Source organism: Marinoscillum pacificum, assembly GCF_024714495.1.
Classification (GTDB): Bacteria; Bacteroidota; Bacteroidia; order Cytophagales; family Cyclobacteriaceae; genus Marinoscillum; species Marinoscillum pacificum.
Map to the genome: position 1 here is coordinate 1 of NZ_JAMZMJ010000020.1, position 57,671 is coordinate 57,671.

44 protein-coding genes (1 of these 44 running past the window's edge) are annotated in these 57,671 nt (G+C 40.6%); 28 read left to right on the top strand and 16 right to left on the bottom strand.

Features of this window, described 5'->3' with window-relative positions; translation table 11 throughout:
* The 3 genes from NXS00_RS25495 to NXS00_RS25505 all read left to right on the top strand — a co-directional run.
* The coding region (locus NXS00_RS25495) for a cadherin-like domain-containing protein (protein ID WP_258102127.1) at window positions 1-3,131 on the top strand (3,131 nt) is incomplete at its 5' end.
* A gap of 5 nt (window positions 3,132-3,136) precedes the next feature.
* The gene (locus tag NXS00_RS25500) at window positions 3,137-4,045 is read left to right on the top strand and encodes a PorP/SprF family type IX secretion system membrane protein (protein WP_258102128.1); all 909 of its coding nucleotides are present in this window, start codon (window positions 3,137-3,139) and stop codon (window positions 4,043-4,045) included.
* A 1-nt stretch (window position 4,046) separates the two neighbouring features.
* Window positions 4,047-6,068, top strand: coding sequence for an OmpA family protein (locus NXS00_RS25505; protein WP_258102129.1), 2,022 nt, complete (start codon window positions 4,047-4,049; stop codon window positions 6,066-6,068).
* Window positions 6,069-6,363: 295 nt separating this feature from the next.
* Here the strand turns inward: NXS00_RS25505 and NXS00_RS25510 are convergent, their stop codons facing one another.
* From NXS00_RS25510 to NXS00_RS25530, 5 genes are all read right to left on the bottom strand, one after another.
* Window positions 6,364-7,146, bottom strand: coding sequence for an SDR family NAD(P)-dependent oxidoreductase (locus tag NXS00_RS25510; protein ID WP_258102130.1), 783 nt, complete (start codon window positions 7,144-7,146; stop codon window positions 6,364-6,366).
* Window positions 7,147-7,394: 248 nt separating this feature from the next.
* A complete protein-coding gene (locus tag NXS00_RS25515) occupies window positions 7,395-8,297 on the bottom strand; it encodes a DUF4249 domain-containing protein (protein WP_258102131.1) in 903 nt (300 codons plus the stop codon).
* Between the two features lie 5 nt (window positions 8,298-8,302).
* Window positions 8,303-9,259 (bottom strand): DUF4249 domain-containing protein, encoded by a 957-nt coding sequence (locus NXS00_RS25520; RefSeq protein ID WP_258102132.1) that lies wholly within the window; start codon window positions 9,257-9,259, stop codon window positions 8,303-8,305.
* 3 nt (window positions 9,260-9,262) lie between these two features.
* Window positions 9,263-11,605 carry a TonB-dependent receptor gene (locus NXS00_RS25525; protein ID WP_308709888.1) on the bottom strand — a complete coding sequence of 781 codons (2,343 nt, stop codon included), beginning with the start codon at window positions 11,603-11,605 and terminating at the stop codon, window positions 9,263-9,265.
* A gap of 165 nt (window positions 11,606-11,770) precedes the next feature.
* The gene (locus NXS00_RS25530) at window positions 11,771-12,082 is read right to left on the bottom strand and encodes an MmcQ/YjbR family DNA-binding protein (protein ID WP_258102133.1); all 312 of its coding nucleotides are present in this window, start codon (window positions 12,080-12,082) and stop codon (window positions 11,771-11,773) included.
* Between the two features lie 124 nt (window positions 12,083-12,206).
* Here NXS00_RS25530 and NXS00_RS25535 point away from each other — a divergent pair, with 124 nt between their 5' ends.
* The 7 genes from NXS00_RS25535 (at window position 12,207) to NXS00_RS25565 (ending at window position 26,026) form a co-directional block, all read left to right on the top strand.
* Window positions 12,207-12,557 carry a PadR family transcriptional regulator gene (locus NXS00_RS25535; protein WP_258102134.1) on the top strand — a complete coding sequence of 117 codons (351 nt, stop codon included), beginning with the start codon at window positions 12,207-12,209 and terminating at the stop codon, window positions 12,555-12,557.
* Window positions 12,557-15,193, top strand: coding sequence for an ABC transporter permease (locus NXS00_RS25540; RefSeq protein ID WP_258102135.1), 2,637 nt, complete (start codon window positions 12,557-12,559; stop codon window positions 15,191-15,193). Before NXS00_RS25535 ends, NXS00_RS25540 begins: the two co-directional genes overlap by 1 nt.
* Complete coding sequence (locus NXS00_RS25545) at window positions 15,190-17,814, top strand: ABC transporter permease (RefSeq protein ID WP_258102136.1); 2,625 nt, start codon at window positions 15,190-15,192, stop codon at window positions 17,812-17,814. The genes NXS00_RS25540 and NXS00_RS25545 overlap by 4 nt, the downstream gene beginning before the upstream one ends.
* Window positions 17,811-20,396, top strand: coding sequence for an ABC transporter permease (locus NXS00_RS25550; protein WP_258102137.1), 2,586 nt, complete (start codon window positions 17,811-17,813; stop codon window positions 20,394-20,396). The genes NXS00_RS25545 and NXS00_RS25550 overlap by 4 nt, the downstream gene beginning before the upstream one ends.
* Complete coding sequence (locus tag NXS00_RS25555; RefSeq protein WP_258102138.1) at window positions 20,389-22,983, top strand: FtsX-like permease family protein; 2,595 nt, start codon at window positions 20,389-20,391, stop codon at window positions 22,981-22,983. The genes NXS00_RS25550 and NXS00_RS25555 overlap by 8 nt, the downstream gene beginning before the upstream one ends.
* 116 nt (window positions 22,984-23,099) lie before the next feature.
* Window positions 23,100-23,426, top strand: a complete 327-nt coding sequence (locus tag NXS00_RS25560; protein ID WP_258102139.1) for a PadR family transcriptional regulator — start codon at window positions 23,100-23,102, stop codon at window positions 23,424-23,426.
* Window positions 23,426-26,026, top strand: a complete 2,601-nt coding sequence (locus NXS00_RS25565; RefSeq protein ID WP_258102140.1) for an ABC transporter permease — start codon at window positions 23,426-23,428, stop codon at window positions 26,024-26,026. The genes NXS00_RS25560 and NXS00_RS25565 overlap by 1 nt, the downstream gene beginning before the upstream one ends.
* A gap of 4 nt (window positions 26,027-26,030) precedes the next feature.
* On the opposite strand, the gene NXS00_RS25570 is transcribed toward NXS00_RS25565, so the two are convergent.
* The gene (locus tag NXS00_RS25570; RefSeq protein WP_258102141.1) at window positions 26,031-27,155 is read right to left on the bottom strand and encodes a hypothetical protein; all 1,125 of its coding nucleotides are present in this window, start codon (window positions 27,153-27,155) and stop codon (window positions 26,031-26,033) included.
* An 80-nt stretch (window positions 27,156-27,235) separates the two neighbouring features.
* Entirely contained in the window at window positions 27,236-28,660 is a 1,425-nt protein-coding gene (locus NXS00_RS25575) for a bifunctional metallophosphatase/5'-nucleotidase (protein ID WP_258102142.1), read from the bottom strand.
* Between the two features lie 141 nt (window positions 28,661-28,801).
* Between NXS00_RS25575 and NXS00_RS25580 the strand changes: the two genes are divergently transcribed.
* A complete protein-coding gene (locus tag NXS00_RS25580) occupies window positions 28,802-29,224 on the top strand; it encodes a DUF6702 family protein (protein WP_258102143.1) in 423 nt (140 codons plus the stop codon).
* Here the strand turns inward: NXS00_RS25580 and NXS00_RS25585 are convergent.
* Window positions 29,221-30,474, bottom strand: a complete 1,254-nt coding sequence (locus tag NXS00_RS25585; RefSeq protein ID WP_258102144.1) for a M20 metallopeptidase family protein — start codon at window positions 30,472-30,474, stop codon at window positions 29,221-29,223. The genes NXS00_RS25580 and NXS00_RS25585 overlap by 4 nt on opposite strands.
* Window positions 30,475-30,776: 302 nt before the next feature.
* Between NXS00_RS25585 and NXS00_RS25590 the strand changes: the two genes are divergently transcribed.
* The 3 genes from NXS00_RS25590 (at window position 30,777) to NXS00_RS25600 (ending at window position 34,851) form a co-directional block, all read left to right on the top strand.
* Window positions 30,777-31,106: a PadR family transcriptional regulator gene (locus NXS00_RS25590; RefSeq protein ID WP_258102145.1), complete on the top strand. Its 330-nt coding sequence runs from the start codon at window positions 30,777-30,779 to the stop codon at window positions 31,104-31,106.
* On the top strand, window positions 31,103-33,730 hold the full coding sequence (locus NXS00_RS25595; protein ID WP_258102146.1) for an FtsX-like permease family protein: 2,628 nt from the start codon (window positions 31,103-31,105) through the stop codon (window positions 33,728-33,730). Before NXS00_RS25590 ends, NXS00_RS25595 begins: the two co-directional genes overlap by 4 nt.
* 248 nt (window positions 33,731-33,978) lie before the next feature.
* Window positions 33,979-34,851: a sigma-70 family RNA polymerase sigma factor gene (locus NXS00_RS25600; protein ID WP_258102147.1), complete on the top strand. Its 873-nt coding sequence runs from the start codon at window positions 33,979-33,981 to the stop codon at window positions 34,849-34,851.
* Window positions 34,852-34,915: 64 nt separating this feature from the next.
* Here NXS00_RS25600 and NXS00_RS25605 read toward each other — a convergent pair whose 3' ends face one another.
* Window positions 34,916-35,599: a hypothetical protein gene (locus NXS00_RS25605; protein WP_258102148.1), complete on the bottom strand. Its 684-nt coding sequence runs from the start codon at window positions 35,597-35,599 to the stop codon at window positions 34,916-34,918.
* 81 nt (window positions 35,600-35,680) lie between these two features.
* Complete coding sequence (locus NXS00_RS25610; protein WP_258102149.1) at window positions 35,681-36,655, bottom strand: outer membrane beta-barrel protein; 975 nt, start codon at window positions 36,653-36,655, stop codon at window positions 35,681-35,683.
* Window positions 36,656-36,780: 125 nt separating this feature from the next.
* On the opposite strand from NXS00_RS25610, the gene NXS00_RS25615 reads away from it, so the two are divergent.
* From NXS00_RS25615 to NXS00_RS25630, 4 genes are read left to right on the top strand one after another with little or no spacing between them, the layout of a single operon-like run.
* Window positions 36,781-37,980 (top strand): pyridoxal phosphate-dependent aminotransferase, encoded by a 1,200-nt coding sequence (locus NXS00_RS25615; RefSeq protein ID WP_258102171.1) that lies wholly within the window; start codon window positions 36,781-36,783, stop codon window positions 37,978-37,980.
* Entirely contained in the window at window positions 37,981-38,991 is a 1,011-nt protein-coding gene (locus NXS00_RS25620; RefSeq protein ID WP_258102150.1) for a bifunctional heptose 7-phosphate kinase/heptose 1-phosphate adenyltransferase, read from the top strand. It begins immediately after the preceding gene.
* A 15-nt stretch (window positions 38,992-39,006) separates the two neighbouring features.
* Window positions 39,007-41,340, top strand: a complete 2,334-nt coding sequence (locus NXS00_RS25625) for a response regulator (protein WP_258102151.1) — start codon at window positions 39,007-39,009, stop codon at window positions 41,338-41,340.
* Window positions 41,340-43,664, top strand: coding sequence for a hybrid sensor histidine kinase/response regulator (locus NXS00_RS25630; RefSeq protein ID WP_258102152.1), 2,325 nt, complete (start codon window positions 41,340-41,342; stop codon window positions 43,662-43,664). Before NXS00_RS25625 ends, NXS00_RS25630 begins: the two co-directional genes overlap by 1 nt.
* Here the strand turns inward: NXS00_RS25630 and hemE are convergent, their stop codons facing one another.
* Window positions 43,665-44,678 (bottom strand): uroporphyrinogen decarboxylase, encoded by a 1,014-nt coding sequence (hemE, locus tag NXS00_RS25635; protein ID WP_258102153.1) that lies wholly within the window; start codon window positions 44,676-44,678, stop codon window positions 43,665-43,667.
* 107 nt (window positions 44,679-44,785) lie between these two features.
* Between hemE and sdaAA the strand changes: the two genes are divergently transcribed.
* A complete protein-coding gene (gene sdaAA / locus NXS00_RS25640; protein ID WP_258102154.1) occupies window positions 44,786-45,694 on the top strand; it encodes an L-serine ammonia-lyase, iron-sulfur-dependent, subunit alpha in 909 nt (302 codons plus the stop codon).
* On the opposite strand, the gene NXS00_RS25645 is transcribed toward sdaAA, so the two are convergent.
* Entirely contained in the window at window positions 45,691-46,146 is a 456-nt protein-coding gene (locus tag NXS00_RS25645; protein ID WP_258102155.1) for a hypothetical protein, read from the bottom strand. The genes sdaAA and NXS00_RS25645 overlap by 4 nt on opposite strands.
* Before the next feature lie 87 nt (window positions 46,147-46,233).
* Between NXS00_RS25645 and NXS00_RS25650 the strand changes: the two genes are divergently transcribed.
* From NXS00_RS25650 to NXS00_RS25680, 7 genes are all read left to right on the top strand, one after another.
* Entirely contained in the window at window positions 46,234-47,148 is a 915-nt protein-coding gene (locus NXS00_RS25650) for a M20/M25/M40 family metallo-hydrolase (RefSeq protein ID WP_258102156.1), read from the top strand.
* Window positions 47,145-47,681 carry a hypoxanthine phosphoribosyltransferase gene (hpt, locus tag NXS00_RS25655; RefSeq protein ID WP_258102157.1) on the top strand — a complete coding sequence of 179 codons (537 nt, stop codon included), beginning with the start codon at window positions 47,145-47,147 and terminating at the stop codon, window positions 47,679-47,681. The genes NXS00_RS25650 and hpt overlap by 4 nt, the downstream gene beginning before the upstream one ends.
* Window positions 47,682-47,731: 50 nt before the next feature.
* Window positions 47,732-48,307, top strand: a complete 576-nt coding sequence (locus NXS00_RS25660) for an adenylate kinase (protein ID WP_258102158.1) — start codon at window positions 47,732-47,734, stop codon at window positions 48,305-48,307.
* The gene (obgE, locus tag NXS00_RS25665; RefSeq protein ID WP_258102159.1) at window positions 48,307-49,293 is read left to right on the top strand and encodes a GTPase ObgE; all 987 of its coding nucleotides are present in this window, start codon (window positions 48,307-48,309) and stop codon (window positions 49,291-49,293) included. The genes NXS00_RS25660 and obgE overlap by 1 nt, the downstream gene beginning before the upstream one ends.
* A 100-nt stretch (window positions 49,294-49,393) precedes the next feature.
* Window positions 49,394-49,975, top strand: a complete 582-nt coding sequence (locus tag NXS00_RS25670; protein WP_258102160.1) for a nucleotide exchange factor GrpE — start codon at window positions 49,394-49,396, stop codon at window positions 49,973-49,975.
* A 1-nt stretch (window position 49,976) separates the two neighbouring features.
* Window positions 49,977-51,107: a molecular chaperone DnaJ gene (gene dnaJ / locus NXS00_RS25675; RefSeq protein WP_258102161.1), complete on the top strand. Its 1,131-nt coding sequence runs from the start codon at window positions 49,977-49,979 to the stop codon at window positions 51,105-51,107.
* A 45-nt stretch (window positions 51,108-51,152) separates the two neighbouring features.
* Entirely contained in the window at window positions 51,153-52,037 is an 885-nt protein-coding gene (locus NXS00_RS25680; protein WP_258102162.1) for a toast rack family protein, read from the top strand.
* Here the strand turns inward: NXS00_RS25680 and NXS00_RS25685 are convergent.
* The 3 genes from NXS00_RS25685 to prfB all read right to left on the bottom strand — a co-directional run bounded on the left by NXS00_RS25685 (window position 52,034) and on the right by prfB (window position 54,946).
* A complete protein-coding gene (locus NXS00_RS25685) occupies window positions 52,034-52,690 on the bottom strand; it encodes a lysoplasmalogenase (RefSeq protein ID WP_258102163.1) in 657 nt (218 codons plus the stop codon). The genes NXS00_RS25680 and NXS00_RS25685 overlap by 4 nt on opposite strands.
* Before the next feature lie 3 nt (window positions 52,691-52,693).
* Window positions 52,694-53,854, bottom strand: a complete 1,161-nt coding sequence (locus NXS00_RS25690; RefSeq protein ID WP_258102164.1) for an MFS transporter — start codon at window positions 53,852-53,854, stop codon at window positions 52,694-52,696.
* Window positions 53,854-54,946 (bottom strand): peptide chain release factor 2 gene (prfB, locus tag NXS00_RS25695; RefSeq protein ID WP_258102165.1). Its coding sequence is split into 2 segments (ribosomal slippage): window positions 53,854-54,885 and window positions 54,887-54,946, totalling 1,092 coding nucleotides; the frame shifts between segments, so codons are not numbered across the junction. The genes NXS00_RS25690 and prfB overlap by 1 nt, the downstream gene beginning before the upstream one ends.
* Window positions 54,947-55,414: 468 nt before the next feature.
* Here prfB and NXS00_RS25700 point away from each other — a divergent pair.
* Complete coding sequence (locus tag NXS00_RS25700; protein ID WP_258102166.1) at window positions 55,415-55,921, top strand: YciE/YciF ferroxidase family protein; 507 nt, start codon at window positions 55,415-55,417, stop codon at window positions 55,919-55,921.
* A gap of 1 nt (window position 55,922) precedes the next feature.
* Here NXS00_RS25700 and NXS00_RS25705 read toward each other — a convergent pair whose 3' ends face one another.
* Window positions 55,923-56,381, bottom strand: coding sequence for a CBS domain-containing protein (locus NXS00_RS25705; RefSeq protein WP_258102167.1), 459 nt, complete (start codon window positions 56,379-56,381; stop codon window positions 55,923-55,925).
* A 230-nt stretch (window positions 56,382-56,611) separates the two neighbouring features.
* On the opposite strand from NXS00_RS25705, the gene NXS00_RS25710 reads away from it, so the two are divergent.
* Window positions 56,612-57,671, top strand: partial view of an amidohydrolase family protein gene (locus NXS00_RS25710; RefSeq protein WP_258102168.1) — the 5' portion only. Its footprint extends 2,333 nt past the window's final position; the window shows 1,060 of its 3,393 coding nt (coding positions 1-1,060); its start codon is at window positions 56,612-56,614; the stop codon falls past the right edge of the window.

Genomic DNA, 57,671 nt, shown 5'->3' on the forward strand with positions numbered 1-57,671 from the left:
CAGACATCAGCAAGTTGGTCTTTGTACCAGATGCAAATGAGAACGGCAGTCCATATGCAACATTCGGTTTTGAAGTAACCGACGGCACAGACTACAGCGCGAGCACTTACACGATGACCGTGAATGTTATTCCAGTAAATGATGCACCTATCGCTACAGACGATACGCAGACCACAGATGAGGATAATGCCTTGAGTACTAATGTACCTGCTGCTACCGATCTAGATGGAACTATTGCTTCATACACTTTGGTAACCGATGTTACAAACGGTACATTGACTTTCAACCCTGATGGAACTTATACATTTGATCCGAATGGTGATTTTGAAAGCCTGAAGAATGGTGAGTCTGAAAATGTTACTTTCACCTACTATGCAACGGATGATGATGGCGATGACAGTGGCATACAAACAGTAACGATAACTGTAAATGGGGTAAATGATAACCCAGTTGCGGTTGATGATTCTAATTCAATGAATGAAGATGAGACGTTAACTGTAGATGCTGCTAGTGGTTTATTATCTAATGATACCGATGTAGAAGGTGATGCTCTTGTAGTGTCAACTTTTGAAATCGGAGGGACTACTTACAATGCTGGTGAAACAGCTTCATTAACTGAAGGTGATTTGACTATCAATGCAGACGGTAGTTATGAGTTCATTCCAGCAACAGATTTCAATGGAGCAATTCCGGCCATTACCTATACGATATCTGATGGCAATGGAGGTACAGATACAGCAGGACTGACTTTGATTGTGAATGCTCAAAATGATGCACCGGTAGCCGTTGATGATTCCAATACTACAAATGAAGATGAAACATTGACTGTTGGTGTTGCAGATGGATTGTTAGATAATGATTCTGACCTAGATGGTGATGCATTAACAGTAAGTCAGTTTGAGGTAAATGGAACGGTTTACACTGCTGGAACTTCAGCGGATTTGACCGAAGGAACATTGACTATCAATACAGATGGAAGTTATGAATTCATCCCATCTGCGGACTATAATGGTATAGTTCCTACAGTTACTTACACAGTAAGTGATGGAAGCCTTACAGATACTGGAGATTTGGTTATTACGGTAGCTTCAGTGAATGACGCACCAGTTGCAACAGATGATTCTAATTCAATAGAAGAGGATGAAACTTTGACAGTTTCTGTGGTTGAAGGCTTATTGTCCAATGATTCAGATACTGAAGGTGACGACTTATCGATTACTCAGTTTGAAATAGATGGAACAGTTTATACTGCCGGAACAGCAGTTGAGTTGACGGAGGGCACATTGACAATTAATGCGGATGGCAGCTACACGTTCGTTCCATCTGAAGACTTCAACGGAGCCCTACCAACCGTGACTTATACTGTAAGTGATGGAAGTTTGACAGATACTGGAAGTTTGACAATCTCTGTAGACGCAGTAAATGATGCACCAGATGCAACGGATGATAATGGCAGCATAAATGAAGATGAGACATTGGTAGTATCTGAAACGGACGGTTTATTGTCCAATGATTCAGACCTTGATGGCGATGATTTAACAATAACTCAATTTGAAATAGATGGTACAGTTTATGCCGCTGGAACAACAGTTGAGTTATCGGAAGGAACATTGACAATCAATGCTGATGGAAGCTACACCTTCGTGCCTGCTTCAGACTTTAATGGGACTCTTCCAGCAATAACTTATACGGTGAGTGATGGAGATCTTACGGATACAGGTGATTTGGTTATCTCCATAACACCAATCAATGATGCTCCAGTTGCGTCAGGTGAAACTGTTACTGTAGAGAGTGGAGATACATTATCTGAAATCCTGGAAGATTTGGCTTCTGATGTGGATGGCGATGATTTGACATTCACTTTGATCTCAGATGTTTCAAGCGGAACATTGACTTTGAATCCTGATGGTACTTACAGTTATCTACCTTCAAGTGGGTTCTTTGGAGAGACTACTTTCACTTACTCAGTTTGTGATAATGGTACACCAGAGTTATGTGATCAGGCCACCATTACCATTGTGGTAACACCTACAGATACTGATGATGATGGCATCTCTGATGATGACGAAGATGTGGATGGCGATGGAGATCCTAACAATGATGATACGGATGGCGATGGTACTCCAGATTATCAGGATGATGACAGTGATAATGATGGTATCAGCGATGAAGAAGAAGGTGATACAGATTCTGATAGAGACGGTACTCCTGATTATAGAGACGAAGATTCAGATGATGATGGTATTTCAGATGCAGAGGAAGGAAACGAAGATCCTGATGGAGATGGCGTACCTAATTATCTAGATGACGATAGCGACGGTGATGGTATTCCAGACTCAGAAGAAGGAAATGAAGATCCTGATGGCGATGGCATTCCAAATTACCTCGACGAGGATAGCGATGGCGATGGTATACCTGATGCTGAAGAAGGCGATGTGGACTCGGATGGAGATGGTGATTCAGACTATGTTGATCTTGATAGTGACAATGACGGTATTCCGGATGCTGATGAAGGAAATGAAGATCCTGACGGTGACGGAGTTCCAAACTATCTGGATGATGACAGTGATGGTGACGGAATACCTGATTCGGAAGAAGGAGATTCTGATCCTGATGGAGATGGAAATCCAAACTACCTGGATGAGGATAGTGATGGCGATGGATTGCCTGACTCAGAAGAAGGTGATATCGATACAGACGGAGATGGTGATTCTGATTATGTGGATCTAGATAGTGATGGAGACGGTATTCCAGATGCTGAGGAAGATTCAAGCTCAGAAACAGATTGTGATGGCGACGGTATTCCAAATCACTTAGATCCGTATAGCTGTGAGCAGCTCCCAACCAATGACATCTTTACTCCAAACTTTGATGGATTCAATGATGAGATGATCATAGAAGGTATTGAAAACTTCCCGAATAACTCTGTGAAAATTTTCAACAGATGGGGTAACCTGGTTTGGGAAGCGGAGCGATATGATAACAGAAGCACCGTATTCTCAGGAATAGCCAATTCAGGGGTTGCTGTGAGAAATGGTAGTCAATTACCAGACGGAACATACTTCTTTATCATCGATTTCAAAGATGAAAGAAGAGCAATTCAAAAAGGATATATAACCATTAAACGATAAGCATCGTGAAAAGAATTTTATTAATAAGTGCTGCTCTAATGGTTTTCGGCTCGGTTTGGGCCCAGCAGCAAATCATGTTTACACAGTATATGTTTAATCAGTCTTTTCTGAATCCAGCATATACAGGGATTCACGATGGCATCAGCATTAGCGCCATCGCGAGAGAACAATGGGTGGGGTTCGAAGGAGCCCCTAACACCCAGCTTTTGAGCATTCATAGCCCAATTGGATTTAGTCCAGTATCATTGGGAGGAATGATTATCAGAGATCAGATTGGGTCTACTACTCAGCATGGTGCTTACTTTAGCTATGCCTATCGTATCAAAATGTTAAACGGGACGAAACTGTCTTTAGGTGTTCAGGCAAACATGACTCAGTATCGTCAAGAGTATAGCACAGACCCAGGTGCGGATCCAACTTTAGCTGGGATCAATCAGACGGTATTCAGACCAAACTTCGGAACAGGAATCATGTGGCATGCCGATCGTTTTTATGTGGGACTTGGAGTACCACATATCATGAACCAGGCAATGGATCCAAATAATTCCAATTCTGACTCGGAGTTAATAAGACACTATTTCTTGAGTGCAGGCTACGTCTTTGGTGTAAATGAAATGTTCCTGATCAAGCCAAACTTTTTGTTGAAAGCTGTAGATGGAGCGCCTTTGCAAGTAGACTTGAACGTCAACATGCTCTTGAGAAAAATTATCTGGGTAGGACTTTCTTACAGATCTCTAGATAGTTTTGATGCAGTCCTTCAGATTCAGGTAGGACCTAGGTTGCAGGTAGGTTATGGTTTTGATTTTTTAACAACAACTGACCTCAATCAGGTGAATTCAGGATCACACGAGATCATGCTTAATTACGTGATTCAACTTCCAAGAACGAAAATTAAGACGCCTAGATACTTCTAATATGAAAACGACTTATTTAAGAAACATACTTTTGATTGCGTTGGTTTTGGTTGTTTCAACCGCCGGCGCATCTGATTCAAAATACAAGAAACTGATCACCAAAGCAGATCGATATTTTGATGGGTTTGTCTATCCAAGAGCAGTAGATCTGTATACCAAAGCGTTTGAAGAAAAGGATGATTTTGATCCTTATGCAGCGCTTCAGATTGCAGATAGTTATCGTAGAATGAATAAACCAGTAAGTGCAGAAAAATGGTATGCAAAACTGGATGAACGTGATTTGTTGGAAGAGCAGGATTTGATCAATTATTCTGGAATTCTTCTTCAAAACGGCAAGGATGATTTGGCTGAAGAAGTGGTGTCTGAACTAAATGCAGAGTCAAAACTGAATCTACAGCGCTTGAAGGAAATTTCGAAAATACAGAATTTCTACTTGGATTCTGCTGGATATTCATTGACTCATATGGATATCAATTCCGATCAAAATGATTTCAGTCCTGCTTTTTACGAAGATGGCTTAGTTTTCTCTTCGAATAGAAAAACAAAGAAGTTGGGCCAGAATACGTATTACTGGGACAATACTTATTTCCTGGATCTTTTTTATGTGGACTTAGGTAGCAATGAGGCTCCAGAACCGATTACAGGTAAAATCAATACCATGTTTCATGAAGGTCCTGCGGTGTTTTTCAATGATGATCAGCAGGTGCTTTTCACTCGAAATAATTTCAATCTTGGTGAACGTGGGTTCAGTGATGAAGGTGTGAATCTTTTAAACCTTTATGAGGCCAAGCGCAAGAAGAATGGTAAATGGGGTAAGGCTTTACCGATGAAATTCAACGGGGATAATTACAGTACAGGTCACCCGACTCTAAGTGCAGATGGTAAGACTCTTTATTTTGCTTCTGACAGACCAGGCACCCATGGTAAAGCCGATATTTATAGATCAACATTAGTTGATGGAGAATGGTCAGAACCTGTCAATATGGGTGATGTGATCAATACCATAGAAGATGAGCTGTTCCCGTATATCGACAAGGACAATATTCTGTACTTCGCCTCTCAAGGGCATCCTGGAATAGGTGGATTGGACGTGTATAGAGTGGATCTCAATGCCGAAAATCCTGAGGTTGTAAACATGGGATATCCTGTGAATACCACGAGTGATGATTTTGGGTTGATAGTTAGTGGAGACTTGGGATATGTAGCTAGCAATAGAGCTGGAGGCCTCGGAAGTGATGACATCTATGAAGTGGAAATCTTGAGACCGGTTATTAAGACAAGGTTAGTGGATGAAGAGACTAAAGAGCTGGTAGCTGGAGACATTAAAGCAGTAAAAACACTCGACAATAGTGTGGTGTTGGATGATCATAATGTGGCGGAAGCAAAAATTACCGGAATTCTGAGGGGACGATCATTACAGATTGCCGCTACCGCTCCAGGTTATGATGCTAAAGAAGTTACGTTTAACTCGTCGATTATTCCAAAAGGACAATTGGAGTATACCTTGGATATATTATTAGCAGCACCATTTACTCCAGGAAGTTTACTGTTAGTTAAGAATCCTGGAAGTGAAAGTGTATTCACATTGCTGGAGGATGTCGGTTCTTATGATGGTTCGCTTGCTGATGCGAAGCATTACTATGAGGAGAACAGGATAACACTTGAGGATGTCTATGAAGTGAGAAGCATTTTGTATGATTTTGATAAGAGTAACATCCGCTTAGATGCTGCAGAGCAGCTGGATAAGCTTGTAGAAGTGATGAATAAATATCCTGATCTAACAGTGGAGCTGTCATCACACACAGATAGTCGTGGTTCTAATGGTTACAATGAGCGATTGGCGCAACGAAGAGCAACGTCGGCTCAGGCTTACCTGATTGAAAAAGGAATTGATAAAGATAGAATTGAGATACGTTCGTTTGGTGAAAATCAATTGTTAAACGATTGTCAAAACGGGGCATCCTGTGATGAGGACGCTCACCAACTAAACAGACGTACAGAGGTATCTGTTAAAGCAGATTAATGGTGACTTGAATGCGGGCAGTTTCATTTTGGGATTGCCCGTTATTCTATTTAAAGCCATTCCTGCTTAGGTATAAGAAAATCCATTTTGTTTCGACGAGAAATAACTGGAATTCAAGGAGATATATCCTGGTTTCAACAAGGAAATTGGGTCGAATTCAAAGATATAGCCCATTTTTAGGTACAACTAGAATGTGTTGAAAATTGGAACATAGGCAGACCGCAAACTGTCTCCAATAGATTTAGTATGTTTTAGCAAGAGAATGCCTTTCCGGCGAATTTGGCATTCTCTTTTTTTATTTGTCCTTCTCCTGAATTTTTCTAACCATCTTCAAGACCATTTTCTTTGGAGCAAACTTGGCACTCTTGGCCATGATAGAATTCATAGCGCCATGGATAGCCACCATTTCTCCTTTCATCATGGCTTTGTGCCCATATTCGGCCACCTCAGAAGCCGAAGGCAATTTTTTCCCTTTGAAAAGTTTAGAATCTTCCATATCGGCTACTTCAGAAAAACCTGTAGCTGTTGCTCCTGGACATAGCGCGGTTACTGAAACGCCAAACTCTTTCCATTCTTCATATAAAGCTTCAGAATAAGCCTGAACATAATGTTTGGATGCATAATAAACGGCCATGAGCGGTCCCGGCTGAAAAGCAGCTGTAGATGAAATATTCATAATTTTGCCATGCCCTCTTTTGACCATATCAGACCCAAACAGTTTGGTGAACTGTGACAATGCCAGGATGTTGAGATTGATCATCATTTCTTCTTTTTCCCAGCTAGTTTCATGATATAAACCAAAATCACCCATTCCTGCATTGTTGATAAGGTATTCAACCTCAATTCCTTTTTCAATAACAACCTCATAAACTTCCTGAGCAGCTTCTGGAATGGACAAGTCTTTCGGGATATTTAACACTTGAATGCCGTACTGGGATTCAAGTTCATTTTTCAGTTTTAGAAGTTTATTCGTGCTTCTAGCAACCAGTACTAAATCATTTTTTTGGGAGCCGTGAATTTTAGCAAGTTCTAGTCCTATTCCACTTGAAGCGCCTGTGATTAATGCTACATTTTTCATTCTGGTATTGTCCTTTCTAGTACCTACAAAGTAGCTGATTCCAACAAGAATTAAAACTAATCTTGTTGGGAAGAGAAGGGGATATATGAGTGTTTATATCGATGTTTCATAAAACATTGGCTGGAATGCCGGAGGTAGCGATCATAACTTGAGCACGAGAGTTAAGGCTATACCCCCTGACTCAGTTCTTCACAGATGTCAACCAATTGATAGTAAGTCATTAGTTTTTCTTCATATCGAAGTGTGCGTCATTTGACTCTCCATTTAGCGTAGGATTTTGAGTAACTGGCGAATAATCCTATGCCACCATTGATATTGGAGTAAACCTGAACAGGTTCAGTAAATCGATATTCATTAGAATTACTTTGTAGCTCAAGCGTACGATGGTATAAGTAGTACGACTCAGATACATGCATGAGCGTTAAGACAAAGTCTATATGGTCTGACTTGAAATTATCTTCATTGGCGTAGTTAAATTCAATAGTTCTTGCGTGATGGAGACCATCAAAATTTTCATCTGAAAATACACGTGTGGTATCTTTTTCTTCCAATGGGTCCAGGCTGGAACTCACTTCCCAAAATTTTACAGGAAAGCGAGTCTCCCCATTTTTTGTGGTATACACGATATTAAAATCTGCAACATAATAATTGGCGCCAGGTGGATCATCTATTTCGTAGGTGAGCCTATACTGGTATGGTTCTGTTAAACTGCCTACTGGTTTCGGACTAATCGTTCTGATTTCGACATTATTTAGGATTTTTGGGGTGGTATGCTCTGTACTTACAGGTGGATATCCAATGGCATTAACCATGATTTTGTAGGTTGCATTGGCTTTTATATTACTTCTAAAAGAATAACTACCAAGTATTGTTGATTCCTCGGCATATTCGATGAAAGAGTCATTTTCATATAAAGCAATTTGAGCACCGTTGACCCCTTTATAAGTCCTGGAAGAATCAAGAATGTCAAGAGTGTGTGTCAACTCAATAGATGTATGACTGATAGCCCAGGCAGGTTTTTCATCAACCGACATTAGGCAGTAGAGCACCAATTGCTCTGTAAACTCCTGCTCTTCCAATTCTATGAGTTTTTGACAACTTAGAAGAGCAGGGATGAGTATAAGAAAATAGCTTTTTCGTAAAGAGCTCATTTTAGTTAATCAGTCTCGACATCTAAAGCCAGTAGGTAGCTCCCGTATCCAGCAAATACACCATAACCATTTTCAATATTATTGTATACTGGAGCAGGTTCAGCAAATGGATTTTGATTGGCATTGATTTGATTTTGTCTTGATACGGAATAGTTGTAGTAGGGATCAGAAACGGTTCTTAACTCTAAATAAATTTTCCGGTCTTCATTAAAAACGGTGTCTTCATAATAATTGTAGTTGTTATAATGGAAGTTGATTTTTTTGGTCAATTTCTTTCCATTGAATAACTCATCAGATATAACTAGTGATTGCTCATTATCAGAAAACTCATCCAGATTAGCCCCTTCTTCATTGTAATAGATAGTGTTTCTCCTCATACCCAAATAGATATAATAGCTTGTATCCTCATCAGAAAAGTATTCATAGTAAGGCTCCTCTTCATAAACTTCGATCTGGTAATAGTTTTGAGCTATAGGGTCTTCAAAGCTGTATGTCAAATCTACTCTGTATAAATAGTCTCGTATTTCTTTGAAGCTTAATTCCTCAATGGTTAATGATTCATTGACTTCAGGAGTCAGGTCAAGTGAGGTGGCTGTAGTAAATCCATCTTTGGAAACACTTATAGAATATGTTTTTTCAGTTTTGGGCTCATATTTCAATATGTAATCTCTAGTATCATCCTGAATAGCAAAGCCGATTGAGCTTCCATCTTCAAAGAGCTCCACAATCGCACCATCAATGCGTTGCTCATCTTCATAATAACCAAAATCATTGTCCTCAAGTATTCCTATAGTTTCGTAGACGCCTATAACAAATGTGGTGTCGTTTGTGCCAAAAATTGAATTGATGACCAATGCTGGTTCGTGTTCTGGCAAGTCTACATCAATGATGGTTTCACATCCTACAGTCCATGCTGCCAGACTCACACCAAACAGGTTTATTAATAGTTTATTGATCTTCATGGCTTAGAATTTAAAACTGTATTTAACATAAGGAATGATAGGGAAGAGGCTGTATTGATAGAAGTGTTTGTTGCCCTGATTGTCATATCCATCTTCTATGTAGAAAGGATTCTTTCTGTTGTACACGTTGTAAGCACCCGTAGACCATGACCTTGTGCCATTTTTCTTTGGTTTGGTCCAGGTTAGCCCAATATCCAGTCGATGATATGCGGCCATTCGGAAGTCATTTCTTTCACCATAATAGGTGATGTCGCTATAGTAAAAGCCACTAGTTCTTTCGTCAGGATAAGTGAACTTTGGCAAGGTCATGGCATTGCCAGTACCGTAAACCCAGGTGGACGAAAGCGAGAATTTTTTGCTGAATTGATATGTCCCTACAATACTGAGATCATGCCGGCGGTCATACTTGTATGGGTATGTTTTACCAAAATTAAGTTCAGCAAATGTTCTGTTGGTCCAGGATAGGGTGTAGCCTATCCATCCTGATAGCTTACCTGTTTTTTTCTGGATTAAAAACTCAGCTCCGTAACTTGTGCCTTCACCACTGGTGACTTTGTCCTGCCAGTCGGTGCCCAGATTAAAGAATGATGCCCCTTCCTGATACTCGATCAGGTTGTTCATCTCTTTGTAATAGCCCTCAATACTAAATTCATATCCTTGAATGGTTTTGGCAGCCCCTATAGCGGCTTGCCAGCTTGTCTGTGGTCTTACTCTATCGGTAGCCGGGACCCAAAGATCAGTTGGTAACCCAATGCTGCTGTTCGTCAGCAAATGGATGTACTGGGCCATGGTAGCATAAGACGCCTTGATGGATAAGTCATCTGAAATGAGGTAGCGTAAAGAAATCCTTGGCTGGAGCGAATGATAGTATTTACTATTGACAAGAAAGCCAGAATAATGAGCTCCAAAATTTGCACGAAACTTTGAGTTGATACTATAGTCATCCTCTGCGTAGGCGTAGAATTCTCCGGCGGTAGTTTGAGTACTGTTAATTACCGTATCCTGCTCTCCTTCAGTGTTGGTGTCATATCCGAATATCCCCGGATTGAACTGATGATGCGTACCGGAGATACCAAACTTGATGCTATGTTCAGGAACCGGCAAATAATCAAAGTCTAGTTTCAATGCAAAGTCATTGACTCCAGAAAAGTATTCTATAAGTTCTTCATAGACTTCTTCGGTGTTGTCAGGGTAACTAATTACATCTTTGTATTCACTAAATATGCGGAATTTGTAATGACTAAACGTACCCGTCAAATTGCTAAATAATTTTGGGTTGTACACATGGTTCCATCGTATGGCTCCTATTGTGTTGCCCCATCCAAGTCCGAAACTTTCCTTTGAAACAACCTGCTGAGACCCATTGTCATAGTCATATTTAGATTTCCCAAACCCTTTGTCATACCCATTATAGAAACTAAGGTAAAGTCTGTCATTGTCAGAAAAACGATGATTGATTTTTCCATTAAGATCATAGAAATAATACCCTCCAGTGTCTGTACCATCGCTACTGGCTCTAATAATTGGTCGAGTGAGTAAGTCAATATAGGTTCTTCTGCCAGATACGATAAAGGAGGTCTTCTTTTGTTTACCAATTGGACCTTCTAGTGTGAGTTTTGACGAGATCAATCCTATAGACCCTTCTCCAGAGAATTTTTGATTGTTTCCTTCTTTCATGGAAATGTCAATTACTGAGGAAAGTCTTCCGCCATATCGTGCAGGAAAGCCACCTTTCACCACATTTACTCGATTGATTGCATCGGGATTGAAGACTGAAAAGAAGCCAAATAAATGTGAAACATTATAAACAGGTACTCCATCGAGCAAAATCAGGTTTTGATCTGGGCCACCACCTCGAACATAAACTCCACTGGTGCCCTCAGAACCGCTTTGAATCCCAGGAAGAAGCTGCAGGGTTTTTAAAATGTCCGATTCGCCCATGAGGACCGGAAGCGCTTTGATTTGCTCAATGGGGACATCAATTGTGCTCATTTGAGGCGATTGCTCTATTTGTTCTTCTGCTGTGATCACCACTTCTTCTAGTGTTTCGCCAGAAGGCAGATCAAAGTTCAGTTTGATGTCTTTGTTGAGTTGGATAGTCTCTGTTTGGATCTGGTAACCGACAAAAGAAACCTGTAAGGTGACTTCTCCAGCAGGTAGAGTTAATGAGTAGAATCCAAATGTATTCGTGATTGTCCCTCTGGCCGTTCCTTTTTCCAGGATTGTAGCTCCTATCAGGCTTTCACCATTATCAGCATCAGAGATATATCCACTTATAGTATAGGATTGAGCATAGGTAATAAGACAAACGGCCATTAAGCCGCCGAGTAGCGTGAGTTTTTTCAAGGCGTAGTTTAGTTAGGCTATAAAAACTAGTTAGGTCATTATGGTTTACAGACCCCTGAATAAACGCAAAGGATGGAATTTTTATTTTGCAAATACCTAGTTGATTGATGATTTTAATAAAATGCTAACTTAAAATGGATCGTAAATCATCTCAGGATTTAGTCGTTATTTTTGGAAAACTAATTGATAGCCAGAGTTTAATATTTCCAAGACGAGGTGTTTTTCCAAATGCGCTAGATCCAAAGTAGTCCAGCCTTGGTCTCCCCATTTATTAGGAATAGGGAAAATGGATGGACCATAATCACAAAATATTTTTTGTTCTTCTATGGACAATTTGACGTTTGCAGTTTGAGAGGATTCTTGTAAGGTGGTGAAGATCCTCTTTTTATCAACCTTGAACGCTCTTCTGTCAAAGTGAGCATGTTCTATCACACCTTCAAAGGATAGTGCCAACTCGGCAAATTGAGTATTTGTCATCCAATAAAGATATCTTAATCTGCTAATAATCAGTGTTTTGAAATATTACTTACTAAATAGTAGAACAAATAAATATTTTATTCCGTACATTAGTTCTACAATTTAGTAACATAACTAAATACTCATGAAAGAAACAAGATTAGGCGAGTTCGAAGAAGTGCTGCTTTTATTGGTTGGTATTTTAAATGAAGAAGCATATGCTTTCAAGATTGCTGAAGAATTCAAGAACCAATCTGGAAGAAATGTATCGATCGGCTCTGTTCATTCTACCTTGGACAGGTTAAAGGATAAAGGGTTTCTCACATCAGAAATGGGTGAACCTACAGCGGAGCGTGGAGGCAGAAGAAAAAGAATTTACTCCATTACTGCAATTGGAAAACGCGCATTAGAGCAGTCGCGTGATTTTAAAGTCAATCTCTGGAATCAGTATCCTGAGCTCGCACTCAATAAGTTGAAAATACTTGGCATCAAGTAGTGAATCAACAATCCAACATACCGCCCAAACTAGCCCAACGCTTACTCCAATGGTTCTTAAAGGACGAACTGCTGGAGGAGGTGCTTGGAGATTTGGATGAAAAGTTTGACCTGGAAAAGGAGACTTACTCACTCTCCAAAGCCAGAAGAAACTACTGGTATCAGGTCATAAAGTACATCCGTCCATTTGCCATGCGTGGCTCATTTAATCATCCTCTAAAAAACTTAATCATGATCAAAAACTATTTCAAAATTGGATTTAGAAGACTAAAAAGAAACAAAGTCTATTCTGCTTTGAATATTGGAGGCCTATCCGTTGGGCTTGCCGTAGTGATGCTGATCGGTTTGTGGCTTTTTCATGAACTGACTTTTGACGATTACCATGCTAACCACGATAAGCTCGCTCGGGTTATGCAGCACAAAACCAGAGATGGTATAAAGATCACTCGTAGACCACTTCCTTTTCCTGTAGGCAGGGAGTTGAGAGAAGTGTATGGTGATAATTTTGAAACGGTGGTCATGAGCTCCTGGACATGGGGACATGTTTTAGGAGATGAGGACAAAGGTGTTTTGAAAACAGGGGCTTTTATGGAGTCAGAGGCACCTCAGATGCTTTCGCTTCGAATGGTGGCAGGAGATATGAATGCCTTAACTCAGCAAAATAGCATTCTACTTTCCAGATCAAGTGCTCAGGCATTATTTGGAGGTGAAGATCCAATTGGAAAATCCATTAAAATAGACAATGATTGGAATGTAGTGATTAAGGGGGTTTATGAAGATATCCCTACCAGTTCCTCGTTTAATAGCCTTGAATTTATTGCACCTTGGGACTTGTATGTGAGCAATACAGAATGGGTAAAAGCTTCCCGCAACGAATGGGATAACAGTTCATTCACCGCATTTGCTCAAATCAAGGAAGGCCTAACCATGGAGGAAGTTAATGAGAGAATCCGTCCGGCCATTTCCGCTCATACAGATCAATATGAAGGCTGGTCAGATAAAAATGAGGTGTTCCTTCATGCCATGAATGATTGGCATCTGCGGAACAACTGGGAAAATGGCGTGCAAACAGGAGGTGCTATTCAGTACGTCTGGTTATTTGGTGGAATTGGAGTTTTCGTGCTCATACTCGCTTGCATCAATTTCATGAATTTGAGCACCGCCCAATCTTTGAAAAGGTTCAGAGAAGTTGGCATTCGAAAGGCAATTGGCTCTGTTAGAAAACAGTTAATCAATCAGTTTTTGACTGAATCATTTCTGCTGGTTTGTCTGTCGTTTCTGGTTTCCTTGGCTTTGGTCTTGTTAGTGCTTCCGCAATTCGGAGTTCTGGCCGGAAAGCAGTTCGAAATTCCTTACCAGGAGCCATTGCTATGGTTGATTTCTTTGGCAGTCATTGTATTGACTAGCTTACTCGCTGGGCTTTATCCAGCCTTTTATCTGTCCGGATTTCAGGTGGTTAAAGCACTGAAAGGTTCCATTTTTCATAGCAATTCATCTAAATACCTGCGAAGAGGTCTTGTGGTCGTTCAGTTTGTGATCTCTGTGGCATTGATCATAGGAACAATCGCCGTGAGGGACCAAATTCAGTTTACTCAAAGTCGGCCTATGGGATACAATGGTGATAACTTAATCTCAGTAAGCATGGTGTCGGATGACTATCGAGGCAAGAAGGAGTATCTGGAAACCCAGCTAAAAGATGCACGAATCATTGAGTCAATGGCTATGACTTCTAGTCCTATGACTACTCTCAATAGTACGGTGGGTGGTTTTGAGTGGGAAAGTAAAGATCCCAATTTTCACCCGCACATGGCTACTAATTGGGTAAGTGCGGAATTCGGTTCTACTGTAGGGTGGAATATTTTTGAAGGACGAGATTTTTCGAAGGAGCTGGTCACCGACAGTAGTTCAGTGGTCATCAATCAAGCGGCTGTCACCTATATGGGGCTTGAACATCCAGTTGGTCAGGAATTCACGCTTTGGGTGAGGAATAGCTATCGTACTTTCAAGATAATTGGGGTTACTAGAAATATCATCAGGGAGTCACCTTACAGTCAGGTAAGACCCATGGTGTATTTTCTCGACACGGAGGAGACGGAGTTGGAATATTACCTGTTGAAGTTGAATCCTGAACTTCCATCACAGGAGGCCATTGCCTCCACCACTCAAGTGTTTGAACAGTTAGCTCCTAATGTGCCTTTTGACTACCAGTTTGTAGATGATCGATATGCTCAGAAGTTTGAAGCAGAAGTTAAAGTAGGTAAGTTGTCGGGTGTATTTGCTGGATTGGCCATTATGATCAGCTGCCTTGGTCTATTCGGTTTAGCATCTTATATGGCAGAGCAGCGCACCAAAGAAATAGGCATACGTAAAGTGCTGGGAGCATCCATTTTGACCCTCTGGAAGTTGCTTTCTTCGGAATTTATCTTGTTGATTGTTTTGTCGTGTGCTTTGGCTATACCAATTGCCTACTATTTTATTAATGACTGGCTGGCTAATTATGAATACAGAATTGATATTCCGTGGTATTCTTTCCTTCTAGCTATTGTCGGTGCCTTGGTCATTACTTTGATTACTGTCAGTTTTCAGTCAGTAAAAGCAGCCTTGGTTAACCCTGTAAAATCCCTGCGTTCTGAATGAGCATTCAGGGGAACATACCACCCAAACTAGCTCAAAAACTGCTTCAGTGGTTTCTAAAGGACGAACTGTTGGAGGAGGTCACAGGAGATCTGGAAGAAAAATTTGAGTTAGACCAGGAGACCTACTCACTCTCCAAAGCTCGTAGAAATTACTGGTTCCAGGTCATTAATTACATCCGTCCGTTTGCCATTAAAAGATCAAAAAACTCCATAACCATGATGAAAATTGGTATAATCTCCAGCTTTTTCAAAGTCGGCTATCGCAACCTCCTAAGACATAAAAGTTTTTCGCTAATCAACGTTTCGGGGTTAGCCTTGGGCTTGATTTGCTTTCTATTCATATTTCTTTGGGTGAGAGAGGAAATGTCTGTTGATTCTTTCCATTCCAAGTCTGAGAATCTCTATGTCATTTACCGAAATCAAGATGCTGACGGATCGGTACAGTCTTCTTTTTCCACGCCTATGCGATGGAATAATGGGTATCACATAGTGGTTGACGATATGGAGGAGGCTATACCTGAGGTCAAAAACAAAGCTTATTATGCTACTGGCTATGAGTTGCCATGGGGTTATCCCAAGACCTTTAGATATGGTGATAAGAAGTTTAAGCTGGAAGGGTCTCGAGCAAGTGAAGACTTCTTTAAGGTCTTTGATTATCAGGTCATCGCTGGCGATCAGGAAACCCCGCTTAGTGACGTCAGCAGTATGGCGATTTCCAGAAAAATGGCAATCTTGTTTTTCAACTCACCAGAGGAAGCTATTGGTCAAACGTTGAATTATGAGGACAAATATGACTTTCAGGTAACTGCTGTTTTTGAAGATGTTACAGACCGAAGTTCTCTGCAATTCCAATACCTGATCAATTGGGAGTCGCAAATGAAACGTCTGGAATGGTCTTCAGATCAAGTGTTGACCACCATTGAACTGCAAGATGGAGCGGACCCTCAGATAGTGGCTGCTAAGCTTGACAATTATTTGCAGAGTAGGTTAGATGAAAATGAAGATTTTGAGGATCATATTGGTTTGTATCCATTTGATCAGAAGTACTTGCATTCCACTTTCGTGAATGGAATTCCTGCTGATGGGTTGATTAGCTATATGAAGATATTTAGTTGGGTAGGGGTGTTCATTTTATTGGTGGCAAGTATCAATTTCATGAACCTTACTACGGCCAGATCCATCAAGCGAGCCAAGGAAGTAGCCATGCGAAAAGTAGTTGGCTCTAACAAATTATACCTGATTGGACAGTTTTTGTGTGAGTCGATTCTGATTGCAGCGGTGGCTATGGTTTTAGCTTTAGGTGCGGTCGCCTTGTTGCTGCCAATATTCAATAGTTCACTCAATAAGAGTATCAGTTTCCCAATGCTGGATTATCAGTTTTGGACGATTTGTGTTGGGTTAATAGTGCTGGTTGGCTTTGTTGCGGGAAGCTATCCTGCGCTTTATTTGTCATCTCTTCGTCCCATCCAGAGTTTGAAAGGTTTGATTCGAATCAGTAAAAGCTCTATCTGGTTCCGAAAAGGGTTGGTTGTCTTTCAGTTTTCGGTCTCCATTGTGCTGTTGGTAGTGACCATTTTTATTACTCGGCAGACAGATTATTTGCGTTCGAAAAATCTGGGATACGACCGTGAAAACATCATCTCATTTCGGGTAGAAGGTACTATCAATTCCAGCTATGAAGTGTTCAAAAACAGGTTGCTGAGCATGCCGGGAATTGCGGCCTTGGATAGAGGTAGTGAGGAGCCGCAAGCAATGGGGTTTGAAGTGAGTAAACCCATCAACTGGCAAGGAAAAGATCATGAGGTTGGATTCAAACCAAGTTCTGTAGGTTATGATTATCTCGATCTCATGGGCTTAGAAGTAGTGGAGGGACGTGGTTTTTCAAAAGCCCATCCGAGTGATTCTGGAGCTTTTATGATCAATGAAGCGGCTGTGAAACAGATGGCCATTGACAATCCGGTAGGTAAATGGATCTCCGCCTGGGATAAGCGCGGTAAGATTATTGGGGTGTTAAAAGATTTTCATAGTAGTTCACTTCATGAGCCGATCAAGCCGGTGATTTTGGATGTGAAAGAAGATTTGTACTTCGGTGTGGTCATTGTGAAAACTAAATCTGGCCAGACTGAAGAAGCATTGGCAAGCCTAGAGAATATCTATAAGGAAATGAATCCCAATTTCCCTCTTGACTATAAGTTCATGGATGCTGCTTACAACAACATGTATCAGACAGAAATGGTCATGGGCAAGTTGTCTAATATTTCAGCCTTGCTTGCGATAGTGATATCATGTTTAGGATTGTTTGGGTTGGCCATGTTCACCGCTGAACAGCGAACCAAAGAAATTGGTATCAGAAAAGTACTCGGTGCGACGGTCAATCAATTGATAGGACTCTTTTCCAAAGATTTTTTGCTTTTGGTGATGGTCGCATTTTTAGTGGCGCTTCCACTCTCGTGGTATTTGATGAAGCAGTGGCTGGAGAGCTATGCTTATCATGTGGATTTGTCCTGGTGGGTATTTGCTGTGGCTGGACTTGCTTCCTTGCTGGTGGCATTTGGCACGATCAGTTTCCAATCAGTAAAAGTCGCTTTGAGCAATCCTGTAAAATCTCTACGAGCTGAATGAATAATAGACGATCTATACCACCCAAACTAGCTCAGCGACTACTTCAATGGTTTCTTAAGGATGAATTAATTGAAGAAGTGATGGGCGATCTGGAAGAGAAGTTTGAGCTGGATTTAAAGACTTACTCACTCTCCAAAGCTCGCAGAAACTACTGGTATCAAGTACTCAAATACATTCGACCTTTTGCTATTAAAACAAGATCAAAACACTCAAATCTCTTTGTTATGATTAGACATAGCTTACTTTTGGCCATTCGTGGTTATAGAAGGCGTAAATCTTCGTTTTTAATCAATCTAATAGGACTAAGTACTGCACTTGCAGCAGTGTTACTCATTGGTTTATGGGTTTCGAATGAAGTTCGAACGGACAAATTCCATGCAAATTCTGATAGATTATTTCTCGTCATGGAAAAACAGATCCGCCCTGACTATGTTGGAATTCAGGAAACTACGCCAAGTCCTCTTGCATCTGCTCTAAAAGAACAAATCCCTCAAGTTGAAGCGGCTTCTGCAATTGGTTTTTCTGATAAAGGAGAACAAGTCCTTTCAACTAATGAAAAAGACATAAGAGGGACGGGAATGTATGCTCAAGCCGACTTTTTCCAAATGTTTTCATTTGATCTCCTCCAAGTTGGAGTTAGCCCGTTAACAGAGCCAAATAGTATTGTTTTGACGAGTTCGATGGCCCAAAAGCTTTTTGGAAGAACTGACAATGTTGTAGGAGAGCAGGTAATTTACGCTCATGATCGAACCTTTAGAGTAGACGGAATATGTGCAGATCCTCCTTTGCATTCCTCAATGCAATTTGATTACGTGATTCCGTATGAAGTGCTTATGGAAGAGATTCCTTGGCTCAGTGATTGGCGGAATACTTATGGATCAACGTTTGTTCTTTTAACCGCTGATGCCTCCGCTGATGAAGTCATCCCTTTAATATATGAAATGCTGAATGAGAAGGTGGAGAGTCAATATGAGCGACATTTGGTCCTGAAGAATTACTCAGAAAACTATCTCTATGGAGGTTATGAAAATGGCGTGCAATCGGGAGGTCGTATAACATATGTTAAACTGTTATCAATAATTGCCGGATTCATTCTACTCATGGCTTGCGTTAACTTCATGAATTTGTCAACAGCCAATGCTACCAGACGATTGAAGGAGGTTGGGATGAAGAAAGTGGCAGGTGCCAGAAGGTCTATTATCGCGAGTCAATATTTCATCGAGTCTCTATTGATGTCAATGATGTCATTAGTTTTGGCACTTGGACTGGCGGGATTGTTCTGGAACGAATTTCAGAGAATCATTGGAAAGCAAATGGATTTTTTCATTGATGGTAATTTGATCCTTGTAATTCTTGTCATTACGATTATCACTGGATTGATCGCAGGTGCTTACCCAGCATTGTATGTGTCAGGTTTCAAACCCGTAAACGTCCTTAAGGGGAAAATATCTACCACTAAATCGGAGGTTTGGGTTCGAAAGGTTTTGGTTGTTTTTCAGTTTACGCTTTCTATTGTTATTTCCATTTTTGTGGGGATCATTTATCAGCAAATCCAGTATACACAAACGAAGGATCTTGGTTTTGATCGCGATCATATCATTCATTTTGATGCAGAAGGCAAAGTTTCAGAGGACATCAGTCTTTTTGTCAATCGTCTCAATTCAAATACAGAAATTCAGAAAGCGTCCAGTGCCTATTTTGGATTTATTGGTGCTACTACAGGAACTTCTGCGATCTCCTGGCCGGGAAAAGAACCAGGTTACAACAAGCATTTTGAGTATCGCGTAGTTAATTATGACTTTCTGGACTTGATGGGTATTGAAATGGTTTCAGGAAGGGACTTTTCTCAAAATAGAGCTACGGATGCTCAATCGATAATTATCAACGAGACCGCAGCTAGGATTATGGAGTATGAGAATCCAGTAGGCGAAAAAATTGAAATGTGGGGAAATCCATATCCCATCATAGGGGTTGTCAAAGACTTTAATTACCAATCCCTGTACAATGAGATTAAGCCAATCATTTTCATACTAGAACCATCAACCACCTCTACTGTTTTTGTGAAGCTGAAGTCAGATAAAATTGCAGAAGGACTGGAAGCCACTGAGAAAGTCTGGCAGGAGTTTGCTGCAGGATTCCCATTCAATTTCACCTTTTTGGATGTTGAATATCAGAAGTTTTATGAAGAGGATCGACGTGTTTCTGAAGTGTCTGGCCTCTTTGCTTTCCTGGCGATTCTGATCTCCTGTTTGGGTTTATTTGGATTGGCGGTGTTTAGTACAGAAAGAAGAATTAAGGAAATTGGAATTCGAAAAATACTTGGAGCCAGTTCTATGGCTATCATGAACTTGCTGTCAGCAGAGTTTCTGAAGCTGGTACTCATAGCACTGCTAATTTCCCTGCCTTTAGCATACTATCTGGCATCCGACTGGTTAAACCATTTTCAATACCATCTTGAGATTTCATGGTTGTTTATAGGTTTAGTGGCAATTGGCTCAATTATCACGGCGTGGTTGACCATTTCCATTCAAACGGTAAAAGTGTCTAATCAAGATCCAGTTGAAAACTTGAGAGATGAGTAAGCAGAACAAACCTCCGAAACTTGCTCAAGAACTACTTCACAGCTTTCTAAAGGATGAACTGTTGGAGGAGGTGCTTGGAGATTTGGAAGAGAAGTTGGAAGTAGAGAGTAAGAAGCGATCTTTATTCCGTGCTAAGCTCAATTATTGGTGGCAGGTATTGCATTACTTCAGACCTTTCGCTTTCCGCAAAACGCAAAAAACACATCAGCTTATGTTATTTAGGAATTACTTGAAAGTGGCATTTAGACTATTTGCCAGAGAAAAGTCCTTTTCATTGATCAATGTTTTTGGACTGGCTGTGGGCATTGCTTGCAGTTTGTTCATTTTGCTTTGGGTGCAGGACGAGTTACAATACAATGCTTTTCTTGATAGTGGAGATCGTGTTTGCAATGTGTTGAATCGTGAGTTCCAAACCAATGGAGAGGTGAACACCTATCGCTATTCCTCTTACAATTTGAAAGCTGTACTCGAAGAAGAGTATCCTATCGTAGAGCAAGCCACCATCATGTCCAATGGCAACTGGATGGCATTTGAGCTGGATCATAACCTGGTAGAATGGGCTGGTGTGGATGCAAGTCCCGAGTTTTTTGAGGTGTTTGAAGTGCCCATCATGAAGGGGCATACCAGTAAAATGTTTGATGACCCTTATACACTGGCTATTTCGTCCTCTTTTGCTGAAACGTACTTTGGATCAGATTGGCAGTCTAAAGACATTGTTGGAACGGTAATGGTCAATGATCGCGATGAAACGTATGAACTGGTTGCTGTATATGAAGATTTGCCACCAAAATCTACTTTGAGTGCCAGTTTTGTAGTGCCATTTGCCAATAGGATCATTCAGCGCCCCAATCTTACCAGCTGGCGCAATAGTTCAAGTCAGCTATATGTCAAACTAATAAAAGATGTGAGTCTGATTGATGCGAATGACTACATGGTAAACTCCATCATGGATCACCGATCAGGAGATTACGAAAACAGAAGAGAGGTATTTCTTCAACCGTTTGAGGATATGTACCTCTTCAATCGCTATGAAAATGGGACCATTACAGGAGGTCGAATCGAATATGTTCGATTACTTTCTTTTGCAGCCATTTTCGTGTTGATCCTTGCTTCTATCAATTTCATGAATCTTACCACAGCCAGAGCAACTCGCCGAGCGAAAGAAACGGGAGTACGGAAGGTTTTAGGAGCTTTAAAAGGTCATTTAAGGATTCAGTTTCTGACGGAATCGGTATTGCTGACAGCTTTTTCTGTTCTACTTGCAGTGCTTATTGTTTGGTTGATGGCGCCATATTTTGGAGAGCTGGTAAACAAAGAATTTGAATGGAGTTTTACATGGAAAATGCTTTTATTCATCCCTGTTTTCATATTGTCCCAAGGTATTTTATCTGGTGTATATCCAGCATTTTTTCTTTCTTCTCTCAAAGTCATATCATCCTTGAAGTCAGGAATGGCTACCCCGCAGAAACACAATGGATTGAGAAAAGCATTGGTCGTTTTTCAGTTTGTTATCACGTTGGTTTTGATTGTAGGAGCGCTGACGGTGTATCAGCAGGTAGAGTATATCCGAACGAAAAATATTGGATTGGATCGCTCCAATGTCATAAGAAGCTATATCTATGACATGACTCCAATGGATTGCGAGACCTACCGAACAGAGTTGTTAAAAAAGCCTGGAATTGAAAATGTGTCTATGGTTACTCAGTTGGCTATCGATGTGAAAAATGCGACCTCTGGTATTGGTTGGGAAGGAAAACAACCCGGTGACCGGCTCGAGTTTTATCACATGGATGTAGATCCCTGGTTTATCCCGACCATGAAAATCGAAATGGCTTTGGGGCGTAATTTCGACTCTAGAATCACTGCAGATACGCTCAATTATATCATCAACGAAACAGCTGCCAGACAAATGGGGTTGGTAGATCCGATTGGCAAGAGTATGAATATGTGGGGACAGAAAGGAAAAATCATTGGGATGGTTAAAGATTTTCATAACGCTTCCTTGCATAGTGCAATAGAGCCTTTGATCCTTCGGTATAACATGCACAATCTTTGGATGGTGCTGGCTCGATCTAAACCTGGTCAGGATCAGGATGCTCTTACTTCATTGGAAGCTGTATTTAAGGACTATAGCCCGGCCCGAACCTTTTGGTATCGTTATGTTGATGAATTGTACGACTCACAATACAAAAGCGAGTTGATGATTCGGGACTTGTCCTGGTGCTTTACGGTAGTTGCTATAGTAATATCCTTACTTGGTCTTTTAGCATTGGTTGCTTACAGTGCAGAGCGAAGGAGAAAAGAGGTTGGAATTCGAAAGGTATTAGGAGCTACAGTTAGTGATATTATGAAATTGCTTTCTTCAGAATACATGCTCCTATTGACCATTGCTATGGTCGTGGCTTTCCCGTTGGCATACTTTGCCATGTCCGATTGGCTCAATGGCTTTGTGTATCACATTGATCTAGGCTGGTGGTTGTTTGCTATGGCAGGATTGTTGACGCTTTTACTTGCTCTGGGCATCATCAGCCTAAAAATTTCCAAACTCGCCAATTCCAATCCTGTAGGTTATCTGAGGGATGAATAATATTTCTTTTGCTTTTAGGAATTAAATAATCTCTTATTTCTTTTGTTTTTAGGAAACTAATCAGAATATTTGTTTTGGTAATAGGAATGAAATAAGTAATCATAACCAATTCAAATATGAAATTAGGTGGGTTTGAAGAGCTAGTATTATTAGCCATTGGATCATTAGGGGATGATGCATACGGTGTGACCATCAAAGAAATACTCAAAGAAAAGACCGGTAAGAATCCAAGTGTTGGTGCCTTACACTCGGCTTTGTATCGATTGGAGGAAAAGGAATTTGTGAAGACTCGGGAGGGTGGAGCTACTGCTGAGCGAGGAGGAAGACGCAAAAAGTACTACCAACTCACAGCCTATGGCCTCAAAATGTTACAGGAGACGAATGAGCTTCGCATGTCTTTTGCGCAAAACATTCCTGGGTTAAGTATCAAGACACAAGAGTGATGGAAAAACCAACCTTGCCAAAGTGGATCTCTAATCTGCTAGAGAGCGTGCTGCCCGAAAGTATGGCAGAATTTGTCATAGGTGACTTGGAGGAGTATTATTCCACACATATTGCGCAGAAAGGCCGATTCATGGCAAGACTAATCATGATTTGGAGTGTTTTTACCGTTTTCTTGTCATTCGCTTTCAAGAAATCAAGATCAAACTCATATAGTATGTATTCACACTATTTAAAAGTTGCGCTAAGGAATCTAAGAAAGCAACGATTATACACCACGATCAATGTGTCAGGTATTGCGGTTGGAGTAGCCTCATTTATTCTCATTTCTTTGTACGTAGCTTATGAGATGTCTTATGACCAGTTCCATCCCAATAGTGATAATATATATCAGGTAATACAGCAGCAACCAGGCAACGAATACATTGGCTCTGACCTATACGCACTCACCCCAGCTGCTTTTGGTGATTTAATTAGGCAGGAGTTGCCACAAGTTGTCCGTGCAACATCAATGGCACGCAGGCCTTTTCTAATCGAAGGGGAAACTCGAAACTTTCGGGAATGGGGGTTCTGGATAGATGGGGAGTTTTTGGATATTTTTCAGACCGAATTCATTTCTGGAGATCCAAATCATGCATTGGATCTAAAAGAAGGTATCATCTTAACTGAGACAACAGCCCAAAAGCTCTTTGGAGAAGTTGATCCTATTGGTAAACGCTTGAGTGGAGACTTTTGGAATTCCAGATTTGATATGCAGGTAACTGCAGTAGTAGCAGACCCTCCAGCAAATTCATCTTTTGAGTATGCTTTCATTGCCAATTTGGAGATGGACAAATATTATGTAAAGGATAAGGCTCGTCCGACATTCCAAAACAATGCTTACAATACGTTTCTGGTGGTGCAAGATGATGTTGATTTGAGTTATCTCGAACAAGAAATAACGCAGATATTTTTGAGTCATCGGGATTTGAATGTCTATGATGAAAAAGCAGAAAATGAAAAGATTAGCTTGATTAGCCTGTTAGACATTCATCTCAATGGCGGGATCAATTTTAATTTGGGTTCTCAAAAAGCGAATACCCAATATCTTCTCTTTTTTAGTGTGATAGCAGTTATTGTCTTGGTATTGTCATGTATTAATTACATGAATATTGCCATTGCTAGTTCTATCAGTAGAGTAAGAGAAGTTGGAATGCGAAAAGCAATAGGAGCTTATAAGTCCCAGATTGTTGGTCAGTTTTGGGGAGAGTCTATTGTTGTGTCTTTTTTAGCTGTATTGATTGGTGTCGTCATTGCCTATTGGTTTGCTCCTGTTTTTGGAGAGGTGATTCAGCGGCCTATTCAGGTAGATGTTATAGATCAATTCTGGTTAATTCCTGGTCTTATTTTTCTTGTATTGCTTATCGGATTGATTGCAGGAAGTTACCCTGCTCTAGTTATTTCTAAACTCAAACCATCCAGTATTCTTAAAGGGATCCAGATTGGAAAAATGGGTAATGTCAAATTGCAAAAAGTACTCATTGTTTTTCAGTTTGCAGCATCTGTTCTCTTGATCACCGGAAGCTTGTTTACCTATAAGCAATTGCAATATATTAGTAACAAAGACCTTGGTTTTAATAAGGAGAATGTGGTGGCCATTAGCGCCAGCAATTTGTCTGATGTGACCAATGTATTTAGGGATCAGGTAGCCTCCAACCCAAATGTGCTCAATTTTAGCACTTCTACTTATGTACCGGTTGATATTGGCTCGAGTGCATTCATGGATCTGAATACTGAGGATAAGAATGATGATGTGCTGATGTATACTGCAGCTGTGGATGGACAGTTTTTGGAAACCTATGATGTCGAATTGGTGGCTGGCAGGACATTCAATAGCCCGGATGAAAACGCTTGTGTAGTTAACGAAACCGGATTAGCCAAGCTGGGATGGACTGCAGAGGAAGCGCTGGGTAAGGTACTGGATGGGAGATATGAATCTAAGATTGTAGGAGTTATAAAAGACTTTCATATGCATGCGCTGAGAGAGCCAATCGCTCCTTTGATGCTGCGAAACATTCAGGAGGGTTCTGTTTCCTATTGGTCTTTGAAAATAAAGGAAGACAAGGTGCAAGAGACATTTGCTCAGCTTGCAGATCAGTTGTCAGATCTTTCTCCAAACCCTTCTGATATTCGGTTTGTGGATGATCATTTCAATCAACTTTATCGTCAAGAATATCAACTGGCTGATGTGTTTGGTTTCTTTACAGTGATTGCAGTGTCTATCGCTTGTATGGGGCTTTTCGGTTTAGCTGCTTTAGCGATAAGTAAACGATCCAAAGAGGTTTCCATTCGGAAAGTGCTGGGAGCATCAGCCATGTCTATCGTGTCGTTACTTTCCAGGGATTTTCTGGTGTTAGTTGGACTGTCATTCGTAATAGCTGTTCCCGTGGCATGGTATTTTGTGTCCAGGTGGTTGGAAAACTACGCCTATCACATGGAAATGAATTGGGCTGTTTTTCTTCTTGCCGGATTTATCGCATTGTGTCTGGCCATGCTCGCCATTGTTATACAAACAGTAAAAGCTACCAGGAGGAATCCTGTAGATGGACTAAGGACAGAATAGTTGATCACAAAAATTGGTTAAACACATTGAAGGACAATAGCAGGAAAGCGATAGATACGAGTATTCTGTGATAATTGAGGTTGTCAATTTTCATACTGACGATGGATAGCGCTATCCCGGCTAACCTGAAATAGTTTTCATTTTGATGGTCTTCAATGAAGAAAAAAGATAGCAGGATTTGACTCAGAAAGAGTAAGCTGAAGGATAAGAATATGAGTTTCTTATTGCTTAGAAAAACAGTCAAATAGTTTCCTGCTTCTTTTTTGTGTGGAAACAGCAGCACACAGATGATGAAAATTAAGAATGGGGTAGAGATGGAGAGGAGAAAATGAAGCATGCTAGTTGCCACATGAGAATTACGGCTCCATGATCCCCACCAGATATCTATCAAAAACAAGAAGGAAAACAGGGTCCATAGAAATTGAATCAGTGACAAGTCCTTGATTCTTGCCCTCAGCATCATGGACCAACCTACAAAGTAAACCGTGATGACATACCCATAAATCATCGAAATGAAAATGGTCAGATGCTCCACTTTAGAGTAATTCTCCGAGCCATAAATAAACCGATGATCTATATTCAGTAGGTTTCTGACAATGATGATGAATACACTCGCAATACCAATCGTAATTAAAGCTTTGTGAAGTGTCTTGTTTTGACTTGCTATTCCCGCTACACAGATAAACATTCCAACTATCTGAAAGATGTGATTCTCAAGGCGAACAGTCATTGCAAAATCATACACAATGAACAATAGCAAACTTGCATACAGCTTGATCCGATGGGTAAAATACACAGTAGATAGATTGTTTGTATTGCTTGAATCAATCCTGGCAAATGCTACAGTGGCTATAAAATAAAATATGATGGAGTATGGAAGTACTTCTAGAAAATGGAAAAGGTTTTGAGAGATCAACGACGATCGATCATACAAATTCCACCAATGGATGAGCATTAGTGTAAATACCTCATAGGTGAAAAAGAGCAGATAGCGATCCAGTTTAAAGGATTTCCTACGCCTTAGTATGTAGCCCCAACCTTCCAGAAAAACAGAGGCCACATACCCAAATATGATGGAGTGAAAAGTAACGAGGTATTCTACTTTGCTAAATCCATAAATTTCATCCATCAGCTTAAAGCCAGAACACTTTTAGGTTGTGTTCTTGTTGGTTAGAGATAGATGAAAATACGAATTAATTCTATTATTTCTTAATTGTATCTGAAGTAGTGATTGCACTCGTCATATTCGATGGTAGAATCAATCGTTTTTAAGTATTGAATAATGCTTTCGGCGGTTGTAATGTCTTGAACAACAGCTTTTTCTATGGGGAAATGATCTTCATAAACCGCAGGGATATAGTCATTTATGGTAACTGTAATGACGTCATCTTCTTGATACTCTTTTCCAGCTTCATCCCGGATAATAAGTGATTGACCATCTACGGTCAATTGGAGGCCTGAGACGTGAAAACCAATGCCTGTTTGTCCCAGGAATTCTCTGATTTCACCAGCAGTCATGGAGAAGACAAGTACGCCATTTTCGAATGGATCCATATTGTATATTTCATGCAGGGTGATGTCTCCTTCGTCAATTTCTGATCGTATACCCCCACTGTTTTGGAATGAAGCATCTGTATGGTAATATTCCTTAAGAGCATTGGTATAAAAGCACCCTATTTCGTCTCGATTCAAATAATTCGTGGCAAACCCAATAACCTCATCATAAATAGGAGGAGTGTTGTAAGCCGTAATTTTGGATTGAAGATCAGTATCTACTTCTTGATAAGTGTTTAGATTGATTAATTCTGCACTCTGACTGATAATTGTGCCTTTGTCAATGATAAGCTGTAATCGTCCTAAATAATTCAAGTGTGATCCGGCTTGCAAAACTGGAGTGCCATTTACAAGTTGGCCAACTCTATCATGAGAGTGTCCTCCAATGACAGCATCAAATTCAGGATATCTCTGAGCAAGATCCAAATCAGCTGAAGTTCCCAAATGTGTTAATGCAATCAATACATCGGATTCTTCTTCAGACTTTAAGTCGGTGTAATCTTTTATGGATTCCAGATAATTGGTAAACGATATGCCCGTAACCTTCCATGGGTGGGTTAGTGGTATTGTTTTGGTTGGGCTGCCTTCTGTTTCTACCAATCCTAAAAATGTTACTTTCAGGTCACCTACCTCAATGGTTGTGAAAGGATCTGGTTGACTCAAGTCACTTGATTCTGTGTCGATGTTAGCGCAAACCCAGCTGAATTCAGCTTGTTTCATTCTTTTATCCAGAAACTTTTGTCCATAGTCAAATTCATGATTCCCTAGCACAGATACATCAAACCCTGTTTGGTTCATGATATCGATCATGGGAAACCCTTTTTCTTCATATTGATCTACTACTGGGTTTCCAGAAAACATATCTCCAGCACAAACAAGCAATACGTGTTGGTTAGTATCTCTTTCTCCATCTACAATGTGCTTGATTTTGGCAAAATTCTCCAGTTGGCCATGTTGGTCATTAATGAAGTATATGGCTAAAGTATCAGTGCCTGAATTAGGATTTTCAGGATTGGTGTTATCCTTTTCGCAAGAGAATAGAAATACAAATAGAACTAAAAGAGGGATTAGTTTTTTCATAATAGCTATGGTTCGTGACCAAAGATAATGTTTATTGAAGCGTTAATTGAGAAAAAATAAATTTCCTCTCCATAATTTCAATGTCTATCAATTGGACATTTTTTTAATAAAGTATCTACTCAATATTTACTTTATTAGCATATGCTTTCTTGGCTTCTGATACATCTCTGCTTGTTCATATCTCCAACTTCAAAAGTTGATCACGCGATATATGTATCTGTTTTGGAGATTGAAAGTCAGCAGTTAAAAGTGAAAGTTTTTAGCGATGACCTAAATGATGCCTTGCGAAATGATTCAAGTTCCATTGAAGAGTATTTTCAAAAGAAGATCAAGCTACGCATCAATGAACAATCAATAAATTTCAATCTGAAAGAAGTGTCTGAAGAAGGCGAAAGCCAATGGATTACTTTCGAGATGAAAACACCTGCAGAATGGCATTCTTTTTATCTACAGGCAGATTACCTGATGGAGTTATTTCCAGATCAAACCAATGTGGTCAAGGTGATGGACGAGTCAACACGCTACTTCAGGTTAAATCAATCGAACCCCAGTTGTAGTTTTTAGTCCTTTTGATTGAATAAGTCTAACATGGCTTGACTAACCACGGTAACTCCGGTTTCTAGAGATTTTGCTGGTTCTGGATAATAGAAAGGAGAGTGCAGTCCAGGTAAATCTCCTGATTGAATACGCTGATCAGGCACGGTGCCTAACCAAAACAGTGCAGTTGGAACTTGATGTTCAGTCTTGCCATAAAGTGAAAAGTCCTCAGCCACCATTTGAGGTTCTGCTTCCAGGATATTGTTAGCTTCTAATACTTTTGAAGCTGACTTTCGTAAGGACTGAATTAATACCGGGTTGTTGAAGTTTGCAGGCGTGAATTCCTCTCTAAATATCACTTCTGGCATTTTGTCATCTGGCAATCCTGCTGCTATAGCTACTCCGCGGGCTATTTCTTCAATTCTCTTGTGCACTAGCAGTCTTACTTCTTCGGTAAAGGTTCTCATGGTTATTTGGAGTGTCACTTCATCAGGAATGATGTTGTGTTTGGTTCCGCCTTTGATAGCGCCAACTGTTACCACCACATCATCAATAGGTTTTACACTTCTACTTGCTATGGTTTGTAGTTCCATCACAATCATAGACGCAGTAACCACCGGATCAATTGACATGTGTGGGGTTGCTCCATGAGCACCTATTCCAAATACTTTAATATCGGCAAATTCTGAATTGGCCATCGTGTAGCCGTCAGAAAGGCCAACTGTACCTGCTGGCAGACTTGGACTGCTATGAAGACCAATTCCATAATCAGGTACACCAAACTTCTCATACAGCCCTGCGGCTAACATGGCTCTGGCGCCTGCACCTATTTCTTCTGCGGGTTGACCAATAAACATCAATGTTCCTTTCCATTGATCCTTGATGCTGGCCATATATCGAGCTGTTCCTACCCAGTTGGTCATATGAATGTCATGTCCACACGAATGCATCGTCCCTACTTTGCCTCCATTGTACGGTACTTCTACTTCACTTTTATAAGTTAGTCCGGTCTTTTCATACATCGGTAGCGCATCCATGTCTGTCCTGTAGAGAATGGTTGGCCCCTTACCATTTTTGAGAATTCCCACGATTCCATAGCCACCAAAGTTCTCTGTTACTTCAAAGCCAACTTTTCTAAGTTCATTGGCAAGCTTTTTAGACGTCTCTTTTTCTTCCAATGATAACTCTGGCGATTGATGAAGCTCGGTATACAGCTTAACGAGGTAGTCTTTGTCTGCGGCAATCTTCGAGGTGTCAACATTAGGAGTCAAAAACATTAATCCCGTTGAAAAACAAAATACTAACAGAAAAAAGGAGAAGCGCATAGTGTATGGATAAATAAGGTTGATCATAGGAATCATCCATACAATAAATGATATGGATGTCTAACATAGCGAACTTACAGATCAAGGGTTAAGAATAAAAACGACTAGTTCATATTGGTCATTTTTTAGTTAAAAACGCGTAGTAAGTCATTTTTTAAGACCACTATTCAGGAAATGTGAAGGATTTTCATTTTACTTAACAATTGTGAAACTAATATATTACATTCACGTTTGTTAAGTAAATCAATTGAAAGATGAAGGAGCAGTCTCTAGGTGAGTTTGAAGAGTTGGTGTTGTTAATGGTAGCTGCATTGCATGATGAAGCTTATGGGGTGACGATTTTGGAAAACCTTGAGTCCAAACTCAACAAGAAGGTTAACATCAGTGCTATACATGTCGCCTTGAAGCGTCTTGAAAACAAAGGCTTTGTTACTTCCCGGTTTGGAGGAATCACGAGTGATAGAGGAGGACGTAGGAAGAAATTCTACGTGATTACTTCTATAGGTAAGCAAGCACTTGACGCACATTATCAAGTTCGTACTAGCATCTATCAGCAGATCCCAAACATTTCGTTCAACTCATGAATGCACTTCCGCCAAAATATCCGCTTCGGTTTCTCAGGTGGTTTTGTCGAGAAGAGTTTCTAGAGGAGATGGAAGGTGATCTGGTAGAGCTATTCGAAATGCGCTATATCAATTCTCCTAAAAAAGCTCAAAGACTTTTCTGGTGGGACGTGCTCAGATCCTTTCGATTGGTTAATATCAGATCACTCAAACTTAACAATTGGACTATGAATTCACTTCGAAATTACATTAAGATCTATTTCCGGAGATTTCGAAAAGAAACCACACATTATCTGGTGAACACACTTGGGTTGGCCATGGGCTTTGCTGTACTCTTTTTTATACTCATATACTCTTACGACGAGCATCATATTGATTCCATTCATGAAAAGTCGGATCGGATTTATCGAGTATTGGAAACCAGCGAATCCGAAGGAGAAATCAATACCTACACCATCACGGCCAATCCACTAGCAGGTGGATTAAAGGAAGAGTTTCCAGAAATTGAAGAGACTGCCAGAATGGTATACATGGGTTCTGGAGGTTTGCGATATGGTGAAAACGAGTTTCAAGATCGTAATTATGTTTTTGCAGGGGTTCAGCTATTCAATATTCTCGATTTTGAGATTACTAAAGGAAACCCATATCAGGACTTTGATGGAATGGTAGGAGTTACACTCAATGAGACGTGTGCTAAGAAACTATTTGGCGATGAAAACCCTATTGGGAAACTAGTGGACCTTCCAGGAAAAGTAGATGGCGCAGAGGTTATCGCTGTTTATAAAGATTTACCAGCCAATGTAACTTATCAGTTCAATATGGTTTTTGTGACCCACTTTGATCAGGTCCCAATGGGATATGCTCAATGGTTCGAGGACTGGAATTCACGAGGAGCTACCACCTGGGCATTATTTAAAGAAAACACGAGTCCTGAAAGTGTAATGGAAAAGCGACAGGCTTTCATGGATAAATATTACACTGAGGAGCAGCAAAAGGAACATGCCTTTAGTTTCCAGTTGATAACCGATATGCATTTAGAGTCCTCCAGTTTGGCGCAAACAGGAGGAGAGCCTCTGTTGAGCGTACAGTATGCCAACAAGGATTTTGTCCTAATCATTACCTTGATTGGTTTTCTGGTTATTACCATAGCATCCCTCAATTACATTAATTTATCCTCTGTTCAGGCACTGAAAAGAAACCTTGAAGCTGGTATCAGAAAGATCAACGGAGCTACCATGGCTCAATTAAGGTTCCAGCTATTTGTGGAGACTTTTATGACCTTACTGATTGCCTATATCATCGCTTTGGTGCTGTTAGTGCTATTGCATCAGCCTTTTTTAGACTTGACCCAGAAGCAGATTCCGGTTGCTGAATTTTTCAATTCAGAACTATTGAGTTTCCATCTGATGGCGTTTGTGGCTATTTGGATTCTTTCTTCACTTGTTCCTGCTTTATATTATTCCAAGCTCAACAAAACACTGGTCATTAAGAAGAATGCATTTTCTGGAAAAGGAGATGTGTTGAGAAAGAGCTTCATGGTCGTGCAATACGGAATATCACTTTGCTTGATCATCGGCTCCATCATGTTGTACAGACAGTTAAATTATGTGCAGTCAAAAGACTTGGGCTTCGTTAATGAGCATTTATTGACATTAGATATTAATAGCAGAGCTGCTCGAGATCATGCCAACAACATTATTCATGATCTTCAGATGGATGCCAATGTGATGAATGCTTCGGTTTCATCCAGAGTGCCAGGAGAGTGGAAATACATGCCTACTTTCAATATTTCGTTGAATAAAGCAGAGAACCTTATTCCTACAAAGCATTTTGTGGCGGATCAATATTGGTTGGACACATATGGAATGCAGTTAAAAGCGGGGAAAAATTTCTCTGGTGTGCCGAGTGCTGACACTTTGAAGATAGTTGTTAATGAAAAAGCTGTTCAGTCCATGGGTTTAGAAGATCCAATTGGTAAATCCATTTGGATTACGGCAGATTCTACTTACAAAATGCAGATTATTGGTGTGGTTAAGGATTTTCATTTTACATCACTTCGAGAACCTTTAATGCCAATGATACTCACAAGCCCCAATAACCCTCTTTTTCCAATAGATTATTTCACCATCAAGTCCAATGGGAATACGGCAGAGGTGCTTGACCTGATTGAAACCGTTCAAAAGCGATATGATCCCGAAACCCCAGCAGAGATTAACTTCCTGGATGAGCGCTGGGAGCGATATTACAAAGCAGATTTGAATAGAAGCTATTTGATTTTAGTAGCGACTATTATCTCCATTATCATCTCGGCATTTGGGCTATTTGGTCTGATCAATTTTACCGCCGAACGCAAAACCAAAGAGGTAGGAATACGAAAAGTTCTTGGAGCCAGTACGCAGAGTATTCTTCAGGTAGTTTTGAAAGAATATGCGATTTTGCTGCTGATTGCGTTAATACTTGCAGTACCGGTAGCTTATTTGATTTTGAACAATTGGCTGGCTGGTTATGCTTATCGTGTAGATTTATCGGTATGGGTATTTGGATTGGGATTTATTTTGGTGGTAGGAATATCGTTAATTACTGTGATTTCACGTGTTTACAGGCTTGCTAAGTCAAACCCTGTTAACTCCCTCCGATACGAATAAAATGCCCGTTTATCGATTTTTTACAACCGATCAGCAGGATTTTTAGTAAAATTATTACGGTACTTGAAACCTATTTACACTAAAATGGGTTTCTATTTAGTTGGAATTTAATATATTAGTAGATTGACTCGTATCAGATTTAGTCGTAACTTCGCGGTTTTCTCTGAGGGAAAAATGACAACATTCCAACTTGAAATTGATCAATAATTTTGTATCATAGGAATTAATTTAAAGAAACTGATTAGCATATGCGGCAACTCAAGATTACACAATCCATTACCAACAGACGTGAAAGCCACACTCTAGAGAAGTACTTCACAGAGGTGAGTAACGTTCCAATGATTACCCCTGACGAAGAGGTAACGCTAGCCAAAAGAATCCGTGAAGGAGACGAGTTGGCATTGGAGAAGTTGGTAAAGGCTAACTTGAGATTCGTGGTTTCTGTAGCGAAACAATATCAAAACAGAAGTTTACCATTGAACGACTTGATCAACGAGGGTAACCTTGGTTTGATTAAAGCAGCAAAGAAATTTGATGAAACGAAAGGTTTCAAATTCATCTCTTACGCTGTATGGTGGATTCGTCAGTCAATCATGCAAGCATTGGCTGAGCAGTCTAGAATTGTTCGTCTTCCAATGAACAAGTCTGGTGCAATCAACCAAATCAGAAGAGCATATGCAGAGCTAGAGCAGCAGTTTGAGCGTGAGCCAACTGAAGAAGAATTGGCTGATATCCTTGACATGAAACCAAGTGAAGTAAGAAACACTTTGGGTGCTGAAGTGAAGCAGATGTCAATGGATGCTCCATTCGGTGAAGATGAGTCTGGTTCATTGCTTGATGTATTGGAGAATGTAACTACTGGTCCTACGGATGGTGAGTTGGTGTTCAATGATTCATTGAAAGTAGAGACTTTAAGAGCATTGTCTACATTGACTGCTAGAGAAAGAGAAGTAATCATGATGAGCTTCGGTATCGGTCATGATAACCCATACACACTTGAGGAAATCGGTGATGCTATGGGTCTTACTCGTGAGCGTGTAAGACAAATTAGAGAGAAGGCACTTCAGAAATTGAGAGAGCCTGGTAAAAACAGACGTCTTAAAGAGTTTGTTGCCAACTAAGATTCAAAATTCCTATATAAATATAACCCTGACCGAAAAGTCGGGGTTTTTTGTTTTCCTGAATTTAATAGACGGCCGTTTTGATATAGAACTCAACATCTCGCAGTTCAGCTTTGTCAACGGGTTCAAATTCTTCTGAGTCAATGGTGGGATCACCGGTTTCAATGTAATATAAATTGCAGCTTAATTTACCATGTACAATTTTGTGAGTAGCTGAATATTCAGAATAGGGTTCTTCGTAATCGATTGATTCAATGATTTCAAAATAGGAGTCACTATTGTCTCCAAAATCACTTATCCATGATTGGGTCTTCGGAAAAGTATACCCAACCATTACACCCTCTGTAGTTTCTGCGTTTACATCTGCTAGTTGGTATTGGTAAATGTCCGGCTCGAACATTTCATTAATTGACTCAGTACTTGGAGGTATGTTGTCTACAAATTTTGAAAATTCAATTCTGAATGCTGTAAACTTTGAAAGTACAAATTCAACATTATTTGCAGAGTCAGGGGGAATAGCAATATTCAAACCAAAATTTTGTGAGTATCTGTGAGGTGGCTGTCCAGAAGTGTAGCTGCTGCTAACACGCATTTCATATAAATGGCTAGAGTCGGAAAAACAGAATGGCTTTCCATTGAAATATCCTTTAATATACTGGGGGCCAATAACAGGTGCTAATTTCTCCTCTTTGTCACATCCTAGTGACAAGATCAATATAGAAATAAGAGCAAAAAATTGTCTTTTCATTTACATACTTGCAGGTGTTATATGTAATATATTTGGAGGGTTTGGGAAAAGCAACCGATCAAATCGATGGTTTTTAATTCATCACTCAAACCTCACAGCAAATCCAACCTGATAGACAGAGCCTTGTTCAGAACTGGTGCTGTAGTCACTAGGTCCGAAATACCACTTGGGTTCAAATCGTATAGTGGCATTTTCAATTGGATTGAAATTCACAGATAGACTAGCAATATGCTGGTCAAATCCAGCTACAGGTGAAGCGATCAATATTTCATTTTGATCAATTACACGCTCATATCGTCCATTGATGCTCCATTTATTGGTGATTTGATAACTGTTAATGAAGGTGTAGAAGGAAGCTGATAGATTCTCATTCTCATTGGTTGTTGAGTTTTCTTGCAGCGTGAGATCTAATATCCCAGTCAATGAAAGTTTTTCTCCTGGTGTGAATTGAATGATGGCGTTATTGTGAAATCTCCATACGTCTTCTCCTGTGCCGTCTACATCCAGGCCATAGTAATTCCCATAGCTTACAAATAGCAGATCATTGAATCGATGATCGATCGCTACTCCTGCTGATTGCCTATTGTTGGTGTTTCTGATATTCTGCCACCCATTGACAATAACGGCTCTGAATTCAGTATTCTCAGTTATCTCCTGGGTAAAGCGTATTCCTGTTTGATAATATGGTGTATACTCTGTTGCCAATGCGGGAGAAAGTAATTCACGATCCAGTGAAAGAGCGCTTTCATAGCCAAAGTGGCCACCAAAGACTCCTACGTCTAGCCATCCTTTTTTTGTGATTTTATATCCGGCATATGCCTCGTAGATCATTTGGCCAAAGGCAGGCTCTGCTGCATAATTATACTGTGGGTAGGTTCCTGTTTGTAGAGCTAGACTGGCACGAATTTTTTCGGACTCATACTGACCTCTCAGCCAGGCGTGATTGATGTTGAATTCTCGACTTCTGGCATATTGCGTCACATAGGGACGCGAGTTGTCAGAGGGATTGGAGAAGTCATTAGCATAGAAGGAATCGATGTATGCGCCAAACTTCATTTGGCTTTCTTGAGCTTCGCTATTGAAATATTTTAAAAAAAGACCCAAAATAAATATAAAAACGATATAATTTCTTGTTTGCATGTCTTCGCTATTGCATTAATTTTGCCTGACTAAAAATAAAGATAATGGATTTAAGATCGGAGCGAATCAAAAGTATGGCCGAGTCGGCAACTTTGGCCATGGCAGCAAAAGCCAGAGAGCTAAAGCAGCAGGGAATTGATGTGATAAGTCTAAGCTTGGGAGAACCAGATTTCAAGACACCTAAGCATATTCAAGAAGGAGCCAAGGCAGCGATTGATGAAGGTAAATACTTTGCATATCCTCCGGTAAATGGTTACCTGGATCTAAGACAAGCTATCAGCGAGAAATTCAAAAAGGATAACGGATTGGATTACACTGCTGATCAGATTGTAGTAAGTAATGGAGCTAAGCAATCTATCGCCAACGTATTCCTTGCATTACTTGATCCAGGAGACGAAGTAATCGTGTTCTCTCCTTATTGGGTGAGTTACTCAGCATTAGTAGAGCTTGCAGAGGGTAAGTGTGTGTTTGTGAATGGAGGCATTGAAAATGACTTCAAAGCAACTGCCGCTCAACTTAAAGCAGCAATTACTGATAAGACAAAAGCATTGATCTTCTCGTCACCTTGTAATCCTACAGGGTCAGTATTCTCTGAGCAAGAGTTGTCAGAGATTGCTGAAGTATTGAAAGATCATCCAAATATTGTGGTAATCTCCGATGAGATCTATGAATTGATCAACTATGGTGAGAAGCACGTGAGTATCGGAGCTATGCCAGGCATGATCGAGCGAACCGTAACTATCAATGGTTTTGCAAAAGGTTTTGCAATGACTGGATGGAGAGTTGGATACATTGGAGCTCCGCTTTGGTTGGCGAAAGCTGCTAACAAAATTCAAGGACAAATTACATCAGCAAACTGTAGCATCGCTCAAAGAGCTGCATTGACTGCTTTGACTACTAGCTATGAACCATCTTATGAAATGGTGAAAGAGTATGCTAGAAGACGTGAGTTGGTTCATGGCTTGCTAAGTGAAATCCCAGGAGTAGAAGTAAACATGCCAGGTGGTGCGTTCTATTTCTTCCCTAACATTTCAAGCTTTTTTGGTAAAAGTGTAGAAGGCAAGAAAATAGAAAATGCGACTGATTTAAGTATGTTCTTATTAGAAGATGCAAAAGTATCAGTAGTTACAGGAGAGGCTTTTGGTGACCCGAATTGTATCAGGTTGTCTTATGCTGCGTCGGAAGAAGAGCTTAAAACAGCAGTTGCTTCTATCAAGGCATCTTTAGCAAAATTGTCATAAATGTCTTTTAGCCCGGTTAGACTTCCCACTCCGGAATCTGTCCAGGAATTATTTGACACTTTCAATAAAATAAAGGTATTGGTCATCGGTGATTCGATGATCGATACCTATTTAAATGGTTCTGTGGATCGCATGTCTCCTGAAGCCCCAGTTCCAGTTCTCAATGTTCAGGAGGAAACCCACCGTCTTGGTGGTGCTGCCAATGTTGCTCTTAATCTGCAATCTTTAGGGGCGCGAGTTACTTTGGCTTCCGTTGTTGGTACGGATCACAATGCGGCCCTTTTTACAAATCTTTTAGCTCAATCCGGATTAAGTTCTGAGCACATTTTTCAGCTAAATGATCGCCCGACAACTCAGAAAAAAAGAGTCATGTCAGGGCCTAAGCATCTTTTGCGGATGGATTATGAAGAGGATCATTTGATATCTCAGGAAGATTCAGATCATTTTTTTCTGTCCATTCAATCCTTATTTTCGGAAATCGATCTTGTTATCATTGAGGATTATGACAAGGGATTGTTGAATCAAAGATTGATTGACCAAATCAAAACAGCGGCCAAACAAAATAATATACCAGTCTGTGTAGATCCAAAATTTCGGAATTTTAAGAATTACCAAGGAGTGGATTTCCTTAAGCCAAATTTGATTGAGTTTAAAGCGGCGATTGGTAAGGATCGATTTCATGAAAGCCAGGTTGATTCTTTAATGAAGGAATTGCGAGAAGACATGAATATTTCCAATTTGATGCTGACATTGGGAAGTAGGGGTATTGTTTATGATTCTAAAAACCATCATCAACACTTTCCTGTACAGGAGAGAGGTGTTGCAGATGTGTCTGGAGCAGGCGATACGGTAATGGCTATTGCATCGCTGACATTAGTCATAGGCTCATCACCGAAAATTATTGCAGAGTTATCTAACTTAGGTGGTGGTATTGTCTGTGAATCTCCAGGAGTAGTCCCGATATCCAAAAGTAGATTACTTGAGGAGGCAGTCAAAGCCCTACTTTTGTAGACAACTAGCAACTTCATGATCCAAAGATTAACCCTAATACTATGTATTGTGCTTGCACAGTCTAGCCTGACTATGGCTCAGGTAGAAAATGGTTGGTTGGATCTCCGTGACATAACTGATTTTGATGAGCCAGTTTACTTATCAGGAGAATGGCGGTTTTATTGGGGAGATTTATTAAGTCCACTGGAAATGGATACCGTTAGAGAATCAGATTATTTCTATTTTCCGGAGACCTGGACTAATCAATATTCAAGAGATGGTATTGAATTAAATAGATTTGGATCAGCTACCTATCAGATGCAGGTTGTTTTACCTGATGATTACCCGGAGCTAGCTCTTTACATTAAGCATGTCTATTCAGCGGGTGATCTATATGTCAACGATGATTTAGTAGAGTTCGGTGGAGAGCCTGGAACTTCCAAAAGTACTACGAAACCTAAATGGGTTCCTAAGATTATTGAGCTTCCTAGAGGCATCGATACACTAAAGTTAACACTGCATATAGCAAATTATTCACATGATAAGGGAGGAGCCAGGGAGCCAATTGTGCTCCAGTCTGAGGAAATGCTGGATTCTAGATACAGCGAGTTGATGGCTTATGACTTGTTGCTGGCCGGCGCTTTGATCATGACAGGATTGTTCTTTGCGGGACTTTTCTTTTTTGGAAGTCGCGAAATTCCAGCACTTTCCTTTGCGCTGTTTTGTCTCACTTTTTCCTATCGAGTGATTGGTGCAGATGACTATACCTTGCAAATCATTTATCCAGAAATGCCATGGTGGTTGAGTTTGAAACTGGAGTATCTCTCCTTGTTTTTACCCCCAATGTTTTTGTCTTTCTACACACATCAGCTGTTTACTTTCAATTATAAGGTTAACCCTTTCTTTGTTTTTTCTGCGATATCGGGAGTTTTTGCCGTGATTACCATCTTCTTCCCTCCGATTATTTACACCCAATTTGTAGAATTCTATCTTGGATTGATTTTGGTTGGGATATTGGTAGCAGGGTTTACCTACTTCAAAGCATATCGTAGAAAATTGAATGGGTCCAAATGGGCCATGCTCAGTTCCTTTGTTGTGTTTGTGATTTTTGGATATGAGATTTTTGTGTATCTGGGAGCGCTGATTCAAATAGAGTTCATCACTTTTATAGGTTATACGGCTTTCTTTTTTTTCCAGTCGATCATATTATTCTTGCTGTTTGCTGATTCCCTTCGAAGGGCCAAAGAGGAGGCGGAGCGAGCAGCAAAGACCAAGTCTGAGTTTTTATCCATGATGTCACATGAGATCAGGACACCAATGAATGCGGTAATTGGCTTGACCAATTATCTACTAGATGATCAGCCAAAGGAATCACATAAGGAGACATTAAGTACCTTAAAATTCTCTGCTGAAAACCTATTGGTTATTATCAACGATATTCTTGATTTCAGTAAGATCGAGGCTCAGAAAATAGAGTTGGATTTTCAGGTAATGTCGATTCGTCAGTTGGTGAGAAAAATGCAACAGATATTTGAGCCAATCGCTAAGGCGAAATCGTTAGCAATGCGGATTAATGTTGAAGATTCTATTCCGGATCAATTGGAATGTGATCAAACTCGACTAAGTCAGGTGCTAACAAACCTCATCGGTAATGCGATCAAATTCACCGAAAAGGGAAGTGTAACGCTTGAGCTTAAAAAGGAGTGGCTTGGCAAGAATGCTGCATCTATTCGATTTAGTGTGAAGGATACTGGAATAGGAATTGATAAATCTCGGCAAAATGCCATTTTCGAAAGTTTCACTCAAGCCAATTCATCCATAACTAGAGAATTTGGGGGAACAGGACTCGGTTTGACCATAACTAAGCGATTATTGGCTCTACAGGGTTCAGAGTTGTATCTGGAAAGTGAGCAAGGTAAAGGTTCCAACTTTTGGTTTGTTTTGAATTTAAGAACTGGTGAGGAAAAGCCAGTATCTAATTCTGGTCTAAACAATACTGTCAATGAGTCACCAATCGCTGGAAAGATTCTGCTAGTAGAAGATAATGAGGTGAATGTGATGGTCGCTACCAAATTTTTAGTCAAGTGGGGAGCAGAGGTACAGGTGGCTAAAAATGGCCAGGAAGCTGTTGATCGATTGCGGACAGAAAAGTATGCGGTTATTTTGATGGATCTTCAAATGCCGGTGATGGATGGGTTTACCGCTGCTCGAAAAATCCGTGAAATGGGTGTAAATATTCCTATTATTGCACTAACAGCATCGGTTTTGTTAGAAGATCGAGATAAAATTTATGAAGCAGGGATGGATGATTTCGTGATGAAACCGTTTGATCCTATGCAGTTGCAAAACAAGATCTTGCATTATAGTTAATGAGTCACTGGTTACGATATTTTTTATTCATTGGAATGGTTGTGATGGCTGAAAGCCTGGTCGCAGGTTCTGATGATTTCGAAACCATTGATTTACGAACCTCTGACTGGTCAAAACCACAAAGTCTCGATGGGACTTACTCTTTTTACTGGAACCAGTTATTAAATCCAAATAAGTTAGAACCTTCAGCGTATGTATATGACTTTCCTGCATTATGGAAAGGTACGGTTGGAACGGATACTCTTAGCTCTCAAGGATGTGCTACCTATGCTAAACAGCTGGTCTTAGATCCGGAGTTGAAATATGTGATTTATGTGGAAGATGTATATACGGCATTTTCACTCTATTTCAATGGGCACCTAGTAGCAAAGAATGGTGATGTCAGCGAAACAATTCAGGGTTTTGTTCCTGAATGGAAGCCAATGTTTGTTCCCATACATCATGTGCGTGATACAGACCTGTTGGTATTACAGATTGCTAATTTTGCACATAGTAAAGGTGGTGCCTTAGAAGGTATAAAGATTGGCGAACAGGGTGTAATGAGAGATTATGAGCTATCTATAGTGTCTTATGATCTGTTGCTTACCGGTAGTTTGATCATGGGCGGTTTGTTTTTTCTGGGTCTTTATTTCTTTGGAAGGCATGATCGATCCATACTTTATTTCTCGCTTTTTTGTATCGTTTATAGCTACCGAATCATAGGGTTCGGGTATTATGTCCTTCATTCGTTAATAGAATTGCCTTGGGCATTAGCAGCTCGACTGGAATACATTTCCTTGTTTTTGGCCGTATTCCTTTTTGGGAGGTTTGTTCATAATCTCTATCCTGAAGAAGCTAAACGGATTATTTGGGATGTGATCAGTGGTATTTGCTTGTTGTTTATTGGCATTACCATCCTATTTCCGCCTACAGTATACAGTTATTTAATTGAGCCATTTTTTGTGATCCTGCTTGGTTATATCGCACTGACTATGGTGATCTACATTCGGGCGAAAATTCATCAGCGGCCAGGATCAGGTTTTGCGCTCTTCAGCACAGGTCTGGTATTTGTGGTATTTGCTTATAACATACTGGTATATTTTGGTTTGCTTTCTGAGTGGAATGCAGCATCATTTTGGGGGTATATTCTGTTTTTCTTTTCCCAATCCCTCATCCTATCTTATCGCTTTGCCTATTATTTAAAGAATGCTAAAGATGATGCCTTGAAAGCAGCTCAAGCTAAGTCGGATTTCTTGAGTACTATTTCGCATGAGATTCGAACGCCGCTCAATGCCGTAGTGGGACTATCGCATTATCTTCTGCAGGACAATCCTGGTGGTCACCAACTACAGAATCTGACATCACTTCGATATTCTGCACAGCATCTTACTGCGTTGATCAACGACATCCTGGATTATAACAAACTTGAATCTGGAACAGTCACTTTTGAAGAGCAAGTAACAGACTTGAAAGATACTGTTAATGGGATTTATTTGACTTACAGGCCTAAGGCTATCGAGAAAGAGCTCAGCTTTACGCTGGACGTTCAGAATGCACCAAAAGAATTGGTGTATGTAGATAAGACTCGATTGACCCAAATTCTGAATAACCTGATCGATAACGCAATCAAATTTACTCGGGAAGGAGGTATCACCTTGCGATTACAAAAACTAGATCAGAAGGAGGATCGAGTACAAGTAAAGTTCGAAGTAATAGATACGGGTATTGGTATTCCGAAAGAAAAGCAGAAGGTAGTTTTTGAGCGATTCATGCAGGCAAGTACTTCTACCACCAGAGAGTTTGGAGGAACAGGTCTTGGTCTGGCAATTATCAAGAAATTACTTGAGCTGCAAGGAGTGAAAATTGTTGTGGATAGTGAAGATGGGAAGGGAGCCAATTTTTACTTTGTTCAGTGGTTTAAGGTAGGGCAAGAAGATCGGCTAAAGATCAATCAAAAAGTTGCTGATGAAGATGTTGGTAAACTGAAAGATAAGAAGGTGCTTTTAGTGGAGGATAATTCAATCAATGTGATGGTGGCTACCAAATTTTTGAAGCATTGGCAAATGAATATTGATGTCGCTGAAAATGGGCAGTTGGGTGTTGAGAAAGCTATGGCTAATAATTATGACATTATCTTGATGGATCTCCAAATGCCTGTCATGGATGGTTATCAAGCCACCAGAGAAATTCGGTCGCAGAGAAATCCTGTGCCAATTGTAGCATTGACAGCATCAGCCTTAATCCGTGTGAAAGAACAGGTGTTGATGGCTGGGATGAATGATTACATCACCAAGCCATTTGATCCGGAAGAATTGAAAAGAAAACTAATTAAGAATATCCGCTAGTTAGTTGGCTTTTACCGTTTCTATAAAACACTTCACTTTTTCAGGATCTGTATCAGGATACACGCCATGTCCAAGATTCGCAATGTGAGCATGACCTTCAAATCGTGCAAGCATCTTCTTGGTTTCAGCTTCTACTTGATCAAAAGAGCCATAAAGTGCACATGGATCAAGGTTTCCTTGTAAGGTTTTGTTTGGAAGTAGTTGTCTTGCTTCCTCTACATTCATGTTCCAATCCAACCCAACTGTTCTGCAACTTACATTGTTCATGTCTTTCAGTGCAAAGTAGGCTCCTTTGGCAAACACAGTAACTGGTACTTCAGTGATAGCTGCAGCAATCTGTTCAATGTATTTCAAAGAGAATCTGTTGTAATGCTCAGGAGGTAAAACACCAGCCCATGAATCAAATATTTGAATCATGTTTGCTCCGGCTTCTACTTGTGCTTTTAGGTAAGAGATGGTGCTTTCAGTGATCATTTCCAGCAATTTGTCAGAAAGAGCCGGATCATTGTAAAGCATTTTTCGTGCTTTGGAGAATGTTTTGGATCCACCACCTTCTACCATGTAGGAGAATATTGTCCATGGAGCACCAGCAAATCCAATGACAGGAACACGCCCGTCAAGTTCTCTCTTGGTGATCTTTATTGCTTCGATGGTGTAGTTGAGATCTTCAGGAGTAGCGATTTTTAGATCGTTTAGGTCTGAAGCTTGATTGATTGTTTTTGGAAAATGAGGGCCTTTTTGCTCCACCATTTCGTATGTCAATCCCATTGCTTCAGGAATTACCAGGATGTCGGAGAAAATGATTGCAGCATCCACGCCTAGCAAGTCAACTGGCTGGATCGTTACTTCTGCTGCTAACTCTGGAGTTTCTACCAATTCTTTGAAACCACTAAGTTTAGCTCTTACCGCACGATATTCAGGAAGAATACGTCCAGCCTGACGCATTAACCATACCGGAGTTCTCTCTACTTTTTCGCCTTTAGCAGCTCTTACAATCAGATCATTTTTCAACATGGGCGCAAAGATAGAAACTCAGAGCCAATCAAACTCAAACTTTCTGGAATGCTCTTTGGATGGAAATCATATATACCTTTGTACTACCCAAAATTAACATCTTACCCATGAGTATACTTTTTGATAGTTTCCAGGAGTGGAAGCAGTATTGTGATAGTAACGATCTGAAGATCTACGAACCTGTTCTTCAGTACGAGGTTTCGCAAAAAGGCAGATCTGAGGAAGTCATTTGGGAAGGGCTTAGTAAGGCCTATCAGGTGATGAAGGATGCCGTTCAGACTGGTTTAACCAAAGAGATGAATAGTTACTCTGGAATGATCAAAGGAGGAGCTAAGAAAGTTGCGAATTTCCCCACATCTGTTTTGTCTCCAGAATTCCAAAAGCTCGTTTCAAGAGCACTTGCTGCTAAAGAAGTCAATTCCTGTATGGGAAAAGTGGTGGCAGCACCAACGGCTGGGGCTTCTGGAATTTTGCCTGGTACTTTAGTGACGCTTCAGGAGATCCATGACTTACCTGATCAAACGATCATGGAAGGTTTGTTGGTTGGAGCTGGTGTTGCTTTGATTTTAGAGAAACGAGCATCCTTGGCGGGTGCCGTTGGAGGCTGTCAGGCAGAGACAGGTTCTGCTGCTGCGATGGCCTCTGCTGCCATTGTTTATGCACTAGGAGGAAGTATCGATCAATCGTTTAATGCGGTGGCCATTACAATTCAGTGCATGTTGGGTTTGGTGTGTGATCCAGTTGCAGGTTTGGTGGAGATTCCTTGTGTAGTTCGTAATGCCAGTGCAGCTGCAATAGCTAATTCTTCTGCCCAAATAGCTTTGGCTGATGTCAGTCCTGTAATCCCGGTGGATGAGTGTGTAGACGCCATGGGTGAAATTGGAAATTCAATGGAAGCCAAATACAAGGAAACAGCACAAGGAGGACTAGCCGCTACGCCGACGGGTCAAGCCATTTCGAAAAGAGTATTGATTCAGGATATTGAAATCCTGGATGATGAATCCGAAGAAGGTTAAATTATACCATATTCAGCTAGCAGGTCTCCGGCATACTTTACAAGTAAGGTCAAAATGATTGACCAAAGTGTTCCGAAAATCCACATCCATTTGATGATTTCGCCACGTTTGCCGCCGAATGCATTGGCTAGAATGGCTCCACCTGGAGGTGAAAGTAAGATAGGTGTGAAAAAAGCAATGCCAGGCACTCCGTAGGCTCTCCAGATTTTAGCAAATCGACGTGTTTTCTTGGAGAAGCGTTTTTTCTTTCTCTTGCTGAATATTCGCTGGGTGAGTCTTCTCATTTGTGGACCGAAGTAGCTAAATAAATACACTGTGGTCATCATGCCTCCTAAAGAAAGCAGGGTTGTTTCGATGATCGAAAAGCCATATGCCAGTCCCAGTGTAGGACCAAAAATGATCTTCACAGCGCTTAGAGCGAATACAATCAGGTATTTAAGTATTAATGGCATCGAGTCAATCCTAAATGAGCGTGTGAATTTATACGAAAATTATGAGCGAGGGTGTTACAGCAATGGTATCTTTGTGCCCTTTTCGAGATGAAATTATTAGAAAAACTTATAGATATCCCCTCACCCTCAGGGAGTGAGCACCTGATGAGAGATTTCATTATTGACTATGTGAAAAAAAATAGTCCGGAGTGGAGTGTTAGGCCAAAACTCATCTATGGTGATCAATTTCAGGATAATTTGATTTTGGTTTTTGGTGAGCCAAGGACGGCAATCTTTGCTCATATGGATACGATCGGGTTTACCGTAAGGTACCAGGATCAGCTTGTGCCAATTGGAGGACCACATGCAGAATCAGGATTTGAATTGGTAGGTAAGGATGGTATGGGTTTCATTGATGCCAAGCTGAGAGTAGATGAAGAGCACCAGTTGTTTTATGATTTCCCAAGAGCCATAGAAACCGGGACAACTCTTACCTGGAAGCCCAATCTGAAAGTAACTGAAGAATACATTCAAGGTCCATACATGGACAATCGACTTGGGATTTACAATGCATTGAAAGTTGCCGAGACACTGGAGGATGGAGTTTTGGTTTTTAGCTGTTTTGAAGAACACGGTGGTGGATCCGTTCCCATGTTGATCAAATACATTCATGAAAACTATCCGAATGTTCGACAGGCATTGATTTCAGACATTACTTGGGTGACGGAGGGTGTGCAGCATGGAAAAGGTGTTGCGATATCACTACGAGACCGAAATATTCCCAGAAAGAAATTCATCAATAGAATTCTGGCCCTTGCCGATGAATCTGGTGTGAGTTATCAGCTTGAGGTAGAAGGTGGAGGATCTAGTGATGGACGTGAAGTGCATCATTCACCATTTCCGATAGATTGGTTGTTTATTGGCGCACCTGAGGACAATGTTCATACTCCCAATGAAAAAGTCCATATCAAAGACCTTGTGTCCATGATTTCATTATACAAATTTTTAATGGAGCACTTATGAGTACTGTAGTTCTACATGAAAAGGAATTTGAGTTGATGATTCCTAAAAGTGAGATCAAGGAAAGTATTAAGAAAATGGCCGAGCAAATCAATGCCGATTATGACGGTAAAGAGTTGGTTGTTGTAGGTGTATTGGATGGAGTGTTCATGGTTTTGGCTGCTCTGATGAAAAAGATCACCGTGAATGTTTCTTTGGAGTTAGTAAAGCTAAAGTCGTATGAAGGGCAGAGCAGCACAGGAAACGTAAAGAAGTTGTTAGGACTTACCAGTTCACTTGAAGGAAAAAACGTATTGGTAGTAGAAGATATTATTGATACAGGTCATACACTATCCTACATTTTAGATCTGGTTAACTCACATCAACCAGCTTCTGTAGAAACGGCTACATTGTTAATAAAACCTGATGTTTTCCAAGACAAATTTCCGGTTCGTTATCAAGGTATGGCCATTCCTAATAAATTTGTCGTAGGATTTGGGATGGATTATGATGGTCAAGGCCGTCAATTACCCGATATTTACGCTGCAAAAGAGTAAAATTCCTAAATTGAGGAATATCAATTAGTTTCAGATTACAAGAAAAAGGTATGTTAAATATTGTAATATTCGGCCCTCCAGGTGCTGGTAAGGGTACTCAAAGTGAAAAGATCATTGAAAAATACAATGTAGTCCATATCTCTACAGGAGATCTTTTCAGATGGCACACGAAGAATGATACGCCATTAGGGCTGAAGGTAAAAGAAATTATGAATAGCGGTGAGTTGGTGTCTGACGATATCACCATCGCTATGTTACGTGAGGAAGTTGAAAAGAATCCACAGGCTAGTGGTTTTCTTTTTGATGGATTCCCAAGAACTGTTCCTCAAGCAGAGGCTTTGGATGAATTGATGAAATCATTGGGAACAGAAATTCACGCTGTGGTTGAGCTTGATGTAACTGAAGCAGAGGTTAGGTCTAGAATAGCAAAGCGTAAAGAGCTAGAAGGTCGTGTGGATGATGCAGACGACAAACTAGAGAAAAGAATTCAAGAATACTTCAATAAAACCGTACATGTGTTGCCGTTCTATAAAGAGCAGAACAGATTAAGCACTGTAAATGGTATTGGAGATATTGATGGAATATTCAATTCAATTGCAGAAGTGCTAGATCAGCACGCATCTTAATGGATTCAAATTTTATAGATTATGTGAAGCTCTATGCCAAATCAGGCAATGGAGGAGCAGGATCAGTGCATTTCCGTCGGGAGAAGTTTGTCCCGAAGGGAGGCCCTGATGGTGGAGATGGTGGCCGTGGAGGGCACATAATATTACGGGGTAACAAACAGATGTGGACCCTGATACATTTGAAGTATCGAAAACACATCAAAGCAGATAATGGAGGCAACGGTGAAGGAGGTAATCGATTTGGCGTAAATGCTGAAGATATTATCCTGGAAGTGCCAATTGGTACGGTTGCTAAGAATGCTGAGACTGGGGAGCACATGGTGGAAATCATGGAGGATGGAGAAGAACAAATCCTTCTTCCTGGTGGTATGGGTGGTCAGGGTAACTCTCATTACAAGACATCAACAAATCAGGCGCCGCGATATGCGCAGCCTGGGATTCCTGGTGTAGAGGCTGAGGTTATTCTTGAGCTTAAGATCTTGGCAGATGTAGGGTTGGTAGGTTTCCCGAATGCAGGAAAGTCAACTCTCTTGTCAACAGTTTCTGCTGCTAAGCCAGAAATTGCGGACTATCCATTTACTACATTGGTCCCTAACCTTGGAGTGGTTTCCTATCGTGAAGAGCGTTCTTTCGTGATGGCGGATATTCCTGGAATCATAGAAGGTGCTGCGGATGGTAGAGGGTTGGGTATTCGATTTTTACGTCACATCGAGCGTAACTCCATGTTGTTGTTCATGATTCCTACAGATGCTAAAAGCATCAAAGAGGAATATGATATTTTGCTCGGGGAGCTACAAAAATACAATCCGGAGCTGTTGGATAAACAACGTTTGTTGGCGATCACCAAGTCTGATATGTTGGATGAGGAGCTAATTGAGGAGATGAAAGCAGAAGTGCCAGATGTTCCTTATTTGTTTATTTCCAGTGTGACAAATGTGGGTATTCAGGCCTTGAAAGATAAGATCTGGGCCATGCTCAACGACTAATTTTCCATTTTATATACGGTTCACTGACAAGTTGTCAGCAGATGGTCCTTTGGCAAAGTAATTGTCAAAACCATTCTGACTTTAAATCTGAATTAAGAAAATGCAGAAAGAGAAAGATCAAGTAGAAGAAAAGGAGCAACAAGATATAAATGCAGCAGCTGAAGAGTCTGCTACGGAACAAGCTCAAGAGGAGACTGCAGAGTCTGCAGGATCGGAGGAAGAGGTAGATGAGGTAGCAAAGCTGCAAGTTGAAGTGTCAGAGGCGAAAGACAAATACCTTAGACTGTACTCGGAGTTTGAAAACTTCAGAAGAAGAACAGCTAAAGAGAAAATTGAGCTGATAGGCACTGCCAATAAAGATTTAGTAGAAAACTTGGTTCCTGTCCTTGACGATTTTGAGCGTGCGCTTAAGTCAATGGAAGAGAACGAAGAGTTGAAGCCAGCCAAAGAAGGTACTGATTTGATTTACAATAAATTCAAAAGAGTACTGGAAGGTAAAGGCTTGAAGAAGATGGAAGTAAATAAAGGTGACGACTTCAATGACGATTTCCACGAAGCAATTACTCAAATCCCAGCTGGTGATGAGATGGCAGGAAAGATCGTTGATGTGGTAGAGAATGGTTACTTCCTGAGTGAAAAGGTAGTTCGATTTGCGAAAGTGGTAACAGGAGCAAAATCATAATATGGCTAAGCGAGATTTTTACGAAATATTAGGAGTAGATAAAGGAGCCTCTAAAGACGAGATTAAGAAGGCATATCGTAAGATTGCCATCAAATATCACCCTGACAAAAATCCTGACAACAAGGAAGCAGAGGAGATGTTTAAAGAGGCTGCGGAAGCGTATGAAGTACTTTCCAATGATGAGAAACGTCAGCGATATGATCGTTTCGGACATCAGGGAGTAGGCGGCGCCGGTGGATACGGTGGTGGCGGAGGTATGAATATGGATGATATCTTCTCTCAGTTTGGTGATATTTTCGGTGGCGGTGGCGGTAGTCCGTTCGACAGCTTCTTCGGAGGCGGTGGAGGCGGAAGAGGCCGACGTACTCGAAAAGGAACGAACCTTCGTATCAAGCTTAAATTGACCCTGCAAGAGATTGCCAATGGGGTTGAAAAGAAAATAAAGGTTAACAGATTAATCGTTGACCCAGAGACCAAGTTTACGAACTGTAGTACGTGTAATGGTACTGGTCAGGTACGTAAGGTGATGAACACTATGCTTGGTCAGATGATGTCAACTTCTACTTGCCCTACATGTGGTGGTACCGGCCAGACGGTCGATAGCAGAGCTCCAGGAACAGATAGTTCTGGAATGAAGCGTCAGGAAGAGGTGATCAGCATCAAAATACCTGCAGGTGTGTCTGAAGGGATGCAGCTTAGCATGAGCGGAAAAGGTAACGAAGTAGCAGGCGGAATCCCGGGTGATCTTTTGATCGTAGTGGAAGAGACTGCTGATGATACCTTGAAGCGTGATGGAAACAATGTGATCTTTGACTTACACGTCAGTTTTCTAGATGCAGCTCTTGGTACAGATGTCGAGGTACCTACCATCAACGGTAAGGTGCGAATCAAAATAGATGCTGGTACTCAAAGTGGAAAAATTCTTCGTTTGAGAGGTAAGGGAATAAAGGATATTGAAGGCTACGGAACAGGAGATCAGTTGATCCATGTTAACGTTTGGACGCCTAAAACCCTTAGTAAAGAAGAAAAAGCAACGCTTGAAACTTTGAGAGGATCTAAAAACTTTGAACCTAACCCAGGTAAGGGAGATAAGAGCTTCTTCGAGAATATGAAAGAATTTTTCGGAGCATAAGTCTAAAAACCGCAACTCTATCAATACTTATACGTATTTTTAGGCATGTTGCGGTTGGTTTTTACAGGAGCGTTAGGGCTAGTTTTTACATTCAGTTACGGGCAATTAAAGAAATTTTATACCCTCAAGGAGACGGCAAAGTTTGATACCGTCAACTTTTCTTTAGAAGCAACGTCTGGAAATTGTTATATCAAATCCACTAAGGAAGAGGGCCCTTTGACCATTTATGGTAATCCTGACCTCAACAAAATCAACCCTTCATTTAAGAGTAAAATTCAAGATGGTAAGTGCGATGTAGCGCTTGACCTTCAGGAATATCGTTCTTCAAACTTTGCAGATGGCTTATTGATGGCCATGGTCCGAGAGAAGACTGAAGAAAACAACTACTGGAAAATTCTTTTTGATCAGCAAAAAGTCTATCGTCTCAACTTGAGCTATGGATTTGGGAATGCGGATGTGGATCTTTCAGGAACTTCCATTCAAAACTTTAAGGTAAGATCTGGTAGCGCAGATATCATTGTGGACTACAATGATCGTAAGCCCAACAAAATTGCCATGGATACTTTCTGGGTGAAAGCGGATATGGGCTCTGTCATTGCCAGACATCTGGAACTGGCAAGAGCCAGATATGTCATGGCTAACATTGGTTTTGGAAGAGCCTTGTTAGATTTTAGTCAGTCTACTGGTGATAAATGCCTGGTGGAAGCTTCTGTAGGTGCTGGTAGTCTGGATGTTTATTTGCCCAATGAAGACATTCCGATGATCATTTATCTAAGTGACAGCCCTCTGTGTGGTCGCAGAATGGTAGAAGGTTTCGAAGAAGTGGAGCGAAACGTCTTCGTCAATATGAATTATTCTGCGGACGCAGAGAACTTAATGACCTTCCGAATTGATGTTTCTCTAGGAAACGTCGCTTTTCACTACAACTAGTTCTTTTCGTGAATCATGACTCCTTGCATAATTAGGTATTGTGCAGGTATATAAGTCAGCATAATCAGAAAAGGTGCATACGGCACATCAGCCATAAATTTATCAATACCAATAAGAGAGTCAGAGATAACAAAGAGGCCAGCTCCTAATGTGGTCATCAAATAGCTTTTGCTGTTCGTTTCTCCATTTCTGTTTAACGCAAAAACCAACATCGTTAGAATGCATCCTGCGTAAATGGTTACGGGAAGCCACATTTCTCCTGCATATATGTAAGAGGCATAAGCAATTGCCACAAATCCAATAATCGCTGGGATAATAATATTGTTTTTTGGAATAGATGGATTGTCCATGCTCTTATGAAATACTACGGTATACAATAGTTGCATCACCAGAAAAGAGCCAAGGCCACCAAGAAAAAAGAGCTCATCTCCTTTTACTAATAGGAGCATATCGCCAACCCAGGCAAAAATGAGTGCTAATGATAATAAGAGCCTTGCAAGGTTCACAAAACCATCTGCTTTAACAAATACCAAATAAATCAAAATTGGCATCAAAACGGGTTTGGTGAATTGGTTGATCATGGCGTCATCTACAAACTGAGCGTATACATTGATGACACCTACAATCAGGTATAGAGCTGTTGCTAGCCTCATTTCTTATTGGGGTTGTTTATTTTGCTTATAGGTAATGATGTATAAGAAGGCAATTAAAGAAAAAAGTCCAGCTACACCAAATATCCATGCAAATCGCTCATTAAATCCTTGATATACAGTGCCTGAGATGAGTGCGCCAAGCCCTATTCCTACTTCCAGGAAAATGTATAATGTGGCTATTCCTTTACCTCTGTTATGATCCTGACACAGGTCAATGGTCCAGGCAAAGAGGGTAGGAGAATTAAATCCATAGCCCAGACCGAAAAGAAATGCTCCTACAAAGAACTGGGTAGGTGTGTCCGAAAGGCCAATGATGACCATGCTGATAAACATGATGAAGGTGCTGATTCGTAAGGTGAATAGCCGTCCATGTCGATCAGATATTTGGCCACCAACAATTCTTACCAGTAGTGAGGAACCAGTGAAGACATTGAAAAAAAGTCCCCGATTGCCAATTTCCAGGAAATCACTAAAGTTAGGAGTAAGTGTAAGAATGGTTCCAAAGGAGAGAGTCGTCAATATCATGACGATGGATGGGGCCAATACATTCTTTTCAAAAATGTCTTTAAGCCCAATCTTTAACATGCCGGGATGAAAAGAGCTTCTGGGGTAAAGTGTTTCCTTCATTCCAAACAGGATACCTACTGATGCAAACGCAAAGATGGAGCTCGTGTAAAACAAACTACTGATGCCAAACTCATTGTAGATCCATGAGCCAATTGCTGGGCCGCTAGCCATACCTATCGTTCCGAAGAAACTGCTTATGCCAAGTGCTTCACCACGTCGATTAGCCGGTACTATGTCTGCGATGTAAGCTGAAGTTCCTGTTGGTTTGAAACCAGTTGAGAAACCGTGAAATAAACGAATGAATAAAAATCCCCAAACGGTGGTGAATGCCGGATATAGCAGTGCCGCAACGCCAGATACGATAGCTCCAACAAGCATGACAGGAATTCGTCCCCACTTGTCGGTGAGCTTGCCACTAAATGGGCGTGATACTCCTGCGGTAACAGTGAATAGGAAGATGATCAGCCCCAAATATTCTTCTCCTCCCATTCTGCTTAGATAACCTGGTAATTCAGGAATCAGCATGTTGAAAGAGGAGAAGAACAAATAGGAGCTAAAAGATAGTAGCCAAAACTGGCCAGAGTATCTTTTTAGCATCAGTTACCTTCTTCCTGCCCGTGCAGCAAGAAGGTTTTAATGTAATCATTAATGTCACCATCCAGTACATTCTGAACATCCGTTCTTTCGTGTCCTGTACGTGCATCTTTAATCAATTTGTAAGGATGAAGTACGTAATTTCTGATCTGCGATCCGAAATCGATCTTCATTTTTCCAGCTTCTACCTTATCACGCTCTGCATTTCGCTTTTCGATCTCAGCTTGATATAGCTGTGATTTAAGCATCTGCATCGCACGCTCGCGGTTGGCAAGCTGAGAACGTTCTACCTGACACACTACCACAATACCTGTAGGCTTGTGAGTCAGCTGCACTTTTGTTTCTACTTTGTTTACGTTCTGTCCACCAGCTCCACCTGATCGAGATGTTTGCATCTCAATGTCATTTGGATGGATGTCTATTTCAATAGAGTCATCTACAACAGGATACACATAAACAGAGGCAAAAGACGTGTGTCTACGTCCTCCACTATCAAAAGGAGAGATACGTACCAATCGGTGAACGCCATTTTCTGATTTAAGGAAACCATAAGCAAGTGGACCTTCAAACTCAAGAGTAACCGATTTCACACCAGCCACATCACCTGCTTGATAGTCTACTTCTTTTACTTTATAACCATTGGATTCGCCCCACATGATGTACATTCTCATGAGGATACCGGCCCAGTCGTTACTTTCCGTTCCACCAGCACCTGGAGTGATCTGAAGCATTGCCGAAAGCTGATCTTCTTCACCAGAAAGCATTTTTTTGAACTCAAGCTCTTCCACCTCTTTCAAGGCTTTTTCATATGCTTGGTTTACTTCTGCTTCGGAACCTTCTCCTTCATCAAGAAATTCTTGTAAGGTTTCGGCTTCCTCAACGGCTGCTTCCACTTGTTCGTAATGCTCTGTCCAGGATTTTTTTGCCCTAATTCCTTTCATGGTCTGCTCTGCTTTTTCCGGATCATTCCAGAAGTCAGGCTGGGCTGTGACCAATTCTTCTTCTTCTATTTCTTTTTTCTTGGTATCATAGTCAAAGATACCTCCTCAAGGCCGTGATACGCGCCTTCAAGTCTTTCAACTGATCTGATGTCATCTAAGAATCTTGATTTTTGTGATGAAAAATTTTCGTTTGCGAAGATACACAAACGTTCATCCATCATCTCTGTGATTCTGACACATTATTTACAGCTCGAGAATTGAATGCTATTTTTTTGATTTTGAGACCTTCTTTTTGTCTTCGTAGATATCGTGAAATTTAGAATGATCCAGAGGGTCTATCCCCATGAAATGGTTGTTGTCAAAATAACGCGCTGCTCCATCTTTGATTCTGTGATGAAAGCTTTTAAATACTGAACCGGGTTTATTGGAAGTTGTCATCTTTCTTGGGCTTTTTGTTTGATATGAAGTTCATTCATTCATCTGACATTGACCATGATAACAGTCAATTTCCAAGCTGATTTTCTAACAGATCATATAAGGCTATGACAACCATCATTCCAAACCGATATCATGTCACCTAACTTAAAAGGTATCAATAAATAACAACAGAAATGACATAACGATGAAAACGATTTTGGACCTTCATGACTTGCTGGTAGAGCAATTGCGTGAGCTTTATGACGCTGAGGTTTTCCTTAGAGAGGTATTGCCGGACATCAAAGAAAATGTTTGGCATTCAGGTTTGAGTCGAGTGATCGACGAATATGAACATCAGGCTACTGAAAATCATATGACATTGCTTCAGGTATTCAACGATTTATTTACGCTAGAATACGGCGAAAGAAGTTATGCTATTAGGTCCATGATTAAATACAATATGTCGGTTGTAGAGGCATGTCAGACTCCAGAAATAACTGATGCAGCTATTGTATTAATGCTTCAACAGATCATGCATTTTAAAATGGCATCTTATGGCGCAGTTTGTACTTATGCCAAAATTCTGGGAGTATATAATGATGGGGAAATGCTCCATGAAATTTTGAATGCCGAGAAAAGGTTGGATCGTAAGTTGGTAGCACTTGCAGATCTAGACATAGACCGCAAGGCTTTCAACTACGACAAGGGCTAGCTTACCAGGTTTGGCTTTGCATATTGTGAACGGCACGCATGATATCTTTTTGAGATATCTGGCCTACTAGTTTGCCATGATTGACCACAGGGAAACGCCTTATGCGTTTGTCGAGGAACATTTTGGCAGCGTCAAAAATATTGGTCTCAGGAGGGATGCTGATGACATTGGATGTCATGTGCTCTGCAACTACGCCATTCAGGTTGGGCATGTTGTTGTATTTTCCACGCACTACTTCTTTCATGCAGTCTCCTTCTGAGATTACTCCTACCAGTTCATTTTCTGAATTGACTACTGGTCCACCCGAAATTTTGTATTTCAGCAAAGTGTTGATGACCTCATCCATATGTTGTTCTGGACGAAAGGTGATCAGTTTTGTAGACATGTAGTCAGAAACAGTAACTTTTTGAGCTGTGGCAGCTGGCTTGGCCACAGGAACTCCACGATAGCTTTTTACCATAATCGATCAATTTTAAGGTTCAGTGTGTCATATAAGTTACTAAAAGTCAGTGACTTTTCCTAGGGGATTCGGTGATCGTTAGGTTTGATGTTAGCGGAATGTGGTATTGTAAATTCTAATTTCAAATAGTAGATAAGTGCTTTAAAGTCACTGTATTCCATTCGTGTAAGTTTTTATTACTAGCATCTTTTTTTCTGGTAAATTGATTGGAGAATAATCAATGAAATCAAATGAGGAAACACTTAACCTTGCTTTTTCTTGCTCTTAGCTTACTGAGCTTTGCACAGGAGGAAGAAACTGCTAAAAAGGACACCACCGAAGAAAAAAAGGCGACAAAAGAATTACCGCTTGAGCCTGAAAGAAAATTGCGACTTAAAACCACTGAGGGAACCTGGATATCACTGGATGTAAGTCCTGATGGTAAAACGATAGCTTTTGATATGATGGGTGACATTTATACCATGCCTATCACTGGAGGAAAAGCTACACCAATCACTACGGGAATGGCTTTTGATACTCATCCTCGATATAGCCCTGATGGAAAATCCATCACATTTACCTCGGACAAAAGTGGATCAGAGAATATCTGGACGCTTGATCTAACCGATTCGGAAGCTGAGCCTAATCAGATTACCAAGGATACAGATAAATACTATCAGGCAGCTGAGTGGACGCCAGATGGTAATTATCTGATTGCTGCGAAAGGCGGAAGGGTCCTGCAGCTCCATATGTATCACAAAGATGGAGGGAGTGGTATTCAGCTGGTGAAAAAGCCAGAATCTTTGCAAACTATAGAACCAGCGTTTGGCAGTAATGATCAGATTATCTGGTTTGCGCAGCGTAGAGGAAGCTGGAATTACAACGCTCAGATGCCACAGTATCAACTGGCAACTTATGATCGTGAGACTGGAGATATCACCACTCAGACGAATAATTACGGTTCTGCATTCAGCCCAACATTGTCATCGGACGGAAAATGGTTGGTTTATGGAACCAGATACAATACAGAGACAGGTTTAATGAAGCGCAATTTGCTGACTGGTGAAGAGAGCTGGTTGGCATATCCTGTAAGAAGAGATGATCAGGAATCCAGAGCTCGACTAGGAGTATATCCAGCTATGTCATTTACGCCTGATAATCAAAAGGTGATTGCTTCCTATGGCGGCAAAATTTGGAGTATTCCAATCAATGGCGGTGATGCAACAGAAATACCATTTGAAGTGGATGAAGAATTGGATTTCGGACCTATGGTACATTTCGATTACCCTATTTCTGATGCAAAGGAAATGA

What these genes read in the sequence shown, in the direction of transcription:
- NXS00_RS25505 (WP_258102129.1), top strand. Translation starts at nt 4,047, where the DNA reads ATGAAAACGACTTATTTAAGAAACATACTTTTGATTGCGTTGGTTTTG.
- NXS00_RS25510 (WP_258102130.1), bottom strand. Translation starts at nt 7,146, where the DNA reads ATGAAAAATGTAGCATTAATCACAGGCGCTTCAAGTGGAATAGGACTA.
- NXS00_RS25515 (WP_258102131.1), bottom strand. Translation starts at nt 8,297, where the DNA reads ATGAGCTCTTTACGAAAAAGCTATTTTCTTATACTCATCCCTGCTCTT.
- NXS00_RS25520 (WP_258102132.1), bottom strand. Translation starts at nt 9,259, where the DNA reads ATGAAGATCAATAAACTATTAATAAACCTGTTTGGTGTGAGTCTGGCA.
- NXS00_RS25530 (WP_258102133.1), bottom strand. Translation starts at nt 12,082, where the DNA reads ATGACAAATACTCAATTTGCCGAGTTGGCACTATCCTTTGAAGGTGTG.
- NXS00_RS25535 (WP_258102134.1), top strand. Translation starts at nt 12,207, where the DNA reads ATGAAAGAAACAAGATTAGGCGAGTTCGAAGAAGTGCTGCTTTTATTG.
- NXS00_RS25545 (WP_258102136.1), top strand. Translation starts at nt 15,190, where the DNA reads ATGAGCATTCAGGGGAACATACCACCCAAACTAGCTCAAAAACTGCTT.
- NXS00_RS25550 (WP_258102137.1), top strand. Translation starts at nt 17,811, where the DNA reads ATGAATAATAGACGATCTATACCACCCAAACTAGCTCAGCGACTACTT.
- NXS00_RS25555 (WP_258102138.1), top strand. Translation starts at nt 20,389, where the DNA reads ATGAGTAAGCAGAACAAACCTCCGAAACTTGCTCAAGAACTACTTCAC.
- NXS00_RS25560 (WP_258102139.1), top strand. Translation starts at nt 23,100, where the DNA reads ATGAAATTAGGTGGGTTTGAAGAGCTAGTATTATTAGCCATTGGATCA.
- NXS00_RS25565 (WP_258102140.1), top strand. Translation starts at nt 23,426, where the DNA reads ATGGAAAAACCAACCTTGCCAAAGTGGATCTCTAATCTGCTAGAGAGC.
- NXS00_RS25570 (WP_258102141.1), bottom strand. Translation starts at nt 27,155, where the DNA reads ATGGATGAAATTTATGGATTTAGCAAAGTAGAATACCTCGTTACTTTT.
- NXS00_RS25575 (WP_258102142.1), bottom strand. Translation starts at nt 28,660, where the DNA reads ATGAAAAAACTAATCCCTCTTTTAGTTCTATTTGTATTTCTATTCTCT.
- NXS00_RS25580 (WP_258102143.1), top strand. Translation starts at nt 28,802, where the DNA reads ATGCTTTCTTGGCTTCTGATACATCTCTGCTTGTTCATATCTCCAACT.
- NXS00_RS25585 (WP_258102144.1), bottom strand. Translation starts at nt 30,474, where the DNA reads ATGTTTTTGACTCCTAATGTTGACACCTCGAAGATTGCCGCAGACAAA.
- NXS00_RS25590 (WP_258102145.1), top strand. Translation starts at nt 30,777, where the DNA reads ATGAAGGAGCAGTCTCTAGGTGAGTTTGAAGAGTTGGTGTTGTTAATG.
- NXS00_RS25595 (WP_258102146.1), top strand. Translation starts at nt 31,103, where the DNA reads ATGAATGCACTTCCGCCAAAATATCCGCTTCGGTTTCTCAGGTGGTTT.
- NXS00_RS25600 (WP_258102147.1), top strand. Translation starts at nt 33,979, where the DNA reads ATGCGGCAACTCAAGATTACACAATCCATTACCAACAGACGTGAAAGC.
- NXS00_RS25605 (WP_258102148.1), bottom strand. Translation starts at nt 35,599, where the DNA reads ATGAAAAGACAATTTTTTGCTCTTATTTCTATATTGATCTTGTCACTA.
- NXS00_RS25610 (WP_258102149.1), bottom strand. Translation starts at nt 36,655, where the DNA reads ATGAAGTTTGGCGCATACATCGATTCCTTCTATGCTAATGACTTCTCC.
- NXS00_RS25620 (WP_258102150.1), top strand. Translation starts at nt 37,981, where the DNA reads ATGTCTTTTAGCCCGGTTAGACTTCCCACTCCGGAATCTGTCCAGGAA.
- NXS00_RS25625 (WP_258102151.1), top strand. Translation starts at nt 39,007, where the DNA reads ATGATCCAAAGATTAACCCTAATACTATGTATTGTGCTTGCACAGTCT.
- NXS00_RS25630 (WP_258102152.1), top strand. Translation starts at nt 41,340, where the DNA reads ATGAGTCACTGGTTACGATATTTTTTATTCATTGGAATGGTTGTGATG.
- hemE (WP_258102153.1), bottom strand. Translation starts at nt 44,678, where the DNA reads ATGTTGAAAAATGATCTGATTGTAAGAGCTGCTAAAGGCGAAAAAGTA.
- sdaAA (WP_258102154.1), top strand. Translation starts at nt 44,786, where the DNA reads ATGAGTATACTTTTTGATAGTTTCCAGGAGTGGAAGCAGTATTGTGAT.
- NXS00_RS25645 (WP_258102155.1), bottom strand. Translation starts at nt 46,146, where the DNA reads ATGCCATTAATACTTAAATACCTGATTGTATTCGCTCTAAGCGCTGTG.
- NXS00_RS25650 (WP_258102156.1), top strand. Translation starts at nt 46,234, where the DNA reads ATGAAATTATTAGAAAAACTTATAGATATCCCCTCACCCTCAGGGAGT.
- hpt (WP_258102157.1), top strand. Translation starts at nt 47,145, where the DNA reads ATGAGTACTGTAGTTCTACATGAAAAGGAATTTGAGTTGATGATTCCT.
- NXS00_RS25660 (WP_258102158.1), top strand. Translation starts at nt 47,732, where the DNA reads ATGTTAAATATTGTAATATTCGGCCCTCCAGGTGCTGGTAAGGGTACT.
- obgE (WP_258102159.1), top strand. Translation starts at nt 48,307, where the DNA reads ATGGATTCAAATTTTATAGATTATGTGAAGCTCTATGCCAAATCAGGC.
- NXS00_RS25670 (WP_258102160.1), top strand. Translation starts at nt 49,394, where the DNA reads ATGCAGAAAGAGAAAGATCAAGTAGAAGAAAAGGAGCAACAAGATATA.
- dnaJ (WP_258102161.1), top strand. Translation starts at nt 49,977, where the DNA reads ATGGCTAAGCGAGATTTTTACGAAATATTAGGAGTAGATAAAGGAGCC.
- NXS00_RS25680 (WP_258102162.1), top strand. Translation starts at nt 51,153, where the DNA reads ATGTTGCGGTTGGTTTTTACAGGAGCGTTAGGGCTAGTTTTTACATTC.
- NXS00_RS25685 (WP_258102163.1), bottom strand. Translation starts at nt 52,690, where the DNA reads ATGAGGCTAGCAACAGCTCTATACCTGATTGTAGGTGTCATCAATGTA.
- NXS00_RS25690 (WP_258102164.1), bottom strand. Translation starts at nt 53,854, where the DNA reads ATGCTAAAAAGATACTCTGGCCAGTTTTGGCTACTATCTTTTAGCTCC.
- NXS00_RS25700 (WP_258102166.1), top strand. Translation starts at nt 55,415, where the DNA reads ATGAAAACGATTTTGGACCTTCATGACTTGCTGGTAGAGCAATTGCGT.
- NXS00_RS25705 (WP_258102167.1), bottom strand. Translation starts at nt 56,381, where the DNA reads ATGGTAAAAAGCTATCGTGGAGTTCCTGTGGCCAAGCCAGCTGCCACA.